Annotated in this window: 49 protein-coding genes and 2 riboswitches (1 of these 51 running past the window's edge); of the genes, 23 read left to right on the top strand and 26 right to left on the bottom strand. The window is 65.0% G+C overall.

Going from position 1 to position 57,671, the window contains the following annotated elements; translation table 11 throughout:
* Positions 1–401: 401 nt before the first annotated feature.
* A complete protein-coding gene (locus HV744_RS29255) occupies positions 402–1,346 on the top strand; it encodes a flagellar brake protein (protein WP_175152843.1) in 945 nt (314 codons plus the stop codon).
* Positions 1,347–1,381: 35 nt separating this feature from the next.
* Here the strand turns inward: HV744_RS29255 and HV744_RS29260 are convergent, their stop codons facing one another.
* From HV744_RS29260 to cobW, 4 genes are all read right to left on the bottom strand, one after another.
* Positions 1,382–1,921 (bottom strand): vWA domain-containing protein, encoded by a 540-nt coding sequence (locus HV744_RS29260; RefSeq protein ID WP_175152890.1) that lies wholly within the window; start codon positions 1,919–1,921, stop codon positions 1,382–1,384.
* A 131-nt stretch (positions 1,922–2,052) separates the two neighbouring features.
* Positions 2,053–3,159: a magnesium chelatase ATPase subunit I gene (locus tag HV744_RS29265; protein ID WP_175152844.1), complete on the bottom strand. Its 1,107-nt coding sequence runs from the start codon at positions 3,157–3,159 to the stop codon at positions 2,053–2,055.
* Complete coding sequence (cobN, locus tag HV744_RS29270; protein ID WP_175152845.1) at positions 3,156–6,974, bottom strand: cobaltochelatase subunit CobN; 3,819 nt, start codon at positions 6,972–6,974, stop codon at positions 3,156–3,158. Before cobN ends, HV744_RS29265 begins: the two co-directional genes overlap by 4 nt.
* A 6-nt stretch (positions 6,975–6,980) precedes the next feature.
* A complete protein-coding gene (cobW, locus tag HV744_RS29275) occupies positions 6,981–8,072 on the bottom strand; it encodes a cobalamin biosynthesis protein CobW (protein ID WP_175152846.1) in 1,092 nt (363 codons plus the stop codon).
* Positions 8,073–8,278: 206 nt separating this feature from the next.
* Positions 8,279–8,558, bottom strand: a riboswitch (cobalamin riboswitch).
* Positions 8,559–8,625: 67 nt separating this feature from the next.
* Positions 8,626–8,865, top strand: a riboswitch (cobalamin riboswitch).
* 237 nt (positions 8,866–9,102) lie between these two features.
* Here cobW and cobA point away from each other — a divergent pair.
* The 5 genes from cobA to bluB are packed head-to-tail and all read left to right on the top strand — an operon-like array spanning position 9,103 to position 12,935.
* Positions 9,103–9,900 (top strand): uroporphyrinogen-III C-methyltransferase, encoded by a 798-nt coding sequence (gene cobA, locus HV744_RS29280; protein WP_175152891.1) that lies wholly within the window; start codon positions 9,103–9,105, stop codon positions 9,898–9,900.
* A complete protein-coding gene (locus tag HV744_RS29285) occupies positions 9,897–10,391 on the top strand; it encodes a cobalamin biosynthesis protein (protein ID WP_175152847.1) in 495 nt (164 codons plus the stop codon). The genes cobA and HV744_RS29285 overlap by 4 nt, the downstream gene beginning before the upstream one ends.
* Positions 10,388–10,990, top strand: coding sequence for a cob(I)yrinic acid a,c-diamide adenosyltransferase (cobO, locus tag HV744_RS29290; RefSeq protein WP_175152848.1), 603 nt, complete (start codon positions 10,388–10,390; stop codon positions 10,988–10,990). The genes HV744_RS29285 and cobO overlap by 4 nt, the downstream gene beginning before the upstream one ends.
* A gap of 3 nt (positions 10,991–10,993) precedes the next feature.
* A complete protein-coding gene (locus HV744_RS29295) occupies positions 10,994–12,292 on the top strand; it encodes a cobyrinic acid a,c-diamide synthase CobB (protein ID WP_175152849.1) in 1,299 nt (432 codons plus the stop codon).
* Positions 12,276–12,935: a 5,6-dimethylbenzimidazole synthase gene (bluB, locus tag HV744_RS29300; RefSeq protein WP_175152850.1), complete on the top strand. Its 660-nt coding sequence runs from the start codon at positions 12,276–12,278 to the stop codon at positions 12,933–12,935. The genes HV744_RS29295 and bluB overlap by 17 nt, the downstream gene beginning before the upstream one ends.
* Positions 12,936–12,945: 10 nt before the next feature.
* On the opposite strand, the gene HV744_RS29305 is transcribed toward bluB, so the two are convergent.
* The 6 genes from HV744_RS29305 to HV744_RS29330 all read right to left on the bottom strand — a co-directional run bounded on the left by HV744_RS29305 (position 12,946) and on the right by HV744_RS29330 (position 23,888).
* Entirely contained in the window at positions 12,946–13,539 is a 594-nt protein-coding gene (locus HV744_RS29305; RefSeq protein WP_175152851.1) for a DUF4136 domain-containing protein, read from the bottom strand.
* Between the two features lie 32 nt (positions 13,540–13,571).
* Complete coding sequence (locus HV744_RS29310; RefSeq protein ID WP_175152852.1) at positions 13,572–16,076, bottom strand: CHASE2 domain-containing protein; 2,505 nt, start codon at positions 16,074–16,076, stop codon at positions 13,572–13,574.
* A 66-nt stretch (positions 16,077–16,142) separates the two neighbouring features.
* Complete coding sequence (locus tag HV744_RS29315) at positions 16,143–17,597, bottom strand: FecR family protein (protein WP_425497877.1); 1,455 nt, start codon at positions 17,595–17,597, stop codon at positions 16,143–16,145.
* Positions 17,594–18,331 (bottom strand): response regulator transcription factor, encoded by a 738-nt coding sequence (locus tag HV744_RS29320; protein ID WP_175152853.1) that lies wholly within the window; start codon positions 18,329–18,331, stop codon positions 17,594–17,596. The genes HV744_RS29315 and HV744_RS29320 overlap by 4 nt, the downstream gene beginning before the upstream one ends.
* A gap of 1,057 nt (positions 18,332–19,388) precedes the next feature.
* Positions 19,389–22,916, bottom strand: coding sequence for a DEAD/DEAH box helicase (locus HV744_RS29325; RefSeq protein ID WP_175152854.1), 3,528 nt, complete (start codon positions 22,914–22,916; stop codon positions 19,389–19,391).
* Positions 22,917–23,066: 150 nt separating this feature from the next.
* Complete coding sequence (locus HV744_RS29330; protein ID WP_175152855.1) at positions 23,067–23,888, bottom strand: DeoR/GlpR family DNA-binding transcription regulator; 822 nt, start codon at positions 23,886–23,888, stop codon at positions 23,067–23,069.
* 285 nt (positions 23,889–24,173) lie between these two features.
* Between HV744_RS29330 and HV744_RS29335 the strand changes: the two genes are divergently transcribed.
* Positions 24,174–26,669, top strand: a complete 2,496-nt coding sequence (locus HV744_RS29335) for a GcvT family protein (RefSeq protein WP_175152856.1) — start codon at positions 24,174–24,176, stop codon at positions 26,667–26,669.
* Here the strand turns inward: HV744_RS29335 and HV744_RS29340 are convergent.
* The 3 genes from HV744_RS29340 to HV744_RS29350 form a co-directional block, all read right to left on the bottom strand.
* The gene (locus tag HV744_RS29340; RefSeq protein WP_175152857.1) at positions 26,666–27,205 is read right to left on the bottom strand and encodes a cytochrome b; all 540 of its coding nucleotides are present in this window, start codon (positions 27,203–27,205) and stop codon (positions 26,666–26,668) included. The two genes, HV744_RS29335 and HV744_RS29340, sit on opposite strands and share 4 nt — an antisense overlap.
* The gene (locus HV744_RS29345) at positions 27,202–28,293 is read right to left on the bottom strand and encodes a catalase family peroxidase (RefSeq protein WP_175152858.1); all 1,092 of its coding nucleotides are present in this window, start codon (positions 28,291–28,293) and stop codon (positions 27,202–27,204) included. The genes HV744_RS29340 and HV744_RS29345 overlap by 4 nt, the downstream gene beginning before the upstream one ends.
* A gap of 108 nt (positions 28,294–28,401) precedes the next feature.
* Positions 28,402–28,674, bottom strand: coding sequence for a DUF4148 domain-containing protein (locus HV744_RS29350; RefSeq protein ID WP_175152859.1), 273 nt, complete (start codon positions 28,672–28,674; stop codon positions 28,402–28,404).
* A 291-nt stretch (positions 28,675–28,965) separates the two neighbouring features.
* Here HV744_RS29350 and HV744_RS29355 point away from each other — a divergent pair, with 291 nt between their 5' ends.
* From HV744_RS29355 to HV744_RS29365, 3 genes are all read left to right on the top strand, one after another.
* Complete coding sequence (locus HV744_RS29355; protein WP_175152860.1) at positions 28,966–29,691, top strand: anti-sigma factor family protein; 726 nt, start codon at positions 28,966–28,968, stop codon at positions 29,689–29,691.
* A gap of 141 nt (positions 29,692–29,832) precedes the next feature.
* Positions 29,833–30,351 (top strand): sigma-70 family RNA polymerase sigma factor, encoded by a 519-nt coding sequence (locus HV744_RS29360; protein WP_175152861.1) that lies wholly within the window; start codon positions 29,833–29,835, stop codon positions 30,349–30,351.
* The gene (locus HV744_RS29365; protein WP_175152862.1) at positions 30,348–31,172 is read left to right on the top strand and encodes an anti-sigma factor family protein; all 825 of its coding nucleotides are present in this window, start codon (positions 30,348–30,350) and stop codon (positions 31,170–31,172) included. Before HV744_RS29360 ends, HV744_RS29365 begins: the two co-directional genes overlap by 4 nt.
* Before the next feature lie 49 nt (positions 31,173–31,221).
* Here HV744_RS29365 and HV744_RS29370 read toward each other — a convergent pair whose 3' ends face one another.
* Positions 31,222–32,145, bottom strand: a complete 924-nt coding sequence (locus tag HV744_RS29370) for a helix-turn-helix domain-containing protein (protein ID WP_246279244.1) — start codon at positions 32,143–32,145, stop codon at positions 31,222–31,224.
* Between the two features lie 209 nt (positions 32,146–32,354).
* Here HV744_RS29370 and HV744_RS29375 point away from each other — a divergent pair, with 209 nt between their 5' ends.
* A complete protein-coding gene (locus HV744_RS29375; protein ID WP_175152863.1) occupies positions 32,355–33,260 on the top strand; it encodes an NmrA family NAD(P)-binding protein in 906 nt (301 codons plus the stop codon).
* A gap of 29 nt (positions 33,261–33,289) precedes the next feature.
* The gene (locus HV744_RS29380; protein ID WP_175152842.1) at positions 33,290–33,496 is read left to right on the top strand and encodes a hypothetical protein; all 207 of its coding nucleotides are present in this window, start codon (positions 33,290–33,292) and stop codon (positions 33,494–33,496) included.
* Positions 33,497–33,674: 178 nt separating this feature from the next.
* On the opposite strand, the gene ribA is transcribed toward HV744_RS29380, so the two are convergent.
* Positions 33,675–34,325, bottom strand: coding sequence for a GTP cyclohydrolase II (gene ribA, locus HV744_RS29385; protein ID WP_175152893.1), 651 nt, complete (start codon positions 34,323–34,325; stop codon positions 33,675–33,677).
* A 270-nt stretch (positions 34,326–34,595) separates the two neighbouring features.
* Between ribA and HV744_RS29390 the strand changes: the two genes are divergently transcribed.
* Positions 34,596–35,039, top strand: coding sequence for a CBS domain-containing protein (locus HV744_RS29390; RefSeq protein WP_175152864.1), 444 nt, complete (start codon positions 34,596–34,598; stop codon positions 35,037–35,039).
* Positions 35,040–35,395: 356 nt separating this feature from the next.
* On the opposite strand, the gene HV744_RS29395 is transcribed toward HV744_RS29390, so the two are convergent.
* On the bottom strand, positions 35,396–35,740 hold the full coding sequence (locus HV744_RS29395) for a DUF4148 domain-containing protein (RefSeq protein ID WP_175152865.1): 345 nt from the start codon (positions 35,738–35,740) through the stop codon (positions 35,396–35,398).
* Positions 35,741–36,035: 295 nt separating this feature from the next.
* Positions 36,036–36,665 (bottom strand): DNA-3-methyladenine glycosylase, encoded by a 630-nt coding sequence (locus tag HV744_RS29400; RefSeq protein ID WP_175152866.1) that lies wholly within the window; start codon positions 36,663–36,665, stop codon positions 36,036–36,038.
* Between the two features lie 445 nt (positions 36,666–37,110).
* Here HV744_RS29400 and HV744_RS29405 point away from each other — a divergent pair, with 445 nt between their 5' ends.
* Positions 37,111–37,464, top strand: a complete 354-nt coding sequence (locus HV744_RS29405) for a BON domain-containing protein (RefSeq protein ID WP_175152867.1) — start codon at positions 37,111–37,113, stop codon at positions 37,462–37,464.
* 430 nt (positions 37,465–37,894) lie between these two features.
* A complete protein-coding gene (locus HV744_RS29410) occupies positions 37,895–38,977 on the top strand; it encodes a calcium:cation antiporter (RefSeq protein WP_175152868.1) in 1,083 nt (360 codons plus the stop codon).
* A 42-nt stretch (positions 38,978–39,019) separates the two neighbouring features.
* On the opposite strand, the gene HV744_RS29415 is transcribed toward HV744_RS29410, so the two are convergent.
* Positions 39,020–39,913: a LysR substrate-binding domain-containing protein gene (locus tag HV744_RS29415; RefSeq protein WP_175152869.1), complete on the bottom strand. Its 894-nt coding sequence runs from the start codon at positions 39,911–39,913 to the stop codon at positions 39,020–39,022.
* A 535-nt stretch (positions 39,914–40,448) separates the two neighbouring features.
* Between HV744_RS29415 and HV744_RS29420 the strand changes: the two genes are divergently transcribed.
* The 3 genes from HV744_RS29420 to HV744_RS29430 all read left to right on the top strand — a co-directional run bounded on the left by HV744_RS29420 (position 40,449) and on the right by HV744_RS29430 (position 42,798).
* A complete protein-coding gene (locus HV744_RS29420; RefSeq protein WP_175152870.1) occupies positions 40,449–41,273 on the top strand; it encodes a transporter substrate-binding domain-containing protein in 825 nt (274 codons plus the stop codon).
* Between the two features lie 119 nt (positions 41,274–41,392).
* Entirely contained in the window at positions 41,393–42,139 is a 747-nt protein-coding gene (locus tag HV744_RS29425; RefSeq protein WP_175152871.1) for an amino acid ABC transporter permease, read from the top strand.
* Between the two features lie 2 nt (positions 42,140–42,141).
* On the top strand, positions 42,142–42,798 hold the full coding sequence (locus tag HV744_RS29430; RefSeq protein ID WP_175152872.1) for an amino acid ABC transporter permease: 657 nt from the start codon (positions 42,142–42,144) through the stop codon (positions 42,796–42,798).
* A 119-nt stretch (positions 42,799–42,917) separates the two neighbouring features.
* On the opposite strand, the gene HV744_RS29435 is transcribed toward HV744_RS29430, so the two are convergent.
* From HV744_RS29435 to HV744_RS29445, 3 genes are read right to left on the bottom strand one after another with little or no spacing between them, the layout of a single operon-like run.
* A complete protein-coding gene (locus tag HV744_RS29435; RefSeq protein ID WP_175152873.1) occupies positions 42,918–44,234 on the bottom strand; it encodes a c-type cytochrome in 1,317 nt (438 codons plus the stop codon).
* 12 nt (positions 44,235–44,246) lie between these two features.
* Positions 44,247–46,490, bottom strand: a complete 2,244-nt coding sequence (locus tag HV744_RS29440; RefSeq protein WP_175152874.1) for a xanthine dehydrogenase family protein molybdopterin-binding subunit — start codon at positions 46,488–46,490, stop codon at positions 44,247–44,249.
* 1 nt (position 46,491) lies between these two features.
* Entirely contained in the window at positions 46,492–46,947 is a 456-nt protein-coding gene (locus tag HV744_RS29445; protein ID WP_175152875.1) for a (2Fe-2S)-binding protein, read from the bottom strand.
* A 370-nt stretch (positions 46,948–47,317) separates the two neighbouring features.
* Here HV744_RS29445 and HV744_RS29450 point away from each other — a divergent pair, with 370 nt between their 5' ends.
* Together HV744_RS29450 and HV744_RS29455 are read left to right on the top strand one after the other, a co-directional pair.
* A complete protein-coding gene (locus tag HV744_RS29450) occupies positions 47,318–47,716 on the top strand; it encodes a hypothetical protein (protein ID WP_175152876.1) in 399 nt (132 codons plus the stop codon).
* Positions 47,717–48,162: 446 nt separating this feature from the next.
* Complete coding sequence (locus HV744_RS29455; RefSeq protein ID WP_175152877.1) at positions 48,163–48,981, top strand: alpha/beta fold hydrolase; 819 nt, start codon at positions 48,163–48,165, stop codon at positions 48,979–48,981.
* 20 nt (positions 48,982–49,001) lie between these two features.
* Here the strand turns inward: HV744_RS29455 and HV744_RS29460 are convergent, their stop codons facing one another.
* Positions 49,002–49,985: a peptidoglycan DD-metalloendopeptidase family protein gene (locus tag HV744_RS29460; RefSeq protein WP_175152878.1), complete on the bottom strand. Its 984-nt coding sequence runs from the start codon at positions 49,983–49,985 to the stop codon at positions 49,002–49,004.
* A 641-nt stretch (positions 49,986–50,626) separates the two neighbouring features.
* Positions 50,627–51,043 (bottom strand): hypothetical protein, encoded by a 417-nt coding sequence (locus HV744_RS29465; RefSeq protein WP_175152879.1) that lies wholly within the window; start codon positions 51,041–51,043, stop codon positions 50,627–50,629.
* A gap of 391 nt (positions 51,044–51,434) precedes the next feature.
* Here HV744_RS29465 and HV744_RS29470 point away from each other — a divergent pair, with 391 nt between their 5' ends.
* Positions 51,435–51,734, top strand: a complete 300-nt coding sequence (locus tag HV744_RS29470; protein ID WP_246279245.1) for a hypothetical protein — start codon at positions 51,435–51,437, stop codon at positions 51,732–51,734.
* Positions 51,735–51,875: 141 nt separating this feature from the next.
* Here the strand turns inward: HV744_RS29470 and HV744_RS29475 are convergent, their stop codons facing one another.
* Positions 51,876–52,877, bottom strand: coding sequence for an aldo/keto reductase (locus HV744_RS29475; protein WP_175152881.1), 1,002 nt, complete (start codon positions 52,875–52,877; stop codon positions 51,876–51,878).
* Between the two features lie 183 nt (positions 52,878–53,060).
* A complete protein-coding gene (locus HV744_RS29480) occupies positions 53,061–54,221 on the bottom strand; it encodes a porin (RefSeq protein ID WP_175152882.1) in 1,161 nt (386 codons plus the stop codon).
* Positions 54,222–54,768: 547 nt separating this feature from the next.
* On the opposite strand from HV744_RS29480, the gene HV744_RS29485 reads away from it, so the two are divergent.
* A complete protein-coding gene (locus HV744_RS29485) occupies positions 54,769–55,878 on the top strand; it encodes an OpgC domain-containing protein (RefSeq protein ID WP_175152883.1) in 1,110 nt (369 codons plus the stop codon).
* Positions 55,879–56,010: 132 nt separating this feature from the next.
* Positions 56,011–56,883: an alpha/beta hydrolase gene (locus HV744_RS29490; protein ID WP_175152884.1), complete on the top strand. Its 873-nt coding sequence runs from the start codon at positions 56,011–56,013 to the stop codon at positions 56,881–56,883.
* Between the two features lie 134 nt (positions 56,884–57,017).
* Here HV744_RS29490 and HV744_RS29495 read toward each other — a convergent pair whose 3' ends face one another.
* Positions 57,018–57,671, bottom strand: the 3' portion of a protein-coding gene (locus HV744_RS29495; protein ID WP_175152885.1) for an AI-2E family transporter. The gene runs 429 nt beyond the window's last position; 654 of the gene's 1,083 nt are visible here — the last part of the coding sequence; its start codon lies beyond the right edge, outside the window — the gene reads right to left on this strand; it ends in the stop codon at positions 57,018–57,020.

The raw sequence follows: 57,671 nt of genomic DNA on the forward strand, positions 1-57,671 counted from the left end.
ATACTTTCGCTTTTCGCCAGATTCCGGAGAATCCGGCTCGCGTCCCGCATCAAGCGCCCACACTTATCGGCTGTTAATTTTTAAAGATCGATCCGCCAACTTCGCCGCACCAATTTGAACCACCCGGCACCGCTTCGTTCTGCGTCGCTGCATCAGCAGCAGAGAAACGAGATTATGGAGAACGACCACCATGTCGTCAACCCCCTTCTGTGAATTTTCTTTTGACAGGACAAGCCACCCCTTCGGCGGCGACCCGAAATTAGTTAGTCATCCGATTTAATTTGGCGCCCACTCGCAACGACAGCCGACGGGCACCAATCCCTCCGCCACCCCGCAATTAAAGTTTCCCCTCCCATCGCCGTCAACCAGGATATCCCGCCACTTAAATAGCCCGCCGACCCATGGACAATCCTGTCGAGGAACACGTCGAGGAAAACCCGCCCGCCGCGCTATCGTCGGCCCTCAGCCCGGATACGGTGCCGGTCGGCACGCCCCTCGCCTGGCCGATCGTCGACAGCGACGGCACGCTGCTCTTCGCCAGCGGGACCATCCTGGCGACCACGGACGAGCGCAAGTTTCTGTTCGGTCACTTTCATCCGCAGCGCGGCGATCTGCTGGACACGAGCACCCAACCGCTGCCCGCAACCGCACAGCCCGCAGACTCCGCCAGCGAACTGACGCTCAAGGACATGCACCTGGAAATAGGCGCGTTGATCGGCATGCGTTCGCAGCTCGGCAACGGCGCGCCGATGCACCCGTGCCGCATCATCGGTTTCGCGCCGAATCACGCGCTCTTCGTCACGCCGCCGTTGCAGCAAGGCCGGCTGCTGCCGCTCACGCTCGGCGAAAACATCGAGCTCGTTGTCATTGCCAGCCAGGCCGTGTTCCGTTTCGTCTGCACGGTCGAAGCGATCTGCCGCTCGCCATTCGACTATGTCGTGCTGTCGAAACCCGGTGTGATCCGCCGTCTGCGCGAGCGCAAATCGATCCGCGTCCATACGCACCTGGCGGTACGTTTCGGCATCGGCGAAACGGGCGAATCCTACGAAGGGCTCGGCCTCGCCAAGGGCATCAGCGCGCTCGGCATGTCGTTGACCGCCTCATGGACTCTGGGTGCGGTTGGCGAGCGGTTGCGGGTCGCCTTCCGCCTGAAGTCGGCGGAACTCGATACGGAGATCGAGACCGTCGCCATCATCCGCAACGTGCAGAAAGGCAGCGCGGCAGGCGAGCCGTCGAGCCACGGGCTCGAATTCGATCGACTGGACGCAGTCCAACAAATGGCGATGAAGGTCTTCGTATTCGACCGGCAGGATGACGTGTTGTACTGGTCGAACCGCGTGAAGTAAGCGTATGAAAGCGAGCGGCACAGCGCATGCGCCGCTCAGCCAATCAGTTCTTCCGGCGTAAAAAGCCCCGCCCCCCATGCATCGGCGAGCGCTTCGCAGCGGCCCAACCGTATCGCGTCGCGCTCGAAATCGACGAACACGACTTCGTCCGCGTCGAGCGGGCGCGCCGGCTCGTCACGCGTGCGGCCATCGGTCAGAATCCACAGCCAGCGCTGCTGTGCGGGCCTGATGCGCGCACTACGCTCCAGCAACTGCGCCGCTCGCCGGATGCCGGAAGTCAGCGGTGTGCCGCCGCCACCGCCCACCGGTCTGAGCCACCGTTCGTTCCACCAGCGCGGCACGGCCGGACCGAAACGCACGTGCGCGCCGGCACCGCCAAAACAGACCAGCGCAGCCTCGGCGCGCGCGGCGCTCGCGCGGTCGAACAACGCAATCAGCAGGCCCTTCGCGAGCGCGAGACGCTGCCCGGCCAGCATGGACCCGGAGCAATCGAGCACGAAGCAATGCAGCACGCCGCCGCGCGGCGCCTCGCGCGCGTAGCGCAGATGCTCGACACGCAGCCGGTCGTCGCGCATTGCGGCGAGCGTCTGCGGCCATGCGATGCGCTTGCCCGGCTTGCCACGCGCATGGCTGCGCGGACTCGCGCCCACGCCTTGCCGCCATCGAAAACCGCTGCGCGAGTCAGCGGCGGCGCCCTTCCGATGGCTCAGCGTTTTTTTACGCTAAGCGGTATGACGCCTTTGACTTGAGTGGTAGCGGCCGGCTCAGGTGGCAGATAGCCCCAGTCATTCTCGCCGGCAACAGAGGGCGACGGCGCAGCATCGGGCGCAAGTGCAGGCGAACGGTCCGAGCCGCTGCCGGATGCGGCTTGCCGGTGCGCTTCGCTCTCCCGCGCATCACCACCCGACTGCGCGTCGTGCTGATGACGCCGATGAATCAACACCGCCTCGGCAACCCGATCGACATGTTCCGCCGTCACCGCAGCGGCCTGCTCCAGCGCGGCCAACGCTCGCGCCGCACGCAGCATCACGAGATCGGCGCGCAGACCATCCACGGCCGCGTCGATGCACAGCGCGCTGACATGCGCGTGCACGGCGTCGTTGAACGCGAGTTGCGGCAGCGCTTCGCGCGCGGCGCGAATCCGCCCGACGTACGCCGCCTGCTGCTGCGCATAGCTCGCACGAAACCCTCGCGGGTCGAGATCGAACGCGAGCCGCGCTTTCACGATCGCCTGACGCACTTGCGGCTCGAAGCAGTTCTGCAACTCGACCATCAAGCCGAAGCGGTCGATCAATTGCGGCCGCAACTCGCCCTCTTCGGGATTCATCGTGCCGATCAGCACGAAGCTCGCGTCGTGGCTATGCGACACGCCATCGCGTTCGACGGTATTTACGCCGCTCGCCGCCGCGTCGAGCAACGCATCGACGAGCGCGTCCGGCAGCAGGTTGACTTCATCGACATACAGCACGCCGTGATGCGCTTTCGCGAGCAGGCCCGGTGAAAAACGCACCGAGCCGTCGCGCAGCACGGTTTCGATATCGAGCGTGCCGATCAGGCGATCTTCACTCGCGCCGAGCGGCAGATTGACCAGTTGCCCTGCCGGCAACAACTCGGCAAGTGCACGCGCGGCGGTCGATTTAGCGGTGCCGCGCGGGCCACTGACCAGCACACCGCCGAGCCCCGGATCGATCGCGGCCAGCAGCAGCGCCTGCTGCAACGGCGTCTGGCCGATCAACGCGGCAAACGGGAAAGCGGGTCGTTCGGTAGCTGGCTGGACCGCCACCTGGGTCACTTCTGGCGCCGCTGCATTCATGTCTGCATTCCTTCGATCTGCTGCTCGCTAGCAAGCAGATGCTGTTCGACTTGCGCGCGATAGTCGCCCGGCGCCTGCCACAAACCACGCTGCATCGCTTCGAGCAGACGCTCGCAGATCGAATGGAGCGCATGCGGATTGTGCCGCTGCAAAAACTCGCGGGTGTCAGCGTCATTCAGATACGCATCGGTGACGAGCGCATATTGATGATCCGCGATCACGCGCGCGGTCGCATCGTAACCGTACAGATAATCGACGGTCGCGGCGATCTCGGCCGCGCCCTTATAGCCGTGACGCTTCACGCCATCGAGCCATTTCGGATTGACCACGCGCGAGCGAATCACACGCGCGATCTCTTCATGCAGCGTACGCACGCGCGGCGCGGCCGGATTGCTGTGATCGGCGTGATACACGCTCGGCTGATTGCCGGCCAGATGCCGCACCGCCGCGACCATGCCGCCCTGGAACTGGTAATAGTCGTTCGAATCGAGCAGATCGTGCTCGCGGTTGTCCTGATTCTGCAGCACCACGTCCAGTGCGGCGAGGCGCGCGCCGAACACCTGACGCGCTTCCTCGCCCGCGCTCTTCTGCGTGTACGCGTAACCGCCCCACGCCTGATACGCGTTCGCGAGATCCGCATCGGTCTGCCATTGCTGCGAGTCGATCATGTCCTGCAGACCCGCGCCATACGCGCCGGGCCGCGCGCTGAACACGCGCCAGCCGGCGCGCCGGCGCGCTTCGGCGGCGTCCATGCCGCGCGCGATCAGCGCATCGCGTTCGCGCAGCACGCGCGCGCGTATCGGATTCAGGTCCTCGGCTTCGTCGAGTTCGGCGACCGCCTGCACGGCGGCATCGAACAGGTGCATGACGTTCGCGAAGGCGTCGCGAAAAAAACCGGACACACGCAATGTGACGTCGATCCGCGGCCGATCGAACGCCTCGATCGGCATGATCTCGAAGTCGGTCACGCGATGGCTGCCCGGCGCCCATTTCGGCCGCACGCCCAGTAGCGCGAGCGCCTGGGCGATATCGTCGCCGCCGCTGCGCATCGTCGCGGTGCCCCATACGGAGAGCCCGATCGCGCGCGGATAATCGCCCTTTTCCTGCAGATGCCGCTCGATCAACTGCTGCGCCGATTTCAAACCGAGCGACCACGCGGCTTGCGTCGGCACTGCACGCGTGTCGACCGAATAGAAGTTGCGGCCGGTGGGCAGCACGTCGGGCCGTCCGCGCGACGGCGAACCACTCGGCCCCGGCGGCACGAAGCGTCCTTCGAGGCCGCGCTTCAGATGCTGCATCTCGTGCGGACCGCATGCGTCCAGACGCGGCAGCACATCGCTGCGCAGACGCTCGATGACTTGCTCCGCTTGCGGCAGCGTGCCGGGTAAAGGTGTCACGCGCGGTGCCACGCCCGCATCGGTTCGATCGCCGCACACGCCGCTCAACATCGCGGCGGCCAGCAATTCAAGCCGTTCACGCGTGTCGCCGCAATGCCGCCACGGCGCATCGCTCACCTTCTGCAAGACATCGGGGCGCGGCCCATCCCACACCGCCGACCAATCCACCGATAGCGGATCGAACAAATGATCCATCCGCAGATCACGCGCCAACGCATCGATCAATCCGGCCTTGCCGCCTTGCCCATCGCCGACCGGAAAGCGTCCCAACGCCAGCAGCGTATCGCGCCGCTGCACCCCGTCAGGCGACTGCCCGAACGTGTGCAAGCCATCGCGAATCTGCGCTTCCTTCAGCTCGCACAGCCACGCGTCGACGCGCGTGAGCAGCGCGTCCTCATCGTCCTGTCCGTTCGGCGCCGCGAGACTCAGCTCCTCGTGCAGCCTGTGCTCGACGATGGTCGCCAGAATCGTGCGCCGCAACAGCTTCGAGCGGCGCGGATCGACCATCAGCGCTTCATAGTATTCGTCGACCTGGCGCTCGAGATCCTGCAGCGGTCCATAGCTTTCGGCGCGCGTGAGCGGCGGCATCAGGTGATCGATGATGACGGCCTGCGCGCGGCGTTTGGCCTGGCTGCCCTCGCCCGGATCGTTGACGATGAACGGATACAGATGCGGCGTCGGCCCGAGAATCAGATCGGGCCAGCACGCATCGCTCAACGCGACGCTCTTGCCGGGCAGCCATTCGAGATTGCCGTGCTTGCCGACATGCAGCACCGCGTCGATGCCGAACTGGTGACGCAGCCAGAAATAGAATGCGAGGTATGAATGCGGCGGCACCAGCTCGGCGTCGTGATAGCTCGCGTAATCGCCCTGCTCGCGCGAACGTGACGGCTGGATGCCGACAAACACTTGCCCGCAGCGCCAGCCCGCGATCATGAAGCGACCGCGCCGCAGCGTCGGGTCCTGCTCGGGCGTGCCCCAGCGCGCGTTCAATGCGTGGCGCACGTCGACCGGCAGTGCGTTGAAATGCGCGAGATAGTCGTCAAGCGCGAGGCTTTGCAACGCGGGACGCAGATCGCGCACCACTGGATCGTTGGTCACGCCTTCAGTGAGTTTCTCCAACAGCGCGTCGCCGTTCGCGGGCAACTCATCCGCGAGACGATAGCCTTCATCACGCAGCATCGACAGAATGCCGACCACCGACGCCGGCGTGTCGAGCCCCACGCCATTGCCGATGCGCCCTTCGCTCATCGGATAGTTGGCGAGAATCAATGCGAGCTTCTTGTCCGCGTTATCGAGCGAACGCAAACGGCACCAGCGTCGGCTCAGTTCGGCGAGAAAGCCCACGCGTTCGAGGTCCGGCTGATAGCGGACCACATCGACCTCGGTGTGCGGACACCGGTACGCGAGCCCCTTGAAGCTGATGGCTCGGGTGATGATGCGTCCGTCCACCTCCGGCAGCGCGATATGCATCGCGATATCGCGCGAATTGAGGCCCTGATTGTCCTTGAGCCAGTCGTCGCGATTGCCGCCGCTCAGGATCACCTGGAACACCGGCGCGTCACCGGCGAGCGCGAGCGGCTCGGGGTCGTCGATCGCGGACGCGGCGAACGCGGTCGTATTCAACACCAGCGCGACGTCGTGTCGCGCGCATAGCGTCTGCACGACTTCGCGGCTCATCGCGTCCTTCAGCGACGTGATCGCGATCGGCAGCGGATTCAGGCCTTGTGCCGCGAGCGCATCGATCAGCGCATCGAACACCGCCGTGTTGGCCGCTTGCAGATGCGCCTTGTAGAACAGGATCGCCGCAACCGGCGCGCCGGGTTGCCAGCGTGCGTGCCAATCGGCGACGGTCGGCGTGTCGCAGTCCGGATGGTAGAGCGACGCGGCAGGCAACGCGCGCGGCGGCGCGGGCTCACGTCCCCAGCCGAACGCGCGGTGCGCGATGCAGCGCAAAAACGCTTCGGCATTTTGCGGGCCGCCTTCGCGCAGATAGCGCCACAGCTGATGACACAGATCGGCGTCGGCGGTGCTGCGCGCGAGCAGGTTCGAATCTTCCTGCAAGTCGCCGGAAAACATCGCGAGCGTTTGCTGCTTGCGCTCCGCCAGCGCGACCACCTGCTCGATGCCGTACGGCCAATAGGCCTCGCCGCCGAGGTGATCGACCACCACCACGCGCGCGTGCTGCAACACGTCCTCGACATAGAAATCGACCGATGCCGGTTGCCGCAGATACGTGACGTTCGCGAGCCGCACGCTGGGGAAGCCCTCGCCCAGCCGGGGAAACACGCTTGCAAGCAGCGACAGCGTGGTATCGGCGGAACTGAGCACCACGATATCGGCGGGCCGCTGATCGATGCGGATCGCGCCCTGCGTATCGTCGACAAAGCCGCCCGGTGTGGTGCGCAGCAGATGCATGGGCGCTTACGCCTCGCTCGCTTCGGCGTTCGACGGCACGCCGAGCGCCGCATCGAACGCGCGTTGCAACGCGGCCTGATCGAGGTCTTCACCGATCAGCACGAAGCGGCTTTGCGTGCCTTCACCGGCCTGCCAGCGCCGATCGAAGTAGCTGTCGAAGCGCCGGCCCACGCCCTGGATCACCAGACGCATCGGCGCGCCCGGCAACGCGGCGAAGCCTTTGACGCGGTAAATCGTGTGCGTTTCGACCAGCCCTTGCAGCGCGGTGATCACCGCTTCGCGCGACGGCGCGTTCGCGTGCACGACCACCGAATCGAATTCGTCGTGGTGGTGATCGGCGTCGTCGGCGGAACCGTGGTGATCGTGGCGCAAGTGGATCGTTTCCTCCGACGCCGCTTCGAGGCCCAGCAATGTATGCAGATCGAGCTGGCCCATGTGCGCGCGCACGATCTTCACCTGCAGCGGAATCTCTTCACGGAGCACGGCTTCGAGCGCGCTTTGCTGCGCGTCGTCGAGCAGATCCGTCTTGTTCAGAATCACGAGATCGGCCGCGGACAACTGATCTTCGAACAACTCGTGCAGCGGCGATTCGTGATCGAGATTCGGATCGGCCTTGCGCTGCGCGTCAACGGCAACCGGGTTGTCGGCGAACTGGCCGCTTGCGGCGGCCGGGCCGTCCACCACCGTCACGACCGCATCGACGGTGAAGCTGTTCTTGATCTGCGGCCAGTTGAACGCCTGTACGAGCGGCTTGGGCAACGCGAGGCCAGACGTTTCGATCAGCACGTGATCGATCTGCTCGCGGCGCTCGACGAGCATTTCCATCACCGGGAAGAACTCTTCCTGGACGGTGCAGCACAGGCAGCCGTTCGCCAGTTCATACAGTTGCCCTTCGGTCTCGACGCCGTTCTCATCGCAACCGATTCCGCAACCCTTGAGGATCTCCCCGTCGATGCCGAGTTCGCCGAACTCGTTGACGATCACCGCGATGCGCTTGCCGCCCGCATGCTGAAGAATGTGCCGCAACAGCGTGGTCTTGCCGCTGCCGAGAAAGCCCGTGACGATGGTGACAGGAATCTTGCGCATTTGAGTTTGCATCGTGAGGTCCATCCGTAGGCGTTGCACGAGCATGCCGGCGTGTCCGCGCGCTGTCTGCATGGGCTGGGCAATCGAGCATGCGTGGAACGCACGCGCTGCAAGCCAGCACAATCACAACACACGGGGACGAACGACGGCGTTGCCGCGGCAACGGAATAACAGCAAGCGGGAATGAAGTCATGAACGCCCGTCGCATCCCCGCGACGTTCGTCCTTCGTATTCTGGCCGGTATCCGGGCTGGCGAAAGCGCCGCTTCCCCTTCCCGGGCGAGTGATTTCTCGTCCAGTGGTGATATGCCGACGCGGCCTTGCGCGTGGACATCGAAGCCGGCTCCGCGGCGCCGGGCAATGAAGCCGGCGCTGCTTTTCGCTTACCGTTGCGGGGGCAGCACAGGTTGACCCGGTCCAATGCAGGCGGGCACCCTGTTTCCCGTTTAACTGCATGCGCACGAGCGCGCACACGAGCACCAAAGTGCGTGCGAGTTTAGGCCCGCGGCCCCGCGCCGTCAAGGAAACGCCAGCCTGCACCGCTTATCGGGCGGGGCGCCATGTGCTATCGTATGCGCGCGTTTGGTGCCCGCACATGCGTTCGCGTGTGCAGTTAAACGGGAAACAGGCAGCGTGCGATGCGCTCAACCTGTGCTGTCCCCGCAACGGTAAGCGACCTGCGGCGCTCTGTTCAGTCAGCTTGAGCCGCGCATGCGTTTTCGATGCCACTGTCCGATCGATCCGGACGGGAAGGCAAAGCGCATGAGGCCGCCAGCCCGGATACCGGCCAGACGCGGAGGCGGCGAACGTCACGCCGCCGGCCGCCGGAATCCGCGAGGGACGGATGTGATGGCGCTGAAGCACGACGTCGCGCGTCCGTTGGCGTGTTCCGCGAGTGTTCTCGAGGGATTCGTGATGAGCCGCGTTTCGTCGCGTCCGATTCCGTAGCACCGCATGACCTCAATGTCCGCCATCATCTCGCGCGCCTTTGCGCTTCGCACCTTCGCGCCGGTCACCTCATGGCGCGCGCCATGCACGCCGCGATGAGCCGCGCGTGGCTGATCGGCGCAGGTCCCGGCGACGTCGAACTGATGACGCTGAAGGCGACCCGCGCGCTGGCGCAAGCCGACGTGGTGCTGGTCGACGACCTGGTGAATCCGGACGTACTGCAATTCGCGCGCGCCGATGCACTGGTCGTGTACGTCGGCAAACGCGGCGGACATCCGTCCACGCCGCAGGCCGGCATCGTCGCGCAGATGCTCGAGCATGCGCGGGCCGGGCGTAGCGTCGCCCGTTTGAAAGGCGGCGATCCATTTGTGTTCGGCCGGGGCGGCGAAGAACAACAGGCGCTGCATGAGGCGGGCATCGACGTGGAAGTCATCAACGGCATCACGGCGGGGATCGCCGCGCCCGCCGCAATCGGCATTCCGGTCACGCACCGCGATTACGCGCAGGGCGTGGTGTTCGTCACCGGACACGGCGCGGGCAGCGGCGAGCCGGACTGGGCCGCGCTCGTCGCCACACGCATGACGCTGGTGATTTACATGGGCATGCGGCGGCTGAACGAGATCGTCGGCGCGTTGCTCGCGGCCGGCATGCGCGCCGATACGCCGTGCGCGGCGATCGAATCGGCCACGCGTCCCGAGCAACGTCATGTGCTCGCGCGACTCGCCGACTTCGCTGGGGCCGTCACGTGCGTAGGACTCGGCTCGCCGGCAATCGTGGTGATCGGCGGCGTGGCGTCGCTCGCGTTGGCGCGCGCAGCGGCAGACGCCGGCACCGCACATCCGACGGTTGCGGGCGATGCGGCGGCTCCTGCACACAGCGTGGACACCCAATGAAGACGCTGAGCGTCGGCATCGGTTGCCGCTTGCAGAGCTCGGCCGAGCATATCGAAGCGGCGGTGCGCGCCGCGCTCGGCTCGCATAGAATCGATCAGATCCGTACGGTCGGCACGGTCGACACCAAAGCCGACGAAGCAGGCCTGCTCGAATTCTGCGCACGTCATGCGCTGCCGCTGCGCTTGTTCAGCCGGGCGCAGATCGCAGCGATGCGCGTCGCTAACCCCTCTGCGGCTGTGCGCGAGCATCTTGGGGTGGATGGCATTTGCGAACCGTGCGCGCTGCTCGCCGCGTCGACCGAACCGGCCGCACTGGTTGCGCCTGCTGCACATGCTGCACCGGACGCGTTGGTCGCGCCCAGCGCCCCAAGCGCCCGCCTCCTCGTGCCCAAAACCCTTCACGCCGGCGTCACCGTAGCAATCGCCACGACCGCTGCCGACCCCGGCCACGAACCGCCAAACAACGACTCTCACCAACAGGACCTTCGATGAAGACCGATCCCGAATCGCATCAACGCATGACCGAGCGCCGGCGCGAAGGCCATGAGAAGAAACAGGCCAACGCCACGGTCGAAAAAGGCCTGCTGATCGTCAACACCGGCACCGGCAAAGGCAAGACCACGGCCGCGTTCGGCATGGCCGTGCGGGTGCTCGGGCACGGCATGCGCCTCGGCGTCGTGCAGTTCATCAAGGGCGCGCTGCATACGTCGGAGCGCGACTTCCTCGGCGCGATCGCCAACTGCGATTTCGTCACGATGGGCGACGGCTACACCTGGAACACGCAGAACCGCGACGCCGACATCGCCACCGCGCGCAAAGGCTGGGCCGAAGCGCGCCGGATGATCGAAAGCGGCGCCTACCAGATGGTGATCCTCGACGAACTGAACACGGTGCTGAAGTACGAATACCTGCCGCTCGACGAAGTGCTGTCGGCGCTGAACGCGCGCCCTGCGATGCTGCACGTGGTGGTGACCGGCCGGCACGCGCCGGACGCATTGATCGAAGCCGCCGACCTCGTCACCGAAATGCGCATCGTCAAGCATCCGTACCGCGAGCAAGGCGTGAAAGCGCAGCGCGGCGTGGAGTTCTGAGCGATGTCCGCGTGCCCCGCCCTGTTCATCAGCGCCCCCGCTTCGGGGCAAGGCAAGACCACGATCACCGCGGGTCTCGCGCGCTATCACCGGCGGCTGGGGCGGCGCGTGCGTGTCTTCAAGACCGGGCCGGACTTTCTCGACCCGATGATCCTCGCGCGTGCGAGCGGCACGCCGGTGCTATCGCTCGATCTGTGGATGGTCGGCGAAGCCGCGTGCCGCAATCTGCTCGCGCAGGCGGCGGCCGAAGCCGATCTGATCCTGATCGAAGGCGTGATGGGTCTGTTCGACGGCACGCCGAGCAGCGCCGATCTCGCGACGGCCTTCGGCGTGCCGGTGCTCGCGGTGATCTCGGCGAAGGCGATGGCGCAGACCTTCGGCGCGGTCGCCTTCGGCCTCGCGCACTTCAGGCCGCAGGTGCCGTTTTACGGCGTGCTCGCGAATCGCGTCGGCTCCGCGCGGCACGCGCAGATGCTCGAAGAAGCGTTGCCGCCCGCGCTGCGCTGGTGCGGGCACATCACGGCCAGCGACGAAATCGCGTTGCCCGATCGCCACCTCGGCTTGCACCAGGCGGCCGAGATCGACGATCTGGACGCGCGGCTAGACCACGCCGCAGACACACTCGCACAGACCGCGCTGAGCGAATTGCCGCCGCCGGTCGAGTTCGGCGCGCCTGTGCCGCCAGCCTTGCCGCGCCTGCTGGAGGGCAAGCGGATCGCGATTGCCCGCGATGCCGCGTTCTCGTTCATCTATCCGGCCAACGTCACGCTGCTGGAAACGCTCGGTGCCCAAATCGACTACTTCTCGCCGCTCGCCGACGAAGCCTTGCCCGGCAACGCGCACGCGCTCTACCTGCCCGGCGGCTACCCCGAACTGCATGCCGCGACGCTCGCCGCCAACCTGCGCAGCGCGGCCTCGATTCGCGCGCACGCGGCGGCCGGCAGACCGGTGGTCGCCGAATGCGGCGGCATGCTTTACCTGCTCGACCAACTGACCGACACGCAGGGCGTCAGCACGCCGATGCTCGGCCTGCTGCCCGGCCATGCGACGATGCAAACGCGCTTCACCGCGCTCGGCATGCAGCAGATCGACAGCCTGCACGGCCCGCTGACCGGCCATACGTTTCACTACTCGAAGCTGAGCACCTCGCTCACCCCGTTGCGTTCAGCCACCCGGCCGCAGGGCGATGCACCCGGCGAGGCCGTGTATCGCGCGGGCTCGATCGTGGCTAGCTACATGCACGCTTATTGGCCCTCCAACCCGGCCTTCACGGCCGCCCTGTTCCATGGCGAAGCCTTTTAACGACTCCGAGCGCGACGCCGTCTATCGCGCGATTTACGAACGCCGCGACATGCGCCACTTCGTGCGCAATCCGGTCGATCCGGCCGTGCTGCGGCGTCTGCTCGACGCGGCGCATCACGCGCCGAGCGTCGGCTTCATGCAGCCGTGGCGGATCGCGCGCATCACCGATCCGGCGTTGCGCACGGCCTTGCACGCGACGGTCGAAAGCGAACGGCTCGCCACCGCCGACGCGCTCGGCAAACGCCGCGAAGAGTTCATGAAGCTGAAAGTGGAAGGCATGCTGGAGTGCGGCGAACTGCTGGTGATCGCGCTGATGGACGGGCGCGAGCGGCATATCTTCGGCCGCCGCACGTTGCCTGAGATGGACCTCGCGTCGGTGGCCTGCGCGATCCAGAACATGTGGCTGGCCGCGCGTGCCGAAGGCCTCGGCATGGGCTGGGTGTCGCTGTTCGACGTCGACGCGGTCCGCGCGCTGCTGCACATGCCCGAGGGCGCGCGGCCGGTGGCGATTCTGTGTCTGGGCCACGTCGATCAGTTTTACAGCGAGCCGATGCTGGAAACCGAACGCTGGGCAAGCCGCCTGCCGCTCGCCGAGTGTGTGTTCGAAAACCGCTGGCCGCAAGCCCGCGCAACGCCGGAATAGTGCCCGCGCTTTACGGTTGCAGCGGCTGCACCGAAATCACATTCCGCACGCCGCTCGCCTTGTCCTGCTGCAGTTTCACACGCCAGTCCGACGGCGCATCGAACGGAAACTTCGCCAGTGCGCTTTTCACGAGCACCGGCATCGCCCGCAGCGGGTCCGCGTCGCGATCGGCGATCACCGCGCTGACCTTGTAGCGTTCCTCGCCGCTCGTGCGCTCAAAAAACCGCAGTGTCAACGAATGCTGGTACGCGCGTCCGCCGAACAGCGAGAACGGCGCTTCGGCCTTGGGGCAGTCACTCGGCGCGCAATCCTTGCCGCCGACGCCGACCGTGGCTGGCCGTGTGTCGTAGGCAATCGACAGCAGATAATGCGCGGGCTTGCCCGCCGTATCGACGAAGCCGCGTTTGGCCAACTCGTCGCGCAACAGCGCCTCGAATTGCGGATGATCGGCGCTCGCATCCTGCGACGGCATGCGCGTGATCGTATAAGTCGGCTCGCCTTGCAGCGCGGCGGGATTCGTCGTGTGCACGTCGGCATTCAACCCCGCGCAACCGGTGAGGCTCGCCGCGGCCAGCGCGGCACACATCAGAGTGACTTTTTCCATCTTCTCGCTTCGATAAGGTGCGTGTCGATACGTCATGACCGCGAGGCGGCGGATGAATCGGACCGCGCGTCGTCGAGCGCCGGCAGCCAGATCGTAAAGGCCGTGCCCTCGCCGGGCGCGCTGACCACTTCGACGTCGCCGCCATGGCGCGTCACGACGGTCTTGACGAACGCCATGCCGAGCCCCGCGCCGCCCACCTCCGGCCGCTCCGTCGCGTGAAACCGGCGAAAGCGCTCGAACAGACTCGCCTGCTGCTGCTTCGGGATGCCGTAGCCCTGGTCGCGGATCGTGCACGACACGCGCCGCGCGGCGCCGGGCACGGCCGGCCGCGTCTGGCTCTCGAGTCTGCAGACGATGCGCGTATCCGTCGGACTGTACTTGACCGCGTTGTTCAGAATGTTGACGAGCGCGCGCGTCATCAGCGAGCGGTCGACGCAGATCCAGTGGCCCTGATCGGCATCGGCGCCGCCGGCGCGGCCGGTGTCCGTGTGCAGCGTGATGCGCTTCGCGTGCGCCTGCGGCCAGACCTCGTCGCTGGCATCGAGGATCAATTCGGACAAGCTGACCGGTTCGAGCATGTACGCTTGCGATTCGGCGCGCGCCAGTTGCACGAAGTCGTCGGCGAGCGTCAGCGCGCGTTGCGCATAGCGTTCGATGCGCTCCAGCAAATCGCGCGCAAGCACCGGCTCGATGCGGGCCCGCTCGATCTCGACCAGCGCCAGAATCGACGCCTGCGGCGAACGCATGTCGTGCGACAGCAGCCGCAACGCGTCTTCCCGTTGACGCTCCGCCACATGCAGCGCCGATACGTCGACCAGACCCGCGATCCAGCCGGTCGTCTCGCCTTGCGCGTTGGTGCAGGTCGCGTAGCGCAGCAGATGGTCGCGCTCGTTGGCGTCGCGCACCTCGACGCCGTGCGCCATCAGCGCGGCAAATTCGCCGCGCGCCGGATCGAGCAGCGCGGGCCAGTGCGCATGTGCGTACAGATTGTGTTCGGCGTCCGACGCCGCACCGCTGTCGATCGTCTTGACGAGCGTCAGACCGCCCAGCACCGTCTGCATGGGCCGGCCCTCCGGCACCGGCGCGCCGAGGCGCGCGAAATGCGCTTTGGCCGCATGATTCGCGATCAGCACGACGCCCTGCACGTCGCTGACCAGGATCGGCTCGGGCACGCTGTCGAGGCTGTCCCACACGAAGCGCTTCATGTCCTGCACCCGCTGCGCGGCTTGCGCCATCAGCGCCATATGCTGCTCCAGCACGTCGCCGCTGAACTCGCGACGGCGCTGCGGCGTTTGCGGCAGCAGATGGGGTTCGTCGGCGAGGCGCTGCAGTTCTTCGCGCAGATAGGCCATCGTCATTTCGAGGCGCCGCCAGTTCCAGATCGGATACACGACCACCACGCCGACGATCGCCGGCACCGGCGATATCCAGAGCCGCGCGCCATACAGCCACGCGGCGCTGCCGGCCGCCGCGAGCAGAACCAGGCCGCCCGTCAGCAGCAACGAACGACGCGGCGACAACACCAGAAAACCGGCCAGCAGCGCGGCGAGCGGCAGCAGCGACACCGCGAACACCACCCAGCGCCCGGCCGGCTCGACCTCGCGACCGGTGAGCAGCGTGTCGAGCACGTTCGCGTGGATGTACACGCCCGGCAGCGGGCCCAGTTCGCCGGACACCGGCGTCGCGAACCGGTCGTACAGCCCCGACGCGGTCACGCCGATCACGACGAGGCGCCCGCGCAACTGGTCGGCCGGCACGTCGCCGGCGAGCACGCTCGCGAAACTCAGCTTCGTGTAGTTTTCCGCGTTCGCGCCGAACGGGATCAGGAAGCGGCCCTCGCCGCCGTCATCGCGGGCGGTCCGGCGCGCCGCCGTCTCGACCGACGACTGCCGCCGCGGCCGCCCGGTCAGGCGCAGCGTGCCGCGCTCGACCGCGTCGGCGACCGGCACCATCAATTGCGGCCAGCGCGAATCGGCGTCGCCCTGGAACTGCGCGACGCTGCGCACAATGCCGTCGCTGTCCACTTCGAGATTGATATGGCCGAGCCCGGCCGCCGCGTGCGCGAGCGGCGTCACCGGTTCAACCGCGACGCGGTGCCCGGCGGCGTCGGGCGCGGTGAGCAGCACGGGCAGATAGGTCGGGCCCAGCGCGATTGCGCGGGCAAACGGGGCGTCTTCGGGATTGGCCTCGGTGAACAGTACGTCGTAGATCACGGCTGCGGGCCCGGCTTTGGCGATCTGTTCGAGCAGCTTCGCATGGACGCTGCGCGGCCACGGCCAGCGGCCGAGTTGCGCGACGCTCGCGTTGTCGATTTCGACCACCACGATGTCGGACAGCAGAGGCTGCGCGCGTAGACTCAGAAAGTGGTCATACACCAGTTGATCGACGCTCGCGCTCAGCCGGCCAAGCGAGGCGAGCAGAATCACGACAATGCCGAGGCAACCGACGCCCACCCATTCGATCAGGAAGCGCCGGCCGGCGCGCCGGCCGAGACGGGCACGCGGATCGAGGCTCAGGCGCGTAGGTGTGGTCGGCAACAGGGTGCGTGGTCCAGAGCTAGGGAGCGGGCCGGCCGGTGAGCCGGCCCTGTGAATCTACCAGCGTCAGCGCGCCAGCGTAAACGAGCGGACCGTGCTGTTCTTCTCATAGAAGCGGCCGTTTTCGAACTGCTCGGCGACGATCGTCCAATAGTAGACGCCGGCCGGCAGATCGCTGACGATCAGTTTGCCGCCCGACAGATCGGTGCGGTCGACGATCGGATGACGCAGATCAGGCGTCGTGGCCAGCACGAAACGGAAGCGCGTCTCGACGTTCGAGCGGCTGACGAACCAGCGGAATTCGTAGTCGCGGCTGCCAGCGAGCGGTGCGGCCGATGCTTCCAGTCCGAGCTGGCGCCGTTCGAACGCGTACACCTGCGGCAGACCATCGAGCCCATTGGCAGCGGTTGCGGCGATCCGCACGAAGTACGTGCCATCGGGCAGATTGCCGAAGTCCGCATCCGGCGCACTCACGCGCATGTCGCGGATCAGGTCGAGCTGGTCGGCGTCGCGCGCGACCTGCACGCGGTAGGCGACGGCGTGTTCGGCCGGCACGAGGTCGAACACGACCGTCTCGCCGTCCTGCACCCTGGCCGGCTGGGACAGCGCCGGCGCGGCCAGCAGTTCGACCGGATCGCCGACCGCGCCGCCCGCACGCGTGACGCTGCCGAAGCGCGCCTTGACGAGCTGCTCGGACGCCTGCAGCGGCACGCCGGGCAGCGGCGCGGCGTCCCGGCCGTTCTGCTGGGCGGGATCGACGCCGACCGCGCCGTCGAGCACCGCCACCGCGGTGGTCTGCGCGTCACCGCTATAAGCCACCTTGAAACGCGTGCCCCGCACGCCCGCCACCACCGAAGGCGAGTGGATCTGGAAACGGTCGTCCCGCTTCGTCGCATGCGTGACCTGGCTCTCGACTTCGCCGTGATGCAGGTCGAAGATGCGGTCGCCCGCGCCGGTCAGCGCGGTGCGCCGCAGCCTGCCGATGTCCAGCTCACCGTTTTGCGCGATCGTGACGTACGAGCCGTCGGCCAACTCCAGCGTGACAAAGCCGTTCGGCCCGGTGCGAATGCGGTCGCCTTCGACGAGGGTCGTGGCCGCGGTGAACGGCACGTAGGGGTTCTTGCCGAAAGCGTGCTCGGCGGGACCACTGGTCGCGACCACGCGGGCCGCTTCGCGATCCTGCCTGAGCTTGTCGGCCGGCAGACGCAGCACAATGCCGGCCGGCATGCGGCGCGGCGCGGGCACATGGTTCAGACGGCTCAGCACCGCCCAGTCGGTCGGATCGCTCAGGTAGCGGTCGGCAATGTCATACAGCGAGTCGCCTTCGCGCGTCGTGTAGCTGACATAGGCCGGCGCAGTAGCTTTAACGCGTGGCTTGAGCGGACGGAATGCCGACGATTCCGCCGACGCCGCCCCGCACCAGCTCATCGCGATCAGACCGGCCATTGCCAGCCAGGCAGCGGCGCGATGGCCCGGCAAGGCTACGCTGCCGCGCACTGCCACCGCCCGGGAAAGCTTCACGCCTCCCCCGCTTCAGGCGTTTCATCGTCGGCGACGGATGGCGCGCCGGCTTCGATCCGCTCGAGCCGGTAGCCATAGCCGTAAATCGGCGTCAGACGATAACCTTGCTCCGGACGCAGCCCGAGCTTGCTGCGCAGCATCGACACGTGGGTGTCCATCGTGCGCGACGGAATGTCGGTCGCCTGCTTCCAGATCACGTCGAGAATGTGCGCGCGCGACAGCGGCCGGCTCAGATGCTGGAACAGCAGCAGCGCAAGCTCGAACTCCTTCTGTGTGACGGAGACTGCCGTGCCTCGCACCACCACGTGCTTGGCGCCCAGATCGAATTCGAATTCGCCAAACACCTCTTTCGCCGCCGGCGGCTTGAGGTAATAGGCGCGGCGCAACAGCGAGCCGACCCGCGCCAGCAACACGGCTCCCGACACCGGCTTGACGAGATAGTCTTCCGCGCCGGTGTTCAGAATCGACGTGATGTCGGTTTCGCGGCCGCGGCTCGTCATGAACACGACCGGCAAGCGCTCGGAGAGGCTTTCCCGCACCCAGCGCAACACCTCTTCGCCCGACATGTCGGGGACGTTCCAGTCGAGCACGAGCAGATCGAAGGTCTGGCGCCGCAGCTGCCGCACCAGTTCACGCCCCGCACTGTATGCGTGACAGATATGGCCCGCTGCCGACAGCGTTTGGCAAACCAGATCGGCCTGAGCCGAATCGTCATCCAGAACTGCAATTCTCATAACACCCCGCAACGCGACATCGCCCTTCGTAACTGGTGGCTGGCTAGCCGGCGGATGACCGGGATGACGGCGCTCGCTCGCACCGACGATCCGTCTTCCAATTCAAGCTCCGGCCGCTCATTTTTTGACTTATGGTCCATTCCTCGCCCCCCGTTCAGCGCTGCTTTCGCAACATCTCGAAGTCAGCGCATATATCGACTTCATCCTACTGATTATTCAGGGCAGGTGATCATAATCGAAAACCCCAGCCCATTTTCCGGATGCCAGTCAGCGGCAGTCCGTCGCGGCGGCCGATTGGGCGCCGCTTCCGCACATTTTTCTTGAGGTCTCTCAGGGGGCGCCGGCTATTCATGGCGACCAGCAAAAATGGTCGCTCGGGTCGGCTGGTCTCGCTCGCACGGTGATTGGCCCCGTCTGCCTATGTCATTTCAGACACCCCGTATTTACGAGATGCTGATTTAACAATCTTCAAGCAAGTATAAGAATGCTCTCAAAATAAATCGTTTAAAGATTGTTAAATTGCGTCAAGGGACGTCACTGATTGCGGGTGTCCGGCGGACGTCCGCCTGGACTCGCCGATGATGTTGGAACGAGCGCGCCGCGCTATCTCATAAATATCGCGCTGGACGACTATGGCAGCCGCGCCCGATTCAGCGGGCCCCAAGGCGGGCGTTCGACGTCGATGTCAGCGTCCGTGAGGTCAAAAAAAGCGGCGTCGCCCCGCTCGGGGCCGACGCCGCTCAAACATTACACACGCCCGCGGGGTCTAGCCGCACGAGTGAAACAAAATTAGGCGCTGCGGACATCGCGCTCAAGATGAAAGAACTGCGTTTGTAACCGCCGGGGAGGTAGTTATTACGTACGACGTATTAGATCCCGGCGCAAGACCCCGCTCCACGCGCGTTCCAACTGGTATGAATTGAGGCAGCGAAAAATGACAATTTACACATGCAGACGTCTTGTTACAGCCTGATCGGGGCATGAGGAAACTGCGTGGAGTCTGTCGAAAATGGCGCGCCCCGCGGTGGACCACAGCGCCAGCTCGCGCAGCGGCGAATCATCTCCCGCCTTCGAACTCCGGCATCGGCGCGAACAGCGCGTCGAGGTCGTCGTCCGAGAACTTGGCGGCGCCCGCGGCGTCTTCGGAGAGAATACTGTCGGCGAGCCCCGCCTTCTGCTCCTGCAACTCCACGATCTTTTCTTCGATGCTGCCCGCGGCAATCAGCTTGTAGACGAACACCGGCTTCTCCTGCCCCAGCCGATGCGCGCGGTCGGTCGCCTGATTCTCGGCGGCCGGGTTCCACCACGGGTCGTAGTGAATCACCGTGTCGGCGGCGGTCAGGTTCAGACCGACGCCGCCCGCCTTCAGGCTGATCAGGAACAGCGGCACGTCGCCCTGCTGGAAACGCTCGACCGGTGTGACGCGATCGGTCGTGTCGCCGGTCAGGATCACGTACGGAATCGCGGCTTCCTCGAGCGCTTCGGCGATCAGCGACAACATGCCCGTGAACTGTGAAAACAGCAGCACGCGGCGCCCTTCCTCGATCAACTCCGGCAGCATCGACAACAGCAGATCGAGCTTGGCCGAACGCATCGCGCGTGCGCCCTTCTCGATCTTTTCCTTGTCCACCTTTTCGACCTTGTGGCGCTTGCCGGCCGGATTGTCGGCCGATTTGCCAGCCGCCGTTTCATCAGCCTTCCCAACCTCGCCGCCGGCCTTGAGCGTTCTGACGAGGCGCGGATCGCAGCACACCTGGCGCAGCTTCAACAACGCATCGAGCACGATGATGTGGCTGCGCGCGAGCCCCTGCGCGCTGACCGCGGCGCGCACTTTCGCCTGCATCGCCGTGCGCACGGTTTCGTAGAGATCGCGCTGCGCGCCTTCCAGATCGACCGAGCACACGATGGTGGTCTTGTCCGGCAACTCTTTCGCGACCTCGTCCTTGCGACGGCGCAGCATGAACGGGCGGATGCGGCGCGCCAGCAGCGCACGGCGCACGCCGTCGCCGTTCTTCTCGATCGGATTGCGCCAGCGCCGGGTGAAGTCTTTCTGGTTGCCGAGAAAGCCCGGCAACAGAAAATCGAACTGCGACCACAACTCGCCGAGATGATTCTCCAGCGGCGTGCCCGTCAAACACAGCCGATGCCGCGCGCGCAAGCCGCGGATCGCCTGCGCGGCCTTGGTGGTGGCGTTCTTGACGTACTGCGCCTCGTCGAGAATCAGCAGGTGGTAGTCCTGTTCGGCGAGCACCTTCTGATCGCGCCACAGCAACGCGTAAGTCGTCAGGATCAGTTCGTGTTCGCCGATCTGCTCGAAGCGCTCCTTGCGCTGCGGGCCGTTCAACACCAGCACTTTCAGCCCAGGGGCGAAGCGGCGCGCTTCCTCGCGCCAGTTGTGCACGAGCGTGGTCGGAACGACGATCAACGCGGGGCGGTTCAGACGCCCCGCTTCCTGCTCCGCGAGAATGTGCGCGAGTGTCTGCACGGTCTTGCCCAGACCCATGTCGTCGGCCAGCACGCCGGCCAGATCCTGTTCGCGCAGGAACTGCATCCAGTTGAGGCCCTGCTGCTGATAGGCGCGCAGTTCCGCTTTCAGAGCGCGCGGCACCGGCACTTCGCGCAGGCCCGGGCCGGCTTGCAGACGCTGCGCGAGCTGGCGGATCGAATCGTCGCCACGGAATTGCCAGCGGCCCGTGTTGTTCAACGCGTCCAGCCGGCCGGCGTCGACCGAGGGCACGCGCAGCGGCGCGCCTTCGGCGAGCGTGCCGCCGAGCGCGTCGAACAGGTCGACCAGCACCCGCACCACCGGCTTCAGACGATCGGCGCGCAAGCGCAGCCGCTTGTTTTCCTCTGTCTTCAACTCGATCGGCTCATGATCGGCGATGCTTTCGAGCGCGCCGCTCAACCAGCGCCGGTCGCGCCGGAACAGGTCGGCGAGCAGCGGCTCGAGCCGCACGTTGCGCTCGCCGATGCGGATGCCCATCTCCAGATCGAACCAGCCGTCGCCCGCCTGATGCGCGGTGCCGTCGATCGCGTCGATCTCGATCACGTTGTAGCGGAACTCCGGCGCCATGGTCACGCGCCAGCCTTTGCTTGCCAGTTCAGGCACCGCGTCGTTGACGAACGCGGACCATGCGTCGGCATCGGGCAGGCCGAGCATCGTATCGGGCAACAGGCGCGACGCGTAGACGCGGCTGGTCGGGACTTTCTGCAGACCAGTCTTGCGCAATTCGAGGAGGCGCTTTTTCTCGGCCTCGTAGCGGCGGCGAATATGGATCACGTCGCCGCCCGGCATCGGCACCAGCGTGACGCTGCTGTCGACGTTGATGCTGACGCCGTCGTAGTCGAAGCTCACGCCGGCCAGTTCGACCGCTTCGGACTTGCGCTGTCCCGCCCTGGCCGCCTTGGCCGCGGAGGGCAGCGCGTGGCTGTTGAGCGTGAGCACCGGCACAGGATCGACGTCGATCACGCGAATCGCGGACGCGTCGTGCGTGGGCGGCGGCGGCAGCTCGGGCGCGATCTCGCGCAACACCGACGCGACCAGCGGCGCTTCGGCCAGCGAGATCGGCGGCATTGCGAGGTAATCGGGCAGTTGCTGGAACGGCAGCGACGACCGGACGATGCCCGCTTCGTTGGCGACACCGTCGACATACCAGACCGGCTCGGTCGGCAGGACCATCGTCGCGCGCGGTTCGGTGCACAGCACGGGCCGCAGACGCTGGTCGGCGAGCGGCTCCCATTCGATGCGTCCGGGCCGGTCGGCGGCGCGCGATAGCGGGGTCGGGCCTGCGTGACCGGGCGCGGGTTTGAAATCGAAGAACAGCCGCCCCGTGGCGATCAGCTTCTGCAGCATCTCGGCGCCGCTCGTGCCGCGCAGGATGAACTGGCCGAAGTCCTCGCGGGCACGGCCGAGCCACAAGCCGCGCAAGATCGACAGGTCTTCGTCGGAGACGAATTTTGGTTGCTTGAGGAGCGCCGCTTCGACGTTGGCCCAAGGCTCGTCGACTTCGACGATCGCACGGTCCGGATTGCAGCGCGCGCGGTACAGCACGACCTCGTGGCGCATGTGGAAGCTGGACCAGTTCAGCCGGTACGCGAGCGTCTGGGTGCGCGCGGCGCCCGCCGTTTGCGCGACCGCATCGGCGGCTTCGGCGCGGGCGCGAAAGCGCTCGAGCCAGCTCACCAGTTCGGGACGTACGCCGGCTGGCTGGGCGAGGTTCGTGATGGGCCTGGTCGGCAGCTTGCCTGCCGTTTCGCCGTCGCCCGCCCCGTCGTCCTGCCCGACGTGGGTGATGTGGTCCATCTCATCGTGATACTCGAGTTCGGCGAGCAGCAGAGCCGCAACGTGCTTGCAGTTGCGGCCGACCGGGCAGGTGCAGTCGCCTTGCGCCCACGGCGAACCGCCATCGGTGCGGAATCGCACCCGCGTTCTGTACGGAAGACGTTGCGTGCCCTGCACGTCGCCACTGAGCGTCGCGCCCTGCCATTCCACATGCGTGACTGCGCCGACCGAGCGCGCCTTGGCGACGGTGTGATCACCGAGCCATTCCGCAATCCGTTCCCGATCGAAGAAAACTGACGACATCTGCGTCCATTCCTATTCAAGCCGGCGAAGGCAATCGTGCGCGGACCAAACGGTTCGCCAGAGCGGACGCCGCGGCGGTGCGGACGCGGCGGCGGTGCGGCTGTCGGCGAAGTTCTGATCGGCAGCGATTGCCTGTGATAGCCGGCCATTTTACGCGTTGGAAGGGATTGGCTGTGGAGGCGGGTCCGGGAGGGGCTGCGTGGGATTGTCGGGCTCGCCGACCGCCACCTCCATCCCCGCCGCCGCAAACACCTGGGCAAGCGCAGGCACCGGCGCTTCATCGGTGACAAGCAGATCGATGGCGTCCGCCCCAAAAGCATGCAGCAGCGCGCTATGTCCGAATTTCGCGTGATCCGCCGCGACCACGCGCCGCTCGGCCTGGGCAAACGCGGCCACCGCAAACGCCACGTCGGCGGGCAGCGCATCCATGAAGCGCCCTCGCATATCGATCGCGGTAACCGACACGATCGCGTAGCGCACATGAAACTGGCGCAGGAAAGCCAGCACGCTGTCGCCGAACGCGGCGCCATCGTCGGCTCTCAACTCGCCGCCCGCGATGAACACCCGGTTGCCGTTGCGCGACGCCAGCACGCGGGCAACCTCGATGGAATTGGTCACGACCGTGAGCCGCGAGCGCGCGGCGAGCGCCTGCGCGATATGCAGACACGTCGTGCCGCCCTCGAGGATCAGCGAATCGCCGTCGCGCACCAGTTCGCCGAGGCGCGCGCCGATCGCCCGCTTGCCGTCGAGGCTCGCCACCATGCGGCGCTGGAACGGCGGCTCGTCGAGCCGCTCGGGCAGCATGACGCCGCCGTGGACCTTGATGAGTCGACCATCCGCGATCAGCGGCTTGAGATCGCGGCGGATGGTTTCGTCGGACACGTCGAAGCGGCCGGCAAGATCGGTGATCGTGCAGGTGCGCTGCTCGCGGACGAGTCGCAGAATTTCGGCTTGGCGCTGATTGGAAAGCATGAGGATCGAGCGGTGGCTGGTAGGCAGAGTCTAGCAAAGGTCATATTTCGACGGGTTGAATTCCCACACGTTGCCAAGAAAAACCACACCGCGTTACCGGCGAGCCGACATGCCTGCGTCTCCGCAGCCAGCCGCAAGCCATTGAGATCCCGCGCAACTATCGCCTTTTAACTTCCAGATGACTATGGCGTGACAGTCGAGCAATCCCTACAGATCCGAAGTGCTTGTTGCATCACGTGTATTTTTGAGGCAATCTGGGCGCATTGTCGCCGCGCAAATCCACATATGTCCACATCCATACCCTCTCACGCCCGCGTCGTCATCATCGGCGGCGGGATTATCGGCTGCTCGGTTGCCTACCATCTGACGAAACTGGGTTGGACCGACGTGGTGCTGCTCGAACAAGGGCAACTCTCATGCGGCACCACCTGGCACGCAGCCGGTCTCGTCGGCCAGTTACGCGCGCAGGAGAGCATGACGAAGCTGATCCGCTACTCGACCGCGCTCTACGCCGAACTCGAAGCCGACACCGGGCTCGCCACCGGCTGGAAGCAATGCGGCTCGCTGTCGGTGGCCCGCACGGCCGAACGGATGACGCAACTCAAGCGCACCGCCGCCGTCGCGCGCGCGTACGGCGTCGCGTGCGACGTCATCGGCCCGCGCGAAGCCGGCGACCTTTGGCCGGTCATGCGCACCGACGATCTGCTCGGCGCGGTCTGGCTGCCCGGCGACGGCAAAGCGAATCCAACCGATCTGACCCAGGCCCTCGCCCGCGGCGCGCGCATGCGCGGCGCACGCATCGTCGAAAACACCCGCGTCACCGCGATCCACACGCGCGGCGCCCAGGACGGCAAGGTCAGCGCTGCACGCGAAGTCGGCGGCCTTGCGTGGCGTAACAAAGACGGCGACGCCGGCCGTATCGACGCGGACATCGTCGTGAATTGCGCGGGTCAGTGGGCCAAAGCGGTGGGCCGGCTGTGCGGCGTGACGGTGCCGCTGCATTCGGCCGAGCACTACTACATCGTCACCGAGCGCATCGCCGGCGTGCATCCGGACCTGCCGGTGATGCGCGATCCGGATGGCTTTATCTACTTCAAGGAGGAAGTCGGCGGCCTCGTGATGGGCGGCTTCGAGCCGGACGCGAAGCCGTGGGGCATGCACGGCATCCCCGACAATTTCGAATTTCAACTGCTGCCGGACGATTGGGATCAATTCGAAATCCTGATGAAAAACGCGCTGCAGCGCGTGCCCGCGCTCGAAACGGCCCAGGTGCGCCAGTTCTACAACGGCCCGGAATCGTTCACGCCGGACAACAACTTCATCCTGGGCGAAGCGCCCGAGTTGCGGCGCTTCTTCGTCGGCGCGGGTTTCAATTCGATGGGAATCGCGTCGGCGGGCGGCGCCGGCATGGCGCTCGCCGAATGGATCGTCGCGGGCGAGCCGACCATGGATCTATGGCCGGTCGACATCCGCCGCTTCGCGCGCTTCAACGGCAATGACACGTGGCTGCACGATCGCGTGAAGGAAACGCTCGGCCTGCATTACGCGATGCCGTGGCCGAATCGCGAACTCGACAGCGCGCGGCCGTTTCGCCGCTCGCCGCTGTATGCGCTGCTGCGCGACGACGGCGCGTGTTTCGGCAGCAAGATGGGCTGGGAGCGCGCGAACTTTTTCGCGCCGACCCCGGCGCAGGCACAGATCGACTACGCGTTCGGCCAGCAGAACTGGCTGCCATGGAGCGGCGCCGAACATCGCGCGTGCCGCGCAGGCGTCGCGCTGTTCGACATGACTTCGTTCTCCAAATTTCTTGTCAAGGGACGCGACGCGCAAAGCGTGCTGCAGGGTATCGTCACCAACGACGTCGCCGTGCCGCCCGGCACCACCATCTACACCGGCATGCTCAACGAGCGCGGCGCCTACGAGTCGGACTTCACGCTCACGCGCGTCGCCGACGACCAATACCTGCTCGTCACCGGCACCGCGCAAACCACGCGCGACTTCGACACGCTCGAAAAAGCGATCCCGCACGACCAGCACTGCACGCTCGTCGACGTCACGGGCCAATACGCGGTGCTCGCCGTGATGGGCCCGCGCTCGCGCGAACTGCTGCAAAGCGTGTCGAAAGCGGACTGGAGCAATGACGCGTTCGCGTTCGGCCAGAGCCGCGAGGTCGATCTCGGTTACGCGACCGTGCGCGCCACCCGTCTGACCTACGTCGGCGAACTCGGCTGGGAACTGTACGTGCCGGTCGAATTCGCGGTCGGCGTGTACGAGACGCTGCATGCAGCGGGCAAAGCATTCGGCCTCGTCAACGCGGGCTACTACGCGATCGACTCGTTGCGTATCGAGAAAGGCTATCGCGCGTGGGGCCGCGAACTCACGCCGGATACGAATCCGTTCGAAGCGGGTCTGTCGTTCGCCTGCAAACTGGACAAGGACATTCCGTTTCGCGGCCGCGACGCGCTGCTGAAATTGCGCGCCGAACCGTTGCGCCGTCGCATGGTCGTGCTGAGCGCCGACGGCGCCGCCGAGCGCATGCTGTGGGGCGGCGAAGCGATTCTGCGCGACGGCGAGCCGGTGGGCTTCGTCAGTTCGGCGGCCTTCGGGCACACGCTCGGCTGTCCGGTCGCAATGGGCTACGTGAACAATCCGGCAGGCGTCGCGGATGCCGCGTATCTGCACAGCGGCCGCTATGCGATCGACGTCGCCGGCGAATTGCTGCCGGCCACACTGCATCTGCAAGCGCCTTACGATCCGCGTGCCGAGCGAGTGAAGTGCTAACGGCCGCCGCGCCCCATGCTCGAAAACACGCCGTCACGGCGGATCAGCCCATGAAACAGCGCGGCTGCGAGATGCAGCAGCACGGTCGCGAACAGCACTAACGCGAACCATGTGTGCAACGCGCGCAGCAGTGCGAACAGTTCGACGTTATGCGGCACGATCGGCGGCAAATGCAGCGGGCCGTAGAGCGTGATCGGGTATCCCGCTGCGGACAGCATCGCCCAGCCGATCAGCGGCATCGCCACCATCAGCGCATACAGCACGAGATGCGAGGCCTTGGCCGCGATGCGCTGGGGCGTCGCCATGTCGTCGGGCAACGGCGGACTGCCGCGTGTGATGCGCACGCCCACGCGCAGCACCACCAGCAGCAGCAACGCGATGCCGAGCGGCTTGTGAATCGCGATCAAGGTGTTGTGCGCGCGCGAGACGGTCGCCACCATCGCCACGCCGACGAACAGCATCGCGACGATCAGCGGCGCCATCATCCAATGCAGCAGCCGCGCTAGCGGACTGAAATGGGTACGCGTCGGCGTCATGAGTGATCTCCGTTTGCCTGCGTTTGATGAACCTCGGGATGCAGTGCTTCTTCACGCGTGCGGCGCTTGTAGGACAGCGCATACGCGGCCGAGCGCGCGGCGAGCAACGGATCGTCCGACGGCTTGATGCCGGCCGGCAGGATCGTCGGATCGAAGTTGACGTCGCGGCACGCGCCGTCTTCCTGCGACATCGCGCGATCGAGCACCAGCGTGCCCGCGTCGATATGCTGACGAGCGTCGGGCCATTGCAGTGTCGCGTCGTCGGTGGGATCGCCGGGTTGCGCAACAGTCAGGACCAGATGCCAGCGCAGCGGCCCGTTTTGCAGACGCTGATCGAGGTCGGCCTGGAGGAAATTCTTTTCGGCCTTCTGCGCATCGGTGATCGGCGCATATGGCGTCTCCGGCACCATCGCCCAGCGCACGGCGTGCGTCGTGTCCGCGCTGTCGGTAAAGCGGAATGCGTTGATGCCGTAGTACGCGGCATTCGCGAGACTCGATGAAGGCGGATGCGCTTTCACCCAGTTCTGAAACGGCAAGGTCTCGGGATTGGCCGCGTAGAACGCCTTGAGTTTCGCCGGGTCCGGTTTGCCGGTCGCCGGGTCGGGCTTCGCGGCAAGCAGTTGCTGATAGAACTGCGCGGGCGTGTGCACCGCGAACACGGGCGTCGAATTCATGCCGGTGCGCCACTGTTCGCCGTTCTGCAACTGGAACTGCAATGCGAGGCTGCGCACGGGCGAACTGGTATCCGGCGCGGACGGGTTGCCGCCAGGCACCGCGAAGCGTCCCGTGACCGGCGTGCGTCCCGGCGCGAATACCACGGCACGGGACAGTGCCGTGCCGTTGCCGTTGCTGTCGAAGTACCCTTCGACGCACAGACCCTTGGCATGATTGCGCCGATAGCCCGGATGCGGCTGACCGGCCACTGCTTCGAACGTGTTGATGAAACGCGACGTGGTGAGACGTGCGGGCGTGAGCCAGCCTGCCGTGTAGGCAAAGCCGCCGGCGAGCACCAGCACGACCGCGCCGATCGCGGCGAGTCGGCATGGCACGCAGACAGGCCCTGGGTTGGGAACGGAGGGTTGTGTCACGAAGACTCCTTGTCGGATAGAGGCACATGCCGGCTAACACGCGATACAGCGATCTATTCCAGTCGACACCGGCGCGCCCGTTCGATTCGCGCGCCGGCCGCCGATACTTCAATTGGCGTTGCCTGCGGGCGCGCGGCCGCTCGCGACGCGGCTGGCCTCAGCCGCCGCTTCCGCTGCGAGCGCTTCCTTGTGGTGCTTGACCTGTTGCGCGAAGATCGGGTTGACGTCCGGGTACGACGCATCGGTGATGTAATCCAGGCCGTTCTGTTGTGCCTCGATCAATTCCTGGTATACCTGAGCACGTGTCTTGCCTTCTGCAAAAGCGCTCGATGAAACAGCGAGAACGGCAACGGACAAGGCGGCAAATGCGAGCTTCTTCATGATGAACTCCTGGGAGTGTTGTGCGGGTTCGCATCAGGGAGAACCACCGCGTTGCGGCTTTTATTCCTGCGTCGACGGCGCGGAAAAAACATATTTGGAAAGCGGAATAAAAGGATGCGCGAGCGGGTTTGCTCGGGGTTCGGCGACATCGAAAAAATCGGCAAGGCATCGAGATGGGACCGTCATTGCGCCACCTGCTGCCTGGAAAAATGACGCACGGAATGTCTGGAATAAATCCGTGCCGACCCGTGTTCGCCCTTCGATAGCTGCAATCCGACGACCACCGACACCATGACCTCGACCGACGTCCCTGCTGACACGCCACTTTCCGAAGCCGACATTCAGGCCTACGCCGACGGTTCGCTGACGCCGGAACGCGCCGCGTGTCTGCACGACTATCTCGGCAAGGACCCGGCGGAAGCGCGACGGGTGGCGTTCTACGGCCGGCTGAACGCGCAGATTCAGCGCGCATTTCAAACCACTGACGAACCCGCCGCGGACCGCGTCGACGGCTCGCGCAGCGCGTCCAGACCGGCGAAACCGGCCGGACGTCCGCGCAAACTGGTCAACACGCTGGTGGCGCTCGCGCTGACGCTGGCGGCCGCGAGCGGCTGGCTTGCGGCGACCCAGGTGTCCGCCCAGGCGCTCAACAACGCCGCGGTGATGGCGTTGGCGGAAACCGCCGCACGGCCGTTTTCCGCGGCGTCGCCGACCCGCGCGGACCCGTCCGCGCCCGAGCTCGCCGCTATCGGCCTGCGGCTCGTCGATCGTCGGGTGCTGCCGCTCGGTCCGTTTCAGCGCGCCACCGAATTCATTTATCTGAACGGCGACAACCAGCCGGTGGTGCTGATGTCGACGCTGGCGCTGCTCGCGCCGGCGCAGCCGCAGTGGGCCGCCCGCCGCATCGGCGAGATCCGGCTGTTGAGCTGGACGGCGCAGCGCCAGCGCTTCGTGGTCGCCGGCGAAGCCCGCACCCATGGCCTGATGCGCGCCGCCGACGCGATGACCATGCGATGACATCGACGGCGCTCCACCACTTTCGTCCAGAGCAACGGAATAAAATGCGCTCAATGGTGTTTGCAGTTCGAATGCGCCTGGCAGCCCGAGCAACGGCCGCTGGCGCTATGTCTACGCAAAGCCCCAGGATCGGGATCAAAAATGGATGTCCGTGACGAGTTGATGGAGCATGTGCCGCGCTTGCGGCGCTATGCGCGCGCGCTGATCAACAATCGCGATCTCGCCGACGACCTGGTGCAGGACACGCTCGAGCGCGCGCTCGGCCGCACCGGCATGTTTCAGCCGGGCACCGACCTGCGCGCGTGGCTGTTCACGATGATGCACAACGTGTTCGTCAATCAGGCGCGCAAGGCGTCGGCGCGCGCCGTCCACGTGGCCGTCGACGACGACAGCGTCGCCGAGAGCGAATTTGCGGTGCCGTCCGAGCAGACCCGCTCGCTGGAGATGCGCGACCTCGACTATGCGCTGCAACGACTGCCAATGGAGCAGCGCGAAGTCGTGCTGCTGGTGGGCCTCGAGGAAATGAGCTACGCCGACGTGGCGCTTGCACTGAACATCCCACTCGGCACGGTGATGTCGCGGCTGTCGCGCGGACGCGAGCGGCTTCGGGCTTTGATGGCGGGCACCCAGCCCGGTGCGAAACTACAGGTGGTGCGATGAGCGACCAACACATGCCGATCGGCGAAGAAGATCTGCACGCGTACGTGGACGGCACGCTGTCCGACGAACGCCGTGTCGACGTGGAACGCGCGCTCGAACAGAACCCCGAGCTGGCCGCACGCGTCAGCGATTATTTTTCGCTGAACAACCTGTTCCATGAGCGCTATGACCGCGTGCTCAGCGAGCCGGTGCCAAAGCGTCTGCGAGCGCCCGCCCCGCGCCGCTGGCGCATTGCCGCCAACTGGCCGCAATTCGCCGGGATGGCGGCGGCGCTGGTGCTGGGAGTGGGCATCGGCGTCGGCACGCAGATGGGGCGCGACGTCGTCGCGCCGGTCGCGGTGGATCACTCGGACGCGCGTCCGGTCAGCGCGGACAGCGCCGAATTGTTCGCGCGGCAAGCGGCGGTTGCGCATGTGGTCTATATGCCGGCCATCGACCGGCCGACCGAAATGAGCGCCGATCACGAACAGGATTTCGTGCAGTGGCTCGCCAACCGGCTCGGCACCAATGTGCATCCGCCGGTGTTGTCGAAGAGCGGCTTCAACCTCTCGGGCGGCCGCCTGTTGCCCGGCGCCGACGGGCCGACCGCGCAGTTCATGTATCGCGGGCCGAACGGCGAGCGTGTCACGCTGTGCATCTCGCATCGCCAGGCGAACTCGAACACCACCGCGTTCAAGCTGTATCAGGCGGGGCCGGTGAACGTGTTCTACTGGGTCGATGGCGACTTTGGTTATGCGGTGTCGGGCGGGATCGATCGCAAGCAGCTGTTGCAGCTATCGCATGATGTGTACTCGCAGTTGACGGGCGCCGCGCCGGGTTGATACCGGCGTGCCCGGCTCAAGGCGACGCGCCGCAACGCATCGCGGGGTACTAGCTTCTCGAGCCGCTGCTGCCGCGATCGGGCAACACGGCGCCCGTCACGTCGTCGTCCGGCTTCGTGAAGAGAAGTTCGCGTGGCGTGACGCCCAGCAACCGCCCCATCCAGTGCGCCATGTGACTCTGATGCGCGAAGCCGGTGTCCAGCGCGATCTGACTCGCGCTGAGCCGGCCTTGAAGCAGCAACGCTCTTGCGCGCTCCACTCTGCGCTGCACCACGTAGCGATGCACCGGCATGCCGAGCGTTTCGCGAAACAGCACCTTGAAATGCGGCACGCTCAGATCGGCAAGCGCGGCCAGTTCGCTCAGCGTGAGACGTTGGTCGAGATGCGCTTCGATAAACTCGATCACCCGCGCGGCGGTCCTCGGCGCAAGCGTGCGGCGCCGGTCCTCGAGCGCCGGCGCACCGCCGATCAGCCGCACCACCATCGCGGTACACAGACTCTCGGCGTACAGCGGATCGGATGCGTCGTCGGCTTCGAGTTCAGCGCGTAACGCCCACGCGAGATGCTGAAAGCGCGGGTCGCGCATCTGGAACTGCGGGCGCAGTTGCGCGTCGGCCGACTTCAACGCCAGCTGTTCGATGGTCCGCTGCGCAAAATCTTCGCCGATCCACACGCTGAAAATCGTGCAGGCGGTTTCATCGCTCCATTGCCCGTCGAGCCCCGCCGGAATCACGTCGGCATCGCCGTGCGCCTGAATCCGCGCGTAGCGGCGTTCGTTGCACATGCAGCGCGCCCTCACCGGCGCGCCGACATGCACGCCCACCCGATGATGTCTGAACGCCGGGATCCGGTGCAGGCCGGCCGACACGTTGACCAGTTCCGCGCCGAAGCCCTGCCAGCCGAGCGTCTTGCTGGTGCGCAAGGCGATACGGGACCCACTGTGCGGTTGCAGTATCGGTGTCACGGCGTTCATGGCTTCCCTCGTGGATGGCGGCACAACGTACGTGCATTGTGCTGCGTTTTTCACCGCTTCGCCCGGCGCTACGAGATTCAATGCTTGCTCGCGCCGTATCGCCGAAAAAACCATCATCCGAATCTGCGCAGAGCCATCTTTGCCCGCGCGCTCGCCGAGCGTCATGCACCTAAGATGACGCCATACCAATCGCCCCCCAGGAGCTCAACGTGTTCGTGATTTTTGGAGCAGCCGGCAACGTGGGCCGGATGAGTGCGACGGCGTTGCGTCGCGCGGGCCGTGAAGTGCGCGCGGTGGTCCGCGACGAACAGCAAGGCGGCCCGCTCGCGGCAATCGGCTGCGAGATAGCCGTCGCCGATCTGAGCGACGCGGCGTCGGTGGCGCGCGTGATCGATGGCGCGCATGCCGTGCAGATGTTGTGTCCGGTGCCGCGTGCGCACGCGGATCCCGAGGCTGCGATGCGGCACATGATCGACGTGAGCGTCGCGGCATTGCGTGCCAATCCGCCGTCACGCGTGCTCGCGCTCTCCGACTACGGCGCTGAACAGCCGGGTGGCACGGGCATCACGACGCTTTTTCATCACCTCGAAACGCAGTTGCGGAGCGTGGACGCGCAACTGACGTTTCTGCGCGCCGCCGAGCACATGCACAACTGGGCTCGCGTCTTGCCGATGGCGCTCGCCCAAGGCGTGCTGCCGAGCCTGCATCATCCGTTGAGCAAGCTGTTCCCGACTGTCGCCGCACAGGATGTGGGCTTGCTGGCCGCTGAACTGCTGCTCGACGCAGGAGTTCCGCTGGCATCGCCACGCGTCGTGAGCATTGAGGGCGCTGAGCGTGTCAGCGCGCTGGATGTTGCGCGCACGCTTGACGAATTGACGGGCCGTCCGGTCGCCGCGCATGAAGTGCCGCGCGGCGAATGGGCCGCCGTGCTTCAGCGCGCCGGGCTCAGCGAGCATCACGCGCGCCTGATCACCGATCTGTACGACGCACACAACGCGGGCCGCATCGACGTCGAAGCGCGCGTCAGCGAACGGCGCTTCGGCGCGACGACGCTGGCGCAGGCGTTTGCGGCGATGTTGCCACGTGTGGCCGGAACTGCGGCTGCGCTCCGCTGACCAGCCATCGCCACAGAAGGAGACACAGCATGCAGACCTGCCTTTTGCGGCGCGCATCGATCGGAAACGAATCGGGGAAGACCGCGGCCTGTCGAACTTCATCGACGCGCGTGAACGCCAGCGCCAACCGTTGGCTGGCGATATCGGCGATGCTTCTGGGATGGGTCGGCTGGCGCGCGCTACGAGACCTGCTCGACGCGATTCCTGACAGCAACGACGATTTCGGTCTGTTCTGATTCGCGCCAGCGCGCTACCGCTATGCCGCTTTTGCGCCTTTTGCCGCTATTACTCCATGCAGCACGGGGGCCGTCCGAGGCACGCACACAACTGCATTGACCGACGCAACATCTCGACAAATCCGCCACGGCAACGCCGGCCGCCGCGCTCAAACGGCAGCCGGCAAACCCGCATCACTTATTCGTTCTCGTCGAAGTAGTGACCGAACTTGAGCTGCTTGGTGCGGATATAGCGCTCGTTTTCCTCGCGCATCGGAATCGCCAGCGCGACCCGCTCGCACACCGGAATGCCGTGCTTGGACAGCGTGTCGAACTTCTCCGGATTGTTGCTCATCAAGCGCACCGACGTGACCTTCAGCGTGCGCAGAATGCCCGCGGCCGAATCGTATTCGCGCGAATCGTCCGGCAAGCCGAGATCGAGATTGGCCTCGACGGTATCGCGCCCCTGCTCTTGCAGCGCATACGCGCGAATCTTGTTCGACAGGCCGATGCCGCGCCCTTCGTGGCCGCGCAGATACAACAGCACGCCGCAGCCTTCGGCCGCGATATAGCGCAGCGCGAGGTCGAGCTGCTCGCCGCAATCGCAACGATACGAACCGAGCACGTCGCCCGTGAGGCACTCGGAATGCAGGCGCGTCAACACGGACGACTGGTTGGCGACATCGCCCATCACGAGCGCGAGATGTTCGGCGCCGCTTTCGCACACGCGAAACACGTACGAGGTGAACGTGCCGTAGCGCGTGGGAAGCGTGGCAGTGGCGTCGAGAACGACGCACTCGCCGTTGATTGCGCCTTCTGCTGCTGGCGATGGATCGTGAGACGTGAGCATGGCGTTGGACAGTGGTGCTGACATGAACCCGATCAAACCGGGAATAAGGTATGGACTGGGAGTTTACCGCTAATCCGCGCGGCGCACCCGTATGTCCCTTTGCGGCACACGGAGCGCTGCGCCGCGGTGCCGCTACCCGAAATGAACGCGCAACGCGCCCCAGGTATTCCCGGGGATACGGCACCGACGCGTCACGCCTATACTGGAATGGCCTGTCCCACACGACAGCACGCCGTGCCGGCGTGCTGCACTGCGAAACGGAGCCGCCCCATGACTAGCGTTGCCCAGCTTCTCAAAACGAAACCGAACAACACCGGCGTTTTCACGATCGGCGCCGACGATTCCGTCTACGAGGCGATCCGACTGATGGCCGAAAAAAGCATCGGCGCACTGGTCGTGACGGACGGCGACAGCATCGCCGGCATCATCACGGAGCGCGACTATGCGCGCAAGGTGGTACTGATGGATCGTTCGTCGAAGGCCACGCCGGTACGCGAGATCATGAGCAAGGCCGTGCGCTTCGTGCGTCCCGATCAGACCACCGAAGACTGCATGGCCCTGATGACCGAGCGGCGCATGCGCCACCTGCCGGTGATCGACAATGACCGGCTGGTCGGCATGGTGTCGATCGGCGACCTGGTGAAGAACATCATCGCCGAACAGCAGTTCACCATTCAGCAACTCGAGTTCTATATTCACGGCGAGCGGCCTTGACGCACGCGGCATGCTGAACGCCGCGAGACCGGCTGCGCGGCTGCGGAAAAGGACGCAAAAACGCCCAATCTCTGAGAAGCTTGGGCGAAGCTACCTTGCGGCAGCGGAGGTTCTTTGAACTGGAGCGCGGCGCGCGTGGTTCAGCGGGACTTGGTGCGCGTGGCAATGCAAATACGCATCGCGACGGGTTGAATCAGTTCGCGGTTGCCGTGCGCGCCGTCAACGAGAACAGCACGCACGCTGTTGTCATATCAAACTGCTTGCCGCTGCAAAGGTGGATGCGTTTCGCGCATGCCCCGCCTCGCCCAGCGGCCGGCCGGACACCGCAGCCGCCGCCGCGACGCGACTACCCAAACTTAGTTGCCGAAGTACACCGACTTCGGGCCGGTTGTCGGCTGGAGTACGCCGCCCGCTTGCGACGACCCGCTCATCGGCGCGCCATAACCGCTCGTGTCGGCGACCGGCTGGGTCGTCTGGGCGAGCGCCGGGTTCTGCGCCGCTACACGGCGCTCGGCGGCCTGGGCATCGGCCGGATAGTTCGTGTCGTTGGAAGTGGCCGGGTTATAGCCCGCCTGTTCCCACTGGATCAATTCGTTGCGAACATCGGCGCGGCTCACGGGTTGTTGGCTCGCCTGAGCAAACGAAGCGATCGGAGCGGCGAGAATGGCCGCAATGGCGACTGCCCTAATGAGCGATTTCATGATGATTTACCTCCGGACCTGGTTTTATTTGCATCGCTTGCCACACCATGTGAAAAGCGAATGAGTTGAGTCTAGTCACCAGATCGCCAAGGGAAAACCCTTGATTGGGAGATACATAATTGTTGAATTCGAAAAAATGCTCCGAATATTGCCGGACGATGCAATATACGTTGTGCCGTTGCGGTAATAATTGTCGGGAGCGTCACCCTATGTGTCTGACGTTTTAAAAATATGTCTGATCCGAGCGGCTTTTGCCGCAATGCGGCGCGCTGGCAGTCGAATTTACGCAAGCTTTTTATGCACCGGAATGTGGCACCAGCAATAGTTTTCGCGGACCACTGACGAATGCGCTACCCGGCTCGAAAAACCGCAGCGGCCGATGCGTTTCGCGCGACAAGCCGATACGTGTCGTCACGCCAATTGGCATTTCCCCTTTCTCGATTACGCCGATCCACAAGCCGCGCCCCGTGCAAAGATCGCAACCGTCGAATGACTGGCCGATGCCGAGCGCCATCGTGAGCCGGCCAGGTCCGCGCGCCAGATCGCGCAACGGCACGCCGGGGCGCCGCGCTTCCATCAGCGGGAGCCCTTCGAGCGGCTCGAGCGCGCGAAACAGAATGCCGGCGCCGACCTCGTGCGCTTCAGCGGACATATTGAGCATGTACGAGAGTCCGTAGGTAAGCCGCACATAGGCGTGGCCGGGCGCCAGAAACATCGCGCCGTTATGCGCACGGCGGCCCATAAACGCATGGCTGGTCGAATCGCCGAGCGGGTAGGCCTCGGTTTCGACGATCCGTCCGCTGATGCGCCCTGCCGGCAGATCGTGCACGAGATATTTGCCGATCATGAAACGCGCGAGTTCGATCGTATCGACCGGCAAATCGTCACGCAGCAACGGCAGAATCGGGAGTAACTCATTTCGCATGCATTCGGTCCTCAATCGATCCTGTTTCTGGCGCACAGCATGAAGCTTTAAAAGTGCACGAGTATGCGCAAATCCCGCCCCAGGATTTGGGATAAAACACAATCCTGGTCGGTGAGAATCGCAATAAAGAGAATCAAAACCGGCCTTGCAATCAGCGATACAACGCCATCGGCCTGCTTCCATCAGCCCATTCGTTGTACCAAAGCCTCATTTCGGTATAGCCTGGCATTCAACATGTCACTAATTGGGGTATCGTTCTCTCCGGCCGTTAGTTCGGCCTTTGCCGGGTCGCATGCGCTTCAGCACGCCCGAATCAGCATACAGGTTGAACGCTTCGCACGGCCTGCAGTACTGTTCCATTCAGATTCGATCCTGATTTACTCGTTGGTGTAGCAAATCGTCCCCATCCGGGGACTGCGTACTTATGACAATAGGAGAAAGTTGAATGAAAGCATTCCCGGCAATGAAGATGATCGGCGGCGCACTGATTGTTCTGGCGTCCCTCAATGCCTACGCGCAAAGCAGCGAGGCCGAAGCGCCGGCCGCCGCGGCGCCGACCGCCAAGCAGACCAAGGCGGAAAACCGCGCCCTGCAACGCAAGGTCCGCAGCACGCTGTCGAAGACGAAGGGCGTGAGCGTGGCGAACATCACCGTGCGTGCGCGCGGCGGTGACGTGACGCTGGCCGGTTCGGTGCCGGAACAGTCGCAAATCGACCTCGCGACGCAAGCTACGCAAGGCGTGCCTGGCGTGAAATCGGTGAAGAATGCGCTGACGATTCGTGCTGAAGGCGGCCAGTAATCGGGTAGGTTTGCTGTAGAGAAACAAGCGGGCGCCAGTGTCCGGCTGCGTGACATTGGCGCCTCTCGACCGGCATTGAACCGATTCGTCCGGCACGGCGCCGCGCAGTTTTGCACGACTAGGCCTGCGGTTCCCACAGCGCAATCGCCACGCTTGCCCAAGACACCCGCCGCGCAATTCCGCGCAGGCGATCCGTCTCCGGAAAACTCCTTCCTTTTGCGTCGCGACGAGTCGGCCGCATGCGGCATCATTACGTCTGTCGTGGACGAGGCGCCGGCACGGGCGAAATCTCGTCCGTATCAAATTATCCTTTATAATTTAATACGTTATATAGCATTGCTCATACATTGGTTTAACATTTCGCTGCGCTTTAATCCCTGGCGGCGCCGATCCGCCTCAGTCGTGAACAAGCATTGAAAGGAAAGCCCGAATGACCACGCCCGCGACCGTTTTGCCCCGCTGGACTCTTGCCGCGCCCGTTGTCGCGTGGATCGTCCTCGGCGCCGCCTATGCGGTGCCGGGCAACGCGCTGCTGCTCGCGCTCGTCGGCGTGGCGCTTTGCGCGGCGGTCTTCACCGCGGTACACCACGCGGAAGTGGTCGCGCATCGCGTCGGCGAGCCGTTCGGCACGCTGGTGCTAGCGGTGGCCGTCACCGTGATCGAGGTGGCGCTGATCGTTTCGGTGATGCTGACCGCCGGCCCCGAAAAAGCCGGTCTGGCGCGCGACACGGTCTTCGCCGCGGTGATGATCGTCTGTAACGGGATCGTCGGCATCTGCCTGCTGACGGGCGGCATCCGCCATCTGGAGCAGGACTTTCAGAGCCGCGGCGCGGCCGCCGCGCTGGCGGTGCTCGCGTCGTTGTCCGTGCTGACGCTGGTCATGCCGAACTACACGACCACCAGCGTCGGTCCGATCCTGTCGAATTCGCAACTGGCGTTCGCCGGGATTTCGTCGCTGGTGCTGTATGGCGTCTTCGTGTTCGTGCAGACCGTGCGTCATCGCGATTACTTCCTCGCCGGCGTGCCCGACGAAGACGTCCATGCCGCGCCGCCGAGCGGCGGCCTCGCGCTGGTGAGCGGCGTGCTGCTGCTGGTGTGCCTGGTCGCCGTGGTGCTGCTCGCGAAGGTGCTGTCGCCGGTCGTCGAAATCGCGGTCCAGAATGCCGGGGCGCCGCCGGCCGTGGTGGGGATCATCATTGCCGCGCTGGTGCTGTTGCCCGAAGGCCTCGCCGCGGTACGCGCGGCGCGCGCCGACCGCTTGCAGAACAGCCTGAACCTCGCGCTCGGTTCGGCGCTTGCCAGTATCGGCCTGACCATTCCGACCGTCGCCGGCGTGTTTCTGTATACCGGTCAGCCGCTCGTGCTCGGCATCAACGGCAAGGAAACGGTGCTGCTGGCGCTCACGCTGGTGGTCGGCACGCTCACGCTCAGCACCGGACGCACGACGATTCTGCAAGGCGCGGTGCATCTGTCGCTGTTCGCCGCGTATCTGTTTTTGTCGTTCGCGCCCTGAGGCGGCGGCAGGCGGACCGCCTGCTCCGCGCTATGCGCAGGCCTACTCTTCCCAATGCGCGGCAATCCAGTCGCGGAACAGATTCAGCTTCTGCTGATGCGCAACTGAGTCCGGATACACGAAGTAATAGCGCCAGCCGGTCTTGAGCACCGTATCGAACGGTCGCACCAGGCGCCGCGCCGCGACGTCCTCGTCGATCAGCGCAAGGTCGCTGATCGCGACGCCGAAGCCCTGCAACGCGGCGTTGGTCGCCATATCGAGCGTATCGAAACTCGGGCCGTGTTCGGCGTCGACCGCATCGGCGTTCGCGGCATCCACCTCGGTCACCCTGGCGAGCCACATTTTCCAGTCGCGATGATCGCGCGTGGGGTGCAGCAGCGTGTGGCGCGCCAGATCCGCCACCCGGGTGAGCGGCTTGTCCTTCAGCAGATCAGGCGCGCAGACCGGCGTCAGACGCTCCTCGAACAACGGCACCGCCTGCACGTCGGCACCGGGCGACGATCCGTAGATGATCGCCGCATCGAACGGCTCGCTCTGGAAATCGACGTCGTGTTGCCAGGTCGTGGTGATCTGCACGTGCAGATCGGGATATTCGGCCTGGAAGCGCATGATCTTCGGCAGCATCCAGCGCATCACGCAGGTCGGCACTTTCAGCGCGAGATCGGTGCGCTGCCGCGTGAGCCGCAGCGAAATCTCCTCGATGCGGGCAAAGCTCTCCTTCACGGCCGGCAGCAGCATTTCGCCTTCGGCGGTCAGCGTCAGACCTTTCGCGTGACGCTTGAAGAGCGGGAACTTGTAGTAGTCCTCGAGCGCGATGATCTGCCGGCTGACCGCGCCTTGCGTCAGGCACAGATGGTCGGCGGCGCGCGTGAAGCTGCGATGGCGCGCGACGGTTTCGAAGATCTGCAGCGCGTTGAGCGGCGGGAGACGTCGCATCGGAGTATCCAGAATCAGAAAAAGTCATTGCGCGGGCATGGCGGCGTGGCTCGCCGGTACGCCCGTCAAGCCCACAGGATACGTGATCCGAAGCGGCTGCACGGGATGCGGATAGGCAAACCCGCATGCGTTCGACTCATGCCGCCGCCAGGCGAGCGCGATCCGCGGCCCGTTCTGCACCGGCACAGGGCAAAGCGCGGCGACCGCCGCACCAGAACCGAGCTTTCCTCATACCTCGACGTCAGCCGCGTCACTGTCCAAAGCATGGACGTTAACCCGCATCCGCCACTGACTAGGCCCTCCCACCGGTTGCCCGACACTCGCCCCGGCGACTACGCAAACCCCGACCCATGAGCTTGCGTCATGCCGCCCATGCGCATATTTCGTTTGTTGAGGGATTTTGGCAAACCTAGAGTGCTTCCACACCGCGACGCATCCGGCCAGCAACGTGCGCCGGGCGGCGCGCAGACAGGCGCCGCTGAGCCCAGCTTTTGCAACCTGTTCCAATACCGACGCTTTCGACAGAGGACACATCATGAATCAGCGCCCCGTTGCTCACTCGCAGACCCGCCGCGTGTTCGCCACGCTTGCCGCGACGCTCGCCTTCACGGCCCTCGGCGCACTGTGCGCGTTGCCGTCGGCCGCGCATGCCGATGCGCTCGACAACATCGCGAAGTCGGGCACGGTGCGCATCGGCGTGTTCGAGGACTATCCGCCGTTCGGCTCGATCGGTCCGGACATGAAGCCGATGGGTTACGACATCGACGTCGCCAACCTGATTGGCAAGGCGCTCAACGCGAAGGTCGAACTCGTGCAGGTGACGGGCGACAACCGCATGGCCTACCTCGCCGACCATAAGGCCGACATGCTGCTGTCGGTCGGCCAGACGCCGGAGCGCGAAAAGGTGATCGACTTCTCGCAGCCTTATGCGCCCTACTACCTCGCGGTGTTCGGCCCGAAGTCGCTGCCCGTGAAGAACGCCGCGGACCTCGCCGGCAAGTCGATTTCGGTCGCGCGCGGCACGCTGGAAGACCTGAGCGTCACAAAGATCGCGCCGCCGGGCGCCAACATCAAACGTTTCGACGATCCGAACGGCGCAATTTCGGCGTTTCTTTCTGGTCAGGTACAGTTGATGGTAGTCGGCAACGACGTCGGCGCCACGATTCTCGCGCGTCATCCGGCGAACGATCCGGAGCAGAAGTTCTCGCTGTTCAGCTCTCCGGATCACGTCGGTCTGAACAGGAACGAGCCGCGTCTGAAGCAGAAAGTCGACGAAACGATTGCCAAGGCCCGCCAGGACGGCACCATGAACGCGATTTCGCAGAAGTGGCTGCGTGCTCCGCTGCCGGCCGACCTCTGAATCTTTTTTGCGCGGACTGCCCTGGCGGTCCCTCAAGAGGACTTCCCTCGGGGCGCCCTCCGAGGGGCTGTCCTTCGGGCGTCCGCGGCGGAGTTTGACCTCATGATGAGCGCCACGCGATGACCTATGCGTTCGATTTCAGCGGCTTCGGCCTCTATGCGGGAATGCTCGCGCGCGGCGTTGCCGTGACCCTCGGGCTCACCACGGTCTCCACCGTGCTCGGCGGCCTGGTCGGCATCGGCGGCGCGAGCATTGCGGTGGCCGGGCCGAAATGGGCGCGCTGGGTGGTGGCGAGCTACGTGGAGCTGATCCGCAATACGCCGTTCATCGTGCAGTTGTTCTTCGTGTTCTTCGGCTTGCCGAGTCTCGGCATTCATATCGACGAAATCCAGGCCGCGATTCTGGCGATGACCGTCAATCTCGGCGCGTACGCGATCGAGATCGTGCGCGCCGGCATCGATTCGATTCCGCCCGGCCAGGTGCAAGCGGCGCAGGCGCTCGGCCTGCATCGACGGCAGGTGTTTCGCCATGTCGTGCTGCCGCAGGCGATCGCCAACGTGTTTCCCGCGCTCCTTAGCCAGGTGCTGATCGTGATGCTCGGTTCGGCGGTGGTGTCGCAAATCTCGGTGCCCGATCTGACCTATGCGGCCAACTTCATCCAGTCGCGCAACTTCCGCTCGTTCGAGAGCTACGTGATCATCACCGCAACCTATCTGCTGATGTCGATCGTGTTGCGGCAAATCCTCAACCGGTTCGGACGCGGCCTGTTCGCGGGCCGCACGGCGCGCGGCAACGACAGCGCACCGCGTAACTGGCGCACCCGCCTGATGTGGCGCGGCGCCCGCACCCTGCCGACGGAGCGCTGATCATGGTCGAATTCACGCTGTGGGACATCGCCCGCAATCTGTTGCTCGCCGCCCGCTGGACGGTGCTGTTGTCGTTGATCGCGTTTGTCGGCGGCGGCCTTGTCGGGCTGTTGCTGCTCGCGATGCGCGTGTCGCCGATCGCGTGGCTGCGCCGCATCGTCGTGCTGTATGTGGAAGTGTTTCAGGGCACGCCGCTGCTGATGCAGCTGTTTCTCGCGTTCTTCGGTTTGCCGCTGCTCGGCGTCGATGTATCGCCGTGGGTCGCGGCGACCGTCACGTTGACGCTTTATACGAGCGCGTATCTGGTCGATATCTGGCGCGGCTGCGTCGAAGCCGTGCCGCGCGGCCAGTGGGCCGCGGGCGCGAGTCTCGGCATGACGTTCAGCCAGCAGTTGCGCTATATCGTGTGGCCGCAGGCGCTGAAGATCGCCGTCGCGCCGACGGTCGGCTTTCTCGTGCAAGTGGTGAAGAGCACCGCGCTCGCGTCGATCATCGGCTTCATCGAATTGACCAAGACCGGCACGATGATCACCAATGCCGCGTTCCGTCCGTTTCCGATCTACGGCATGGTCGCGATGATTTACTTCGCGATGTGCTTCCCGTTGACGTGGTATGCACGCGTGCTCGAAAAGCGGCAGAAGGTCGGGCAGCATCGTTGAGCTGGGACTTGCGGCGCGCCAGCGCTTCCAAGCCTGTAAGAAAACGGCAACCGCGTTCCGCACGGTTGCCGTTTGTTTTGCGTTGTCGCGTATGACTACCCGTATAACTGCGCTGACGACTACCGAGCCGCCTGCGTCGACTTGCGCAGCTTCGCCACTTCAGCCGCCGTTACCGCCGGCGCGCCGTTGTTCCAGCCGGCTCGCACGAAGCTCAGCACGTCGGCGATCTGCTTGTCGTCGAGCACCGGCGCGAACTTCGGCATGGGAAATGGCGACGGCACACCGCCGACCACCAGATCGTCAGTGCCATTCAACGTCACGTTGATCAACGACGACGGGTCCTTCTCCAGCACGTTCGGATTGCCCGCCAACGGCGCCAGCATCGGCGCGAAGCCGCGTCCGTCGACGCCGTGACAGTGCATGCAGTACGCCGTATAGACGCGCGCGCCAGCATCGTTCGCGGGACGGTTCAGCGACACCTTGGTCGCCTGCGGATCGTATGTATAAGGCGGCGCACCGCTGCCGCCCGCCGGCGGTAGCGACTTCAGATACGTCGTCATCGCGGCGATGTCGGCGTCGGTCATGCCCTGCGTGCTGTTGTTGATCACGCTGGTCATCGAACCGAACGCCGACGCGTGACGATTCGCGCCGGTCTTCAGGAACGCCTGCAGATCCTGCTCGTTCCAGCGACCCAGCCCGACGTTGTGCTCGCCAGTCAGGTTCGCCGCGAACCAGCCGTCGAGCACGCCGCCGGTCAGGAACGCACTGCCGCTTTCATCGAGCGCCTTCTCCTGGAACGCGATGCCGCGCGGCGTATGGCACGACCCGCAGTGCCCGAGCCCCTGAATCAGGTACGCGCCGCGATTCCATGCGGCATCCTTGCCCGGCTTGTCCTGATACGCGCCCTTCTCGAGAAACGCCATGTTCCAGAACTTCAGCGGCCAGCGCATGTTCAACGGCCATTTGATATCCGGCGCGCGATTCGCCTGCTGCACCGGCGCCACGCCGCTCATGAAAAACGCGTACAGCGCTTTCATGTCGTCGTCGTTGACCTTCGCGTAGGACGGATACGGCATTGCCGGGTACAGGTTATGGCCGTCTTTCGCGACGCCTTCGCGCATCGCCCGCGCAAAGTCTTCTTCCGTATAGCTGCCGATGCCGGTCTGCGGGTCGGGCGTGATGTTGGTGGTGTAGATCTGGCCCATTGGCGTCATCATCGGCAGGCCGCCGGCGAACGGCTTGCCCTTCGGCGCCGTGTGACAGGCGACGCAATCGCCGAGCTTCGCCAGATAGGCGCCGCGTTGCACCAGCGCCGGGTCTGCTGCCTGCGCCGCTGCCGGGGTGGCTGCCGGGGTGGCCGAATGAGCCGGCGCCTGCGCGATGAACGGCAGCGCCACGCACAACGCCGCGCCGAAACCCTTCAGTGTGTTTTTCATGTCGGGCTCCCGTCAGGCGGTTTTCAATTGGCTGCCGACCGGCAATTGCCGCAGCCGCTTGCCGATGGCCGCGTAAATCGCGTTGGTCAGCGCGGGCGCGAGCGCCGCCGTGCCAGGTTCGCCGATGCCGCCTGGCGCCTCGCTGCTCTTCGCGATATGCACGTCGATCGGCGGCGTCTGATCTATACGCAGCATCCGGTAGTCGGTGAAGTTGTTCTGCTCGACACGACCGTCCTTGATCGTGATCTCGCTATACAGCGCCGCCGTGATGCCGAAGATGATGCCGCCCTGCACCTGCGCTTCGATCGTGTTCGGATTGACCACCATCCCGCAATCGACCGCGCACACGACCCGCTTGACCGCGACCTCGCCCTGATCGACCGCGACATCGACGACGATCGCGAAGAAGCTGCCGAACGCGTGCATCACCGACACGCCGCGCCCTTGCCCCTTCGGCAACGCACTGCCCCAGCCCGCCGCCTGCGCGGCGGTGTTGAGCACATTCAGCGCGCGTGGTGTTTTGCCGAGCAGATCCTGACGGTATTTGACCGGATCGACTTTGGCTTCGATGGCGAGTTCGTCGATGAAGCTCTCCACCACGAAGGTGCCGCGCGTCGGTCCCACGCCGCGCCAGAATGCGGTGGGCACCGCGTGCGGTTCCTGGCGCACGTAGTCGACCAACTGGTTCGGCAAGTCGTACGGCAGGTCCGAGGCCACTTCGACCGCGTCCGGGTCGAGGCCGTTCTTGAACGCGGGCGGCGCGAAGCGCGCCAGGATCGACGACCCGACAATCCTGTGCTGCCACGCGATCGGCTTGCCGTTCGCGTCGAGTCCGGCGGAGATCTTGTCGTAGTAGTACGGGCGGTACATGTCGTGCTGAATGTCTTCTTCGCGCGTCCATAGCACCTTCACCGGCGTCGACACCTGCTTGCCGACCTTGACCGCCTGCGTGACCATGTCGAACTCGAGCCGCCGGCCGAAGCCGCCGCCGAGCAGATGGTTATGCACGACAATCTTGTCGGCGGGCAAGCCCGTGACGGCCACCGCGGCGTCCACCACCCGCGTCGGCACTTGCGAGCCGAGCCAGATCTCACAGCCGTCGGCGCGCACGTGTACCGTGCAGTTGACCGGCTCCATCGTCGCGTGTGCGAGAAACGGCTGCTGATACACGGCGTCCACGCGCGACTTCGCATGGGAGAACGCATTGCCGACGTCGCCTTCTTTGCGCGCAACCGCGCCGTTGCGCTGCGAAGCATTGGTGAGATCGTCGACGATCTGCTTCATCGAAAGGTTCGCGCCCGCGCCTTCGTTCCACTTGATGTCGAGCGCCTGCACGCCGCGCTTCGCGGCCCACGTGTGGTCGCCGATCACCGCGACCGCGTTGTCGAGCTTGACGACCTGGCGCACGCCGGGGATCTTCTTCGCGTTGCTATCGTCGACGCTGGCCAGCGTGCCGCCGAACACCGGGCAGTTCGCGATCGCCGCGTAGACCATGCCGGGCACGCGTACGTCCAGTCCGAACAGCGCGGTGCCATCCACTTTCTCCGGCGAATCGAGGCGCTTGACCGCGGTGCCGATCAGCTTGAAATCTTTCGGGTCTTTCAGCGGCACGTTCTGTGGCGCGGGCAGTTTGGCCGCCGCTTCCGCGAGTTGACCATAGCCGATGCTGCGCTTGCTGGGCGCGTGGATCACCTGCCCGGCCTGCGCTCGGCAGCTCGCCGGATCGACCTGCCATTGCTGCGCGGCCGCGTTGATCAACATGATGCGAGCAGTGGCGCCGGCGCGGCGCATCGGCTCCCATGCAAAGCGGATCGACGTCGAACCGCCGGTGAGCTGGCCGCCGAGCAGCGGGTCCATGAAGAGTTTTTCGCTGGGCGGCGCGTGATCGAGCGTGACCGCGTCGAGCGGCACTTCGAGCTCTTCGGCGATCAGCATCGGAATCGACGTATAGACGCCCTGGCCCATCTCGACCTTCGGAATCACCAGCGTGACCTTGCCCGCGGTGTCGATCTGGATGAACGCGTTCGGCGCGAATACGCCGCTTTGCGGCGCTTCGACCGCGTCGCCGCCGATCGCCGACTTGCCGGCCTTCTGATCCTGGCTCGCGGCCGGCATGCTGAAGCCGAGCAGCAAGCCGCCGCCGGCCGCCGCGCCCACCGTCACGCCGAATTTCAGAAAAGCGCGGCGCGAGACACCGCCTGCGCTGCCTTTCGACGACGCTGCGCCGTTCTGTGCATCGAGCAATCCCCGGGACATATCAGGCTCCCTTCGCGGCTTGCTTGATCGCCGCGCGGATGCGGTTGTACGTCCCACAGCGGCAGATGTTGCCGGCCATCGCGGCGTCGATATCCGCATCGGTCGGATTGGGGTTGCTCGCGAGCAGCGAGGCCGCCGCCATCACCTGCCCCGACTGACAGTAGCCGCATTGCACGACGTCCAGTTGACGCCATGCCTGTTGCACCTTCTGCCCGGCCGGTGTGCCGCCGATCGCTTCGATCGTGATGACTTTCCGGTCGCCGACCGCCGCCGCCGGAAACACGCACGAGCGCACCGCGACGCCATCGAGATGCACCGTGCATGCGCCGCACTGGGCAATGCCGCAACCGAACTTGGTGCCGGTCAGGCCGACGAGATCGCGCAACACCCACAACAGGGGCATGTCGGGTGGCGCGTCGACGGTATGGGTCTCACCGTTGATGTTGAAGGTTGTCATGAGCGGCTCCGGGTGGGGCTTATTGTCGATGAGGCTGTTTAGACAGAGACGTCGAACCAAAACGCAAAGACTTGCCGTGTTTGTTTGGCAAGCCAAACCAATCAGCGATGCGCCTGGCATGCAGTTGCAACGGCGGATGATGCGCGGCGCGCACGCGCCGGAACAGACCGGCAAATTGTAGCCGTCGAAAAAGAAGTTCGCCTTGCAGGCGGGCGCGGCTGGCCGCTGCGAGGGACCTTTGCCGATGCCTCGCGCCGGGTTGAAACGGGATTCGAATCAATGCGTTACCATCGGCGCATTAGCGCGAGCCGGCGCGCTTCGCGCGAACACGCGATTCCGATCCGGCCAGACCATCCGAAGGAGCAACACAATGGACGACCAGCAATGCACTCAATTCCTCTCGGACATTCGCAGGCCGCTACTGGCGCTGCACAAGGCCATTCTCGATCACGAACGCGCAGTGTATGAAAGGCAATTCGGTCCGGTGACGCCCGCGGCCTTTCTGCAAGTGCTCATCAACGGTTCGGGGTTTCGCTGGCTCACGTCGCTTTCGACGGTCATTGCAAGCGTCGACGAAATCCTCGACGACAAGGAAGCCGACGCCGCCGACCGGCTCGCCGCAGCCGAAGCGGTCACCGGTTTGTTCTCGCCCGATCTGCCGGAGAATATGTTTTTGCCGCGCTACCTGCCGTTGTTGCAGGCCGATCCGGCGATCCTGCATCACCACGGCCAGGTGTCGCAACTGTTGCGCGGTACTCAGACGAAGTAGGCTGGGTCGCGCTGGCTCGTTCGCTTGACCGGGATGCGGCAAGTGCCTTTGCAGTCGAGCGGCGAGCGCGGCGGCGCATCGCGCCGCCGGCTCCCGAATTTCCTCACCGTTGAAAAGTCGGCTTTCAATCGATGGAGCGCTGCCAGCATGAACGCGGCATGCGCTCGTAGCCGATGGATTACCTGGCTTCCCGACTCCAGCCAGCACAAATACCCGTTGTTTCAAGCCAATTTATGCTCGATTCGTAAGAGTGTGAGTTGCCGACGCGGCCGACTGGTCATGCAAGTGTTCCCGCCAGCGCCACGTTTCTGAATTTGCCTGGCGTTGCTGAATAAAACAAAGGTGAGCTTCTGCGGGAGCCATGCAGAGCCGTCTACGAAAAGCCGCGCAGCACGCTGCGCGTCCCCCTGCTAAGGTAAGCAGACTTTCTTGCGACGCTCATCGCTATGCAAACCTGGCCGCTCCCCGAAGGCTATACATTCCGCGATCAAACCGTGCGCTACAACGTGACCGGCAACGGTGCGCCGCTGGTGCTGATTCACGGCACGCCGTTCTCTTCGTATGTGTGGCATCGCATTGCTGCGCATCTCGCGCAGACACGCACGGTTCATTACTACGACCTGCTCGGCTACGGCCAATCAGAGCAGCGCGACGGGCAGGACGTTTCTCTCGGCATCCAGAATGTGTTGCTCGCGGAACTGCTCGCGCATTGGAAGCTGAAGAACCCGGACGTCATCGCGCATGATTTCGGCGGCGCGACGTCATTACGCGCGCATCTGCTCGACGGTTGCGAGTACCGCAGTCTCACGCTGATCGATCCGGTCGCGGTTGCGCCGTGGGGTTCGCCGTTCGTGCGGCATGTGCGCGACCACGGCGAAGCATTCGCCGGGCTGCCGCCTTATATTCACGAAGCGGTGGTGAAGGCCTATGTGCGTGGCGCGATCGCCCGCGAGATTCCGGACGACGAACTCGCGCCTTACGTGACGCCGTGGCTCGGCGCCACGGGACAAGCCGCGTTCTACCGGCAGATCGCGCAGATGGACCAGCGCTACACCGACGAGGTCGAAGCGCGTTATCCGCGCGTGCGCTGCCCGGTGCAGATTCTGTGGGGCGAACAGGACCAGTGGATCCCGCTCGAACGCGGCCGTCAACTGGCCGCCGCGATACCGGCAGCGCGCTTTCAGGCGGTGCCGGAAGCTGGCCACCTGATGCAGGAAGATGCGCCGGAAGCGATCGTCGCCGCGGCGCTGCGGTGGTTCGATTGACGGCGCGTGACCAGGCGTGACTAGCCGCGCCCTTGCGGCAGATACCGCAGCGGATCGACCGGCTTGCCGTTGCGGCGCAACTCGAAGCCCACGGACACGCGCGAGTTGTTTTCGTCGCCCATCTCCGCGATCTGCTGCCCTTGCCGAACGATGTCGCCGATCTTGACCAGCAGCTTGCGGTTGTGCGAGTAGGCGGTCAGAAAGTCCTTGTTGTGCTGGACGATGATCAGACTGCCGTAGCTGTTCAACCCTGTGCCGGCGTACATCACCTTGCCGTCGGCGGCGGCGCGCACCGGATCGCCGGGCTTGCCGCCGATTTCGATGCCGCGCGTTTCGCCCGGCTGGAATCCTTCGACCACGCGGCCGCCCGCGGGCCAGGCCAGCGCGACGCTGTTCGCGTGCCGCGCGGTTTGCTGCGCGACTTCACGTGCCTGTTCGGCGGTGGGCGCCGGCGATGCTGACTGCGCCGAAGCCGCCGCCGAACCCGCCGACGATGCCTGCTGCGCCGCGAGCGAAGCCGCCGGCGCGGAGCCCGCCGCGGTGGCCTTGGCGGCGGCCGCATTGGCCGCGTTTGCAGCCTTAACCGCGCGCACCGTTTCCGGCGACGCGACATGCAGCACTTGCCCCAGTTTCAGCCGTGACGACGCCTTCAATCCGTTCCAGGCCTGTAGCTGTTTGACGCTGCAATGATGATGCTGCGCGATGCGCGCCAGCGTGTCGCCACGCTTGACGCGATACACGAGCGGCGGCGACTTGCTGAGCGGCGTGCCCTCGTCGGCGCCGATCGTGACCAGCGTACCCGCCGACGCGGTAGCCGGCGCTGCAGCGGCCGCCCCGTTCGTCGCCGGCACGCCGGACGCAGCTGCGGCGCCCGCTGCCGCGCTAGCCGCCGCACTAGCCGCCGCGTCGTTCTGCTGCCCCACATTCGCACAACCGCTGACCGCCAGCGCAACCCACACGCTGGTCAGACTGGCCATCATCGTTCTGTCGAAGCGCTTTCCCATCTTTGTTCGACTCCTGCTCTATTCATGGGCGGGCCGGATGCCGTCATGTCGGGTGCGATGCGCGCTGTCTTACGCCGCGCGGCGCTCTTCGCGACATGTCGAGGCCGCCTCGTGCGGCGCTCATCCTGTGCCCTGCCGATCAATCCAACCTCTGGCGCTTACCGGAGCCGGGCGTCCTGCAAACAGCCGCTCTCCAGCGCAAAGGGTCAGATTCGCCGATTAAAATTCCAGCGGAATTGTAAAGTGCGTTTTACGAAAAACGCCCGCCCCACACACTCTGATACAAACATTACGCACATAGCGCCGACACCGTTGCAAATGCAACGTGTAGTAGCGGCGCGTGCCTCGGGCATACGCGGCAGGGCCGCGACTCGAGCCGTCGCCGGCCGGTCGCACGTGGATACGCGCAGCCTGATCACGTCTGATCCACACAGCTCGTCCGAGCGTCTGCATGCGCAAGCATCACAAACCGCGGCAAGCGCGACATAGGCGACGCCCTGCGCGATCGGACGATCACGTCACCTTTAACGGCAGATCGCCACTGGAACTTGAATCGCCGCCTGTCGCAACGGCAAGTGGAGAGGGACAAACATGCCGGCAAGCGGACGGACTGGCGACCGTCCAGCTTCATCAAACGCGGCCTAGCTGTAGTACTGCCCCTGGTACTTCACATAGCCCACCGGATGATGTGTGAAGTGCAGCACCGGCAGGACGGGATCCGTATTGTCCTCGGTCGGATAGGCGCTGGCTTCGGGGATGTATTCGCCCTGCACCTCGATCGGCTGCCCCGCCTGGAGTCCCGGGATTTCCTGCGCCAGTCCTTCGTTGTCGCCGAAACGCACGGCGACGAATACCTCGGTGCCCACCAGGTTCTGCGTACCGCCTTCGAACTTCAGCACCGTGTCGATCTTGATGACGAAGTGCTGGTGATTGGCGCCGTGGTGATTTTCCGGGCTGTCGAACACCTTGCTGATCGTGCCTTGCACGCAGGCGAGCGGTGCGCCCAGCGAATGAACATAACGATGATGCGGAAGGATTTGCGTTGCGCGATTGCTCATGAAGTCTCCGTGAAAAGAAGCGGGCTTGTCTAAGGCAAACGTAAGGCAAGGCGCGGCGCCGGGCGGCGACAGCGCGATACCGTTTGAGCAAGCGATCGCGCACGAGTTCATTGCCTGGGGTCGGCAATGGACGCGCGGATTGAGCTTGCGCAGGCGCCACATTTCTCGGAGGCGTCCCAACGAGCATTAAGAAGAGTCCGATTTTCAGCGAAACCTAAAGAAAATATTCTTACCGGTCTCTTTGAAGTCTGGCGGCGGCGCTTCCTCAGCGCCGTCGGAGTATCGGAGGGAGCCCTTTCCCATCGGCGTATTCTTTTGCTTCGTCAGCTCGACAAAAGTGACGAAGGCAGTTGAGGTTTAAGTGGATTCTCTTAATTCCGCGAGCAGGTTCATGGGCGGATTCTTATTCGGCGCCCTCGTCGCTGCGGTGATCATGGTGCTGTTGTGCAATGCCGGTGAATTCTCGCCGTTTATGGCGAGGCTGCATGCGTTGCAACAGATCATCGTGGCCGCGCTCGCTTCCCTTGTGATCGTCGATGCAAAGCCGTTGGCCGATAAGACCTTCTTGCGCGAACGCCGTTGCAGCTTCGTGCTCGACGAAGACCTGAGCGCCACCTTGCGCGGCAGAACGTCCGGCGTCCCGGCTGGCGTGCTAGTCGGCATTCTGATTCAGAACTACGTCATGAACTGAGCGGCAGGCCTGCGAGACAGCGAATCCGCCGCCCGATATTCATGACCCGCCAAACGCGCACCCTGGCGACAATCGCTCAATCAAGGCGTGCCTATCCTCACCGCCGGATTTTCCCAGCGAGCGGGCTAACCGCCTGTTCAATCAATGCCCGCCGTGCTCGCTGTCCAGATGCGCCATCTGCACTTCGTTGTAGCGCGTGCCGGCCACCGCATCCGGCGGAATCGCCGCTTCGATCCGCGCAAGTTCGTCGGCGCTCAACTTCAGTTCGGCAGCGGCCAGCGCATCGGTCAACTGGGCGCGCCGGCGCGCGCCGACCAGCGGCACGATATCCTCGCCGCGCGACAGTGCCCACGCAATCGCCAGTTGCGCGGCATTGGTGCCGCGCGCATCGGCAATCGAGCGCAACGTGTCGACCAGCGCCAGATTGCGTTCGAGGTTCTCGCCCTGGAACCGCGGACTGACGCTGCGAAAATCTTTCTGCGCGCCCCGCTCTTTAGACCACGTGCCGCTCAGCAAGCCACGCGACAGCACGCCGTAAGCGGTAATGCCAATGCCGAGCTCGCGGCACACAGGCAGGATCGCGGCTTCGATGTCACGCGACATCAACGAGTATTCGATCTGCAGATCGGCAATCGGCGCGACCGCCTGCGCACGGCGCAGGGTTTGCTCGCCCACTTCCGATAGACCGATCTGGCGCACATACCCGGCCTTCACCAGATCGGCGATGGCGCCGACAGTCTCCTCGATCGGCACCGCCGGGTCGAGCCGCGCGGGCCGGTAGATATCGATGTAGTCGGTGCCGAGCCGCCGCAGCGTATAAGCAAGGAAATTGCGCACCGCCACCGGTCGCGCGTCGAATCCGATCCAGCCGCCCGCCGGATCGCGCAACCCGCCGAATTTCACGCTGATCACCACGTTCTCGCGCTGACGCCCTTGCAGCGCATCGCGGATCAGCATTTCGTTGTGGCCCATGCCGTAGAAGTCGCCGGTGTCGAGCAGCGTGATGCCGGCGTCGAGCGCCGCGTGAATCGTGGCGATGCTTTCGTCGCGGTCGGCCGGGCCGTACAGATCGGACATGCCCATGCAGCCGAGGCCGAGAGCGGAAACTCGCGGGCCCTGGCGGCCCAGTTGACGTGTATTCATTGCGTGGATTCCCAAGGTCGTTGGAAAGCGTCGAGGAAGGCGCGGGACGGACCACGCCTGAACGACATTCTGCGCCTCGCGAGCGTGGGAAGATAGCCGCGCGGTTCGACCGGAACCGCGGCGGCATGCCGTAATGAAACGCCGCAATCAATCGCCGCAATGAAACGCCGCAGCGAAGCGCGCCTAGAACTTATGCCGGATCGCCGCGCGCACCACGACCTGCTTCGATGTCGACGAAGGCGACTGGGTGCCGGGGATGAACGCAAAGTCGAGAATCGAGTAGGTCAGGTCGCCCGTCACCTGCTGATATTCGCCCTGAATATAGACGTCGGTGCGTTTGGACAGGTTGTAGTCCGCCATCAGCCCGAACGAGTGAATGCGCGGCTTTACGCCGCCGCTCGACGCATCGAAGGTCTCGATCGTGTACACGTATTGCGCGCCGACGAACAGCATCGGCGAAATCTGGTATTTGCCGTTCACCTCGAAATTCTGATACTTCAGCGAGTTCAGCAGCACGCCCGGCGGCACGAGCGGCGTGGTGCCGAGATAGCCATTGCCGGTCGGGTTCAGATAATTCGAGTTGCTGTAGGCGAAGCCCGCCGTCGCCGGACCGAAGGTATAGGTAATGCCGCCGCCGAACACGCGCATGCGGGCCGCGATGAAATTGGCGTCGTTGGCGGTGATCGCTCCGTTCGCGCCGTGGCCGGGATTGTCGCCCTGCAGATACGCCGCGGCCACCAGCAAGCCGCCATAGACGTACTGGCCGCCGAAACTGTACGCGCGGTTGTTCGCGAAGCCGGTGTCGTTGCTGAAGCTATAGGTGCCGCCGAACTGGAAGCCGGAGATCGACGGGCTGGTGTACTTGACCGTGTTGTCGAGGCGAAACGTGTTGTTGGTGTTGTCGTTGTCGAGCGGGTGCGCGAACAGCAGACCGGCCCAGCTTCCGTTAGCCGTGGTCTGCCCGAGATAGTCGACCACCGAATCGTACTGACGGCCGAACGTCAAGGTGCCGTAAGGCTCCGAGCTCAAGCCGACGTAGGCCTGACGGCCGAACATCCGGCCGCCCTGCCCGAGCCGCCCGGAGCTCAGGTCAAAACCGTTTTCGAGCTGGAAGATCGCTTTCAGGCCGCCGCCGAGTTCCTCGGCGCCTTTCAGGCCCCAGCGGCTGCCTTGCGCAAAACCGCTCGTCAGTTCGTAGACATGGCCGCGGCCGACATTGTTGGTGTAGTTGATGCCTTCGTCGATCACCCCGTACAGCGTGACGCTTGTCTGGGCGACGGCGGGCACGGCAAAAGCGGCAGACGCAGCGGCGGAGACAGCCAGCGCGAACACTTGCTTGTTCATGAAGATATCCCTGCACTCGAGTAATCGGACCACTCGATCTGGCCGCTTTGCTCTTGGCGCTTTTCGGGCACTTCGACAGGCTGCTTTCGACCCCGTTGCGCTTTTCAGAAATCCTCACACGCCGTTGGCTGGCCGTCCATTAGGGGACGCTTCGATCTCTTCAAATGTTGCGAAATCTCCACTGAGTGCGACTACCTCTTCTGTCGCGACGCTCGTTCAGGTAAAGGGCGCCGCGCCACCGGGCTTGAACCCGGCAACGCTTTGCCACGCTGGCGCGCTGCGTTGCGCGGCTGGCGGCGGCTTTGTCACGGAAAGAAATATAATCGACGGTTTTTGCGGCGGCGCAGCGGAACTCCGTGCCCTGGCAAGAGTCATTTTTACTGCCCCCTGACACCGCGCCTCGCGAGGCCGGTCGAACGCGGCGACGTGGGTCGCGACGTGAATCGTGCACCCGCCGCAGCACCCCAATCCAATTTCAAAAGCCTTGTGAGACGCCTGCCGCGCTGGATCAGCGCGCCGTCGCACGGGGCTGCTTTTAGCGCAAACAATGCAACAATCCCCCACCCGTCTAGTCGAACTCGACTTTTTTCGCGGACTGGTTCTGCTGGTCATCGTCGTCGATCACATCGGCGGCAGCATCCTGTCGCGCGTCACGCTGCACGCCTACGCGTTGTGCGATGCCGCCGAAGTGTTCGTGTTCCTCGGCGGCTTCGCCACCGCGACGGCCTACGCCGCGCTTGCCGAACGGCGCAACGAGACGATCGCGCGCAGCCGCTTCCTGCGACGCTCGCTGGAGATCTATCGCGCGTTCCTCGTGACCGCCGGGCTGATGCTGCTGGTCAGCGCGGTGCTGAGCGCGTTCAGGATCGACGGGCCGAATCTCGCGACCACCGATCTCGACGATCTGATGGCCACGCCCGGCGCGGCGCTGCGCGACATCCTGCTGTTGCGCCGCCAGCCCTATCTGGCCTCCGTGCTGCCGATGTACGCGTTCTTCGCGCTGCTGGTGCCGATGATCCTGCCGCTAGCGCGCAGCAAACCGTGGCTGCTGCTGGCCGGCAGCGTCGCACTGTGGGCCGGCGCGCCGGCCATCGACGCGTACCTGCCCGCCGCGCCGGACATGCACTGGGACTTCAACCCGTTCGCGTGGCAACTACTGTTCGTGCTAGGCGTGCTCGCGCGTTGCCAGCCGGTCTATCAACGCGTCAGCGCGCACCGTGTCGGCTGGATCGTCAGCCTGCTGGCGTTCGGCGTGGTGGCAGCCGCGGCTTACTACAAGCTCTTTATCATCCACGAACCGCTCGACAGCAGCCTCAAGCAGAATCTGTCCTATTTGCGGGCGGTCAACTTCCTCTCCATTGCGTGGCTCGTCGCGAATCTGATTCAGCTCGGCTGGGCGAAAAAACTGGCTCAATGGCTGCCGTGGGTCGGCGTGATCGGGCGCAAAGGGCTGCTGTGCTTTATCGCCGGCGCGGTGATCTCGCTGGTGGTCGACTCGGTGCTGTATGCGGCGACCGACGGCTATCTGAACTATCCGCTCGGTCTGCTCGCGGATGCGATCGCAGTCGGGGCGCTGTTCAGCGTCGCGCTGGGCGTGGGGCCGCTCAAGCGCTGGGTCGGACGCTTCGTCGGTGCGCGGCTCGGGACGTCGCCCTGAGCGGTAAGAAGCGAGCGTGGGCAGCACGCGCTGGCGGCCCAAATCTTTCTCAACCCACTTGTCTCAAATCCGCTGCCAATGCTGATAGCATGGCGGCCGCGCGCAGGCTTCGCGTCAGCTTCGTACTCAGACATGCGTCGATTCCTATATTCCGCACTTGTCGTGCTATCCGTCGCCGCCGACATGCCAGCATTCGCCAGCACCGTCGTCAGCCGCAGCTTCCATTCCGAAGCGCTCGGCCGCGACTGGAGCTACACGATCTATCTGCCGACCGGCTATCGTCAGGACGCCGCCCGCATTCCGGTGCTCTATCTGCTGCACGGCAACAACGGCGACGCCAACGACTGGCTCACCCAGGGCCACCTGCAAAGCGCCGCCGATGCGCTAATCGAGCACAACGACATCCCGCCGGTCGCGATCGTGATGCCGCAAGGCGGCACCGACTGGTACGTCGATCGCAAGGAGAAGATGGAAACCGCGTTCTTCGACGATCTGCTGCCCGAGATCGAAACGCACTACGCGGTGTCGACGCAGCGTGGCGGCAGGATGATCGGCGGCGTATCGATGGGCGGCTTCGGCGCGTTGCGCTACGCGATGACGCAACCGGAACGGTTCTGCGGCGCGTTGCTGCTGAGCCCCGCGATCTATGCGAACGAGCCGCCGCGCGCGTCGGCCGCGCGCCACGTCGGCGTGTTCGGCGACCGGCAGTTCGATCCGCGCGTCTGGCACGAGCTCAACTATCCGGCGCAGTGGGACCGCTACATGAGCCGGCCGTATCGCCTGCCGATGTTCATCGCCGCCGGCGACGACGACCTCACGATCCAGGCCGATGCGTCGTTGCTGTACACGCATCTTCGGCTGGCGGGCAATCCGGCGGCGCTGCGCATCATCGACGGCGGCCACACCTGGGATGTCTGGAGCGCGCTGCTGCCCGCTGCGTTGAAGTACACGCTTGGCTGCGTGAAGCCGCCGGCGGTGGAGCATCCGTCGAATCAGCGGCCGTGAGCGGGGCTGCAGTGGGCGTGAAAATGCGCGTGAAGTGCGCGTGCGGTGCGCGCGACGTCTGCGCGAGGCGCGCATGAAATGCGTGTGATGTACGCCCGAGGCGCGCGTCAAATGCGTGCGAAACCCCCGCGCCCCTAACGCACGAGATCGGTCCACAACACCATCAGGACCGTCATCAGCGCGGGGCCGATGAAGATGCCGAGCAACCCGAACGTCTCCGCCCCGCCGAGAATGCCGAACAGCACGAGCAGGAACGGCAGGCGCGTCGAGTTGCCGATCAGCACCGGCCGCACGAAGTGCTCGGCGATGAACACCACGATCGAGCCGAACACGATCAGCCCGACAGCCGCGGCAAACGAGCCTTGCACGAGCAGCCACAACGCCGCGAGGCCGAACGTGATCGGCGCGCAAAACGGCAGCATCGCGGCAATCGCGGTGATGAACCCGAGCAGCGCGACATGCGGCAAGCCGGTGACGAAATAGGCGACGCCCAGCAGCGCGCCCTCGCCGAGTCCGACCACGACCAGCCCCGACACCGTGCCGCGCACCGCCGCGGCCATCCGTTGCAGAAGCTCGGCGCCGTCCTCGCCGAAGCCGCGCCGCACACCCTTGATCATCGAGCCGGACAGGCGCGGCCCCGCCTGGAAAATCACGAACAGCGTGATCAGCATGAACGCGAACACCATCACCGCATGCAGTGCGCGCGCACCGAATTGGCGGCCGAGCGTCATCACCGTGGTGCTGTGCAGTCCCTTCATTGCGGGCGAATCGCGCAGCGGCTGAGCGAG

This window comes from Paraburkholderia ultramafica (assembly GCF_902859915.1).
GTDB lineage: Bacteria > Pseudomonadota > Gammaproteobacteria > Burkholderiales > Burkholderiaceae > Paraburkholderia > Paraburkholderia ultramafica.

Excerpts from the sequence above, each read along its gene's own strand:
- HV744_RS29255 (WP_175152843.1), top strand. The coding sequence starts at position 402 with ATGGACAATCCTGTCGAGGAACACGTCGAGGAAAACCCGCCCGCCGCG.
- HV744_RS29260 (WP_175152890.1), bottom strand. The coding sequence starts at position 1,921 with ATGCGCGACGACCGGCTGCGTGTCGAGCATCTGCGCTACGCGCGCGAG.
- HV744_RS29265 (WP_175152844.1), bottom strand. The coding sequence starts at position 3,159 with ATGAATGCAGCGGCGCCAGAAGTGACCCAGGTGGCGGTCCAGCCAGCT.
- cobN (WP_175152845.1), bottom strand. The coding sequence starts at position 6,974 with ATGCATCTGCTGCGCACCACACCGGGCGGCTTTGTCGACGATACGCAG.
- cobW (WP_175152846.1), bottom strand. The coding sequence starts at position 8,072 with ATGCAAACTCAAATGCGCAAGATTCCTGTCACCATCGTCACGGGCTTT.
- cobA (WP_175152891.1), top strand. The coding sequence starts at position 9,103 with ATGAGCCGCGCGTGGCTGATCGGCGCAGGTCCCGGCGACGTCGAACTG.
- HV744_RS29285 (WP_175152847.1), top strand. The coding sequence starts at position 9,897 with ATGAAGACGCTGAGCGTCGGCATCGGTTGCCGCTTGCAGAGCTCGGCC.
- cobO (WP_175152848.1), top strand. The coding sequence starts at position 10,388 with ATGAAGACCGATCCCGAATCGCATCAACGCATGACCGAGCGCCGGCGC.
- HV744_RS29295 (WP_175152849.1), top strand. The coding sequence starts at position 10,994 with ATGTCCGCGTGCCCCGCCCTGTTCATCAGCGCCCCCGCTTCGGGGCAA.
- bluB (WP_175152850.1), top strand. The coding sequence starts at position 12,276 with ATGGCGAAGCCTTTTAACGACTCCGAGCGCGACGCCGTCTATCGCGCG.
- HV744_RS29305 (WP_175152851.1), bottom strand. The coding sequence starts at position 13,539 with ATGGAAAAAGTCACTCTGATGTGTGCCGCGCTGGCCGCGGCGAGCCTC.
- HV744_RS29320 (WP_175152853.1), bottom strand. The coding sequence starts at position 18,331 with ATGAGAATTGCAGTTCTGGATGACGATTCGGCTCAGGCCGATCTGGTT.
- HV744_RS29325 (WP_175152854.1), bottom strand. The coding sequence starts at position 22,916 with ATGTCGTCAGTTTTCTTCGATCGGGAACGGATTGCGGAATGGCTCGGT.
- HV744_RS29330 (WP_175152855.1), bottom strand. The coding sequence starts at position 23,888 with ATGCTTTCCAATCAGCGCCAAGCCGAAATTCTGCGACTCGTCCGCGAG.
- HV744_RS29335 (WP_175152856.1), top strand. The coding sequence starts at position 24,174 with ATGTCCACATCCATACCCTCTCACGCCCGCGTCGTCATCATCGGCGGC.
- HV744_RS29340 (WP_175152857.1), bottom strand. The coding sequence starts at position 27,205 with ATGACGCCGACGCGTACCCATTTCAGTCCGCTAGCGCGGCTGCTGCAT.
- HV744_RS29350 (WP_175152859.1), bottom strand. The coding sequence starts at position 28,674 with ATGAAGAAGCTCGCATTTGCCGCCTTGTCCGTTGCCGTTCTCGCTGTT.
- HV744_RS29355 (WP_175152860.1), top strand. The coding sequence starts at position 28,966 with ATGACCTCGACCGACGTCCCTGCTGACACGCCACTTTCCGAAGCCGAC.
- HV744_RS29360 (WP_175152861.1), top strand. The coding sequence starts at position 29,833 with ATGGATGTCCGTGACGAGTTGATGGAGCATGTGCCGCGCTTGCGGCGC.
- HV744_RS29365 (WP_175152862.1), top strand. The coding sequence starts at position 30,348 with ATGAGCGACCAACACATGCCGATCGGCGAAGAAGATCTGCACGCGTAC.
- HV744_RS29370 (WP_246279244.1), bottom strand. The coding sequence starts at position 32,145 with ATGAACGCCGTGACACCGATACTGCAACCGCACAGTGGGTCCCGTATC.
- HV744_RS29380 (WP_175152842.1), top strand. The coding sequence starts at position 33,290 with ATGCAGACCTGCCTTTTGCGGCGCGCATCGATCGGAAACGAATCGGGG.
- ribA (WP_175152893.1), bottom strand. The coding sequence starts at position 34,325 with ATGCTCACGTCTCACGATCCATCGCCAGCAGCAGAAGGCGCAATCAAC.
- HV744_RS29390 (WP_175152864.1), top strand. The coding sequence starts at position 34,596 with ATGACTAGCGTTGCCCAGCTTCTCAAAACGAAACCGAACAACACCGGC.
- HV744_RS29395 (WP_175152865.1), bottom strand. The coding sequence starts at position 35,740 with ATGAAATCGCTCATTAGGGCAGTCGCCATTGCGGCCATTCTCGCCGCT.
- HV744_RS29400 (WP_175152866.1), bottom strand. The coding sequence starts at position 36,665 with ATGCGAAATGAGTTACTCCCGATTCTGCCGTTGCTGCGTGACGATTTG.
- HV744_RS29405 (WP_175152867.1), top strand. The coding sequence starts at position 37,111 with ATGAAAGCATTCCCGGCAATGAAGATGATCGGCGGCGCACTGATTGTT.
- HV744_RS29410 (WP_175152868.1), top strand. The coding sequence starts at position 37,895 with ATGACCACGCCCGCGACCGTTTTGCCCCGCTGGACTCTTGCCGCGCCC.
- HV744_RS29415 (WP_175152869.1), bottom strand. The coding sequence starts at position 39,913 with ATGCGACGTCTCCCGCCGCTCAACGCGCTGCAGATCTTCGAAACCGTC.
- HV744_RS29420 (WP_175152870.1), top strand. The coding sequence starts at position 40,449 with ATGAATCAGCGCCCCGTTGCTCACTCGCAGACCCGCCGCGTGTTCGCC.
- HV744_RS29425 (WP_175152871.1), top strand. The coding sequence starts at position 41,393 with ATGACCTATGCGTTCGATTTCAGCGGCTTCGGCCTCTATGCGGGAATG.
- HV744_RS29430 (WP_175152872.1), top strand. The coding sequence starts at position 42,142 with ATGGTCGAATTCACGCTGTGGGACATCGCCCGCAATCTGTTGCTCGCC.
- HV744_RS29435 (WP_175152873.1), bottom strand. The coding sequence starts at position 44,234 with ATGAAAAACACACTGAAGGGTTTCGGCGCGGCGTTGTGCGTGGCGCTG.
- HV744_RS29440 (WP_175152874.1), bottom strand. The coding sequence starts at position 46,490 with ATGTCCCGGGGATTGCTCGATGCACAGAACGGCGCAGCGTCGTCGAAA.
- HV744_RS29445 (WP_175152875.1), bottom strand. The coding sequence starts at position 46,947 with ATGACAACCTTCAACATCAACGGTGAGACCCATACCGTCGACGCGCCA.
- HV744_RS29450 (WP_175152876.1), top strand. The coding sequence starts at position 47,318 with ATGGACGACCAGCAATGCACTCAATTCCTCTCGGACATTCGCAGGCCG.
- HV744_RS29455 (WP_175152877.1), top strand. The coding sequence starts at position 48,163 with ATGCAAACCTGGCCGCTCCCCGAAGGCTATACATTCCGCGATCAAACC.
- HV744_RS29460 (WP_175152878.1), bottom strand. The coding sequence starts at position 49,985 with ATGGGAAAGCGCTTCGACAGAACGATGATGGCCAGTCTGACCAGCGTG.
- HV744_RS29465 (WP_175152879.1), bottom strand. The coding sequence starts at position 51,043 with ATGAGCAATCGCGCAACGCAAATCCTTCCGCATCATCGTTATGTTCAT.
- HV744_RS29470 (WP_246279245.1), top strand. The coding sequence starts at position 51,435 with ATGGGCGGATTCTTATTCGGCGCCCTCGTCGCTGCGGTGATCATGGTG.
- HV744_RS29475 (WP_175152881.1), bottom strand. The coding sequence starts at position 52,877 with ATGAATACACGTCAACTGGGCCGCCAGGGCCCGCGAGTTTCCGCTCTC.
- HV744_RS29480 (WP_175152882.1), bottom strand. The coding sequence starts at position 54,221 with ATGAACAAGCAAGTGTTCGCGCTGGCTGTCTCCGCCGCTGCGTCTGCC.
- HV744_RS29485 (WP_175152883.1), top strand. The coding sequence starts at position 54,769 with ATGCAACAATCCCCCACCCGTCTAGTCGAACTCGACTTTTTTCGCGGA.
- HV744_RS29490 (WP_175152884.1), top strand. The coding sequence starts at position 56,011 with ATGCGTCGATTCCTATATTCCGCACTTGTCGTGCTATCCGTCGCCGCC.